This is a genomic window from Peribacillus frigoritolerans, from assembly GCF_040250305.1.
In the GTDB taxonomy this organism is placed as follows: Bacteria; Bacillota; Bacilli; order Bacillales; family DSM-1321; genus Peribacillus.
Window position 1 is genome coordinate 918972 of the sequence record NZ_CP158190.1, and the last position, 57671, is coordinate 976642.

A 57671-nucleotide genomic window follows, 5' to 3' on the forward strand; every position below is an offset into this window, starting at 1 on the left:
TAAAGTTCCAAAAGATGTAGCAGAATACCTATCTAATAACGATAATTAAAACATTAACCATACAACAATTTCGTCAACAGGACGTTATTTCTTCTTATTGAATTAAACCAGCTGGTAGTTTGTGAAGAATAGTACTTAAACTAACGGGTGCGTTAGCTGAAGATCGGAGCTGTCTTTAGGGCAGCTTTTTCTTTATCCAACTATCGGGGCATTTTAATAGAAGAAGCTACTGTATAATATTTAGAACGAGAAAGAAATGAGAAGCTTGATGAATTAATTAAGGTCAATCAAGGTAAAAAAGATTAAATAACTTTATTTCAACAAACGGGCGTTAGCGCCATAAGAAGGCCGCCAATTGGCGGCCCTTCTTAATATATGGCTTTTACAATAATCATACTTTCAAATTTAATTAACTAACGGGGCAGGTTAGTTCAATACAAGGGAACTTTTACCTTTTTCGTTCGTATTAAAAGTAGCAGGAAATAAAGTTGTCCTTTGGAGTAGGTGTATAAATGAAAAAAATGTTAATGATCTCAACGATGGCTGCATTAGTATTAGCTGCGTGTGGTGAAGAAAAAGCACCATCTTGGAAAGGTACGTGGAAAAAGAAGGATGGAGAAAAGAGTGTTTGTCGAGACTCCTTTACCTTTAAAGGGGAAAACAATTTTGAAATTCAAAATTCAAGAGTCCAGGGCGGAGAACAATCTTCTGGAACATATAAGCATATAGAGAATAATGATTATGAATTTGATTATGGTGGTGGTTTTGACAATTTTACTATTATAGTCGAAAAAAATACGATGAAAGTTCAATTATCAGGCAAAGATATCATTTGCGAATATAATAAAGTCGATAAAATTAGAAAAAAATACGAAAATCCTTGGGAGTAATGATTGGAAAGCTTTCATAAGGTCAGTCAGATTTTTACCCTTTTCATGAAACCAGCGATGTATCCAATCTGTAATTTCCTATTTTATGTATGGTTGGAGGTATAGCAGAACAAGAGATGTCAGCTGCCAGTTAAATCTGCTATTCATATTTCAATTATCCCTTTTTCTGAACATTTAGTGCATAGAGAACAGCCAGAATTGTATTCACTAACACTACATCCCTTTTTGAAGCCTCTTAAAGAACTAACAGGTGCTTTACTTCAATAACAGGGGTTGCTGCGGCAGCCTTTCTTGCGTGGCAAAATAACAGCTACTTGATGTTTCTGTTTCTTTTTTAAAAATTTGTAAAATTATAAATAGGGATAGTTCAATCACTATCCCTAACATTACATATGATTTCGATTAACGAGTTCTTCCGCCTAATTGTTGTTCAGCCATTTGCACTAAACGTTTTGTAATCTCTCCACCAACAGATCCGTTCGCACGAGATGTTGTATCAGCGCCAAGTGTAACACCGAATTCACTAGAGATTTCGTATTTCATTTGTTCTAGAGCTTGCTCTGCACCATTAACTACTAATTGATTACTGTTGTTATTTCTAGCCATGTTGTCAGCTCCTATTAATGTAATGTGTTACTAGTCATAGGTTTTGATATTGTTAAGAGTTATATACATAGAATTTAAAATAAATCAAGGCAGTGATTATGTGAAATTAAACTCATCTGTAGCTCTAGAAGGGAAGAGGGACAGGAAAACATTGAAGCGACCGGGTCGCAAGGTAAGGGTTTCAGAAGCTCCGAAAAGCAAATAATCTGATGTAGAGGTTTTCTCCTCCTATTGCACAGTTTGTGTCAACTATACAATAAGGCAGGTTGTTTAGGCTGCCTTTTTCTTATGGGACTAACGGGGAAGGATAGTTGAAGATAAGCTGGTACTATTATGTAATGTAAACTTCTGAATTTATGGAGGTGTATGATCAAAAAGATAATAAATTTCACTTCTCTTTTTGTCTTTATGGTGTTGGTCGGTTGTATTGGGGAAGAAAAAGGACAATTATCAAGAGTAGATGTTCAAAAAATTGATACAGAAGAAAATTACGAAGATGTCGTAATGATAACTGATAGCGAATCAATAGAGCTGCTAAGGCAGGCATTTGAACAAATCTAATGGGATGATAAAGTGGTTAAAATGGCTAGAAAACCCGACGTAGAAGCTAATTTGTTTTACACTTTTGGTGAAAATATACCTGAAAGACTTTATGAATATGAAATTTGGTTTAATGAAAGTGTAGGTACAGCAACAATTATTAGCAATAATGAAAACGAAAGTTATGGAGAGTTAGATAAAGATAATGCACAAGCCTTAAAAAAACTTTTTCTTAAGTAACGGGTGCTTTAGCTGAAGATCGGAGCTGCAGGCGTTTTTTCTTTATGGAACTATCGGGGCAGGTTAGTTCCATAAGCGTAGTGTATTCGTACTGTGTAGTTCGATATTTACACAAACACACTTATTTTTGTTAAAATTAGGTAGTGTTAAATTATCATTAAGGGCACAAATTTTTATAATCTAATTCATTAAGGGGCAATTGTTGTGCAAAAAATACCAGGACTTATATCCGTTCTAATCCCGTCTGTTTTAACATTATTGATCATTAACTTTTTATTTGATATCGTATCCTTGAAAATACAAGGAATGCCACTCGTATTTCCGTTTATACTGTGTCCAATAGGAGCTATATTTGGATTCGTAGGCTATAAAATGAATCGCGATAAACTTTCGTTAGCTGGAATAATTTTCAACATCATTTTATTTTTGTTCCCAATCTTATATAACATCGTCGCTATACTTACACAAGGTCCATAATCTTTAGTACAAAGGGGTTGGATTTTTCCAATAAGAGATATATCGCACAGTTTGTGTCAACTCTGTGATAAGTCTTATAGAACTAACGGGTGCGTTAGCTGAAGATCGGGGCTGTCTTTAAGGCAGCTTTTTCTATATGCAACTATCGGGGCAGGATAGTAAAGGAGTTGTTCAACAATTGGGACAGATTGCGAAGGAAGAATTGCTGACTTTACAAAAAGGTAAATTAGTTAAGGATAAATAGTGGTGAACCGAAAAGAAGGCGTTTTTGAGTGGAGCTATTATTTGGAATTTAATGCTTAAGATTGGAACCAATGCCCATTTCAAACGTAAGTAATGTAAAAGACTTAAGGTTGGGAGGAATAAGTATGAGGCAGCTTTATATAAAGCAGAAGGTATTCAGTCTTAGCGGGAAATTTACAGTAAAGGATCAGCAGGAGAAGGATATATATTACGTGGAGGGAAGTTTTATGCAAGTTCCAAAGACTTTCTCCATTAGGAATACAGCAAGAGATGAAGTAGCACTCATTACGAAAAAGGTGTTCAGCTTTTTACCAAAGTTTTTGGTTGAGGTGAATGGCCGAGAGGTATTAACAATAAAGAAGGAATTTTCCTTCTTAAAAGCACGATATACAATTGATGCGGCAGGCATTGAAGTACATGGTAATTGGTGGGATATGGATTTTCAAGTTTTACAGCATGGTAAAATCGTAGGTAAAGTGGGCAAGGAGTGGTTCACTTGGGGCGATAGCTACAAGGTTCAAATAATAGATGAAGAGATGGAAACCATTATTATTGCACTCGTTGTTGCAATTGATTGTGTGAAGGCTGATCAAGCAGCTGCTTCCTCATCAGCGTCGATTTAACGTAGAAGTGTAAAATTAACAGGCTGACAGTTTTTAAATAATCACGGCTTGAATAGGTGCGTTGAACGGTATCATAAATAAATGACAAGGCCATTTGGTACCAAATATTCGTTCTTCAGTAATCGGGCGCGATTCTTGAATAAGGTTCGCTTTTCTTATAGAACGAACAGGCTGAAGATCGGGGCTGTCTTTAAGGCAGCTTTTTCTATATGCAACTATCGGGGCATGTTAGTTGCATAAAGAAGTTTCCATTTTTTACACAAATGAAAAGGTGTCAAATGGTATGATTGAAACAGAAATTGTACAGAACTTAATTTTTAGGGGGAAATATATTCTTGAAAATGATTAGAATTATCTTAGCAATAATTGTTCTTGCTTTATCAGCCTATCAGCTAATTACTGAAAATTTTGAGTTGATGCCGTATTCTATGTTGTTCTTGGGGGCAATTATGTTAGTTACAGGATTATCCGAACTTCAAAAAGACAGAAAAGGCTTTTGGGGATATATGAGCATTGGTATCTCTTTATTTGTTTTCTTTGTTTCCATACAGGGTTTCTTAATGAACTAACAGGTGCGTTAGCTGAAGATCGGAGCTATCTTTAAGGTAGCTTTTTCTTATGGAACTACCATGAAAATAGACTTCTGGAATTTAGGGGAAAAGGCAATACTTAAGAAGACGCAGCTCATTGTTTTTTTAAAAAGGGGAGAGCGCCTAATTTACTGATTTATTGTAGGTAAGTGGACTGAATTTAAGATGCTTCAGGTTCTTGTAACGTAACTGTGTATCCTAAACTTTCAAGTCTTCTTAGTGAGTGCCGAAAAATTGATTGTTGTCTCTGCTTATCAAAGTAGTCTTCGCCTAAGTCTACATACATTTCTTTTCGAGTTAAGAGATAATAGGAGATACGTAACATGGCATGAGCGACTACTATTCCTGCTCGTTTCTTACCTTTTCGTGATGCTGTACGCCTATACAGTGCTCCGAGATAGTTTTTAGATCCTCTTACAGAATGAGCTGCTTCTGTTAATGCTGATCTCAAATACTTGTTTCCTTTTTTTGTTTTAGCCGATTTTCTTTTTCCCGCACTTTCGTTATGCCCAGGAACTAGTCCTGCCCAAGAACACATATGAGCTGCACTTGGAAACTGTTTCTTAATATCAGTCCCAATTTCAGATAAAATTTGCTCAGCCATTCTTGTAGCTATGCCAGGAATAGAGTCTAATCGTTCCACATCTTCTTGATAGGAGCTTACTCTTTCCTCGACCTCTTGGTCGAGCATCTCGATTTGCTCTGTTAAAAAATCAATATGCTTTAAAATGGTTTTTAACATGAGGCGTTGATGCGAATTGATATAACCTTTAAGGGCGAGTTCTAGTTCATCTTTCTTCTTTTTCATTGTGCGTCGAGCAAAGTTTGCTAGTTTTTCAGGGTCTTCTTCACCTTCGGCAATTGCGTTAAGCATGTCACGAGCCGAAACACCCATAACGTCTGAAACCACTGAGCCTAGCTTAATATTTGCGCCCTCTAACACTTTTTGGATGCGATTATGTTGTCTAGCACGTTCTTCAATGATACTTCTACGGTACCGAACTAGTTCACGTAGTTCCCGTTGATTTCGATCTGGAATGTAACTAGCTTTTAGAAGTCCATGACGAAGAAGTTTGGCAATCCATTCTGCATCTTTAACATCTGTTTTACGCCCTGGCACTGCTTTCATATGTTGAGCATTCACAACTAAAAACTCAATCTCTTCAGCTTCTAATAAATTAACAATAGGTTTCCAATATACACTGGTACTCTCCATGGCAACATGAGTACAGTTATTCTGTTTAATCCAATCCACTAACTGAATTAGAAAAACAGTTTTTGTTGAAAACGTTTGAATCTCCTTTCCTTCTGGTGTCATAATACATGCAGTAATATTGTCCTTATGGACATCCATACCACATGCTCTTTCAATGACTACTTCCATTGAAAACATCCTTTCTACGGCTCTCAATATAATTGGAGGCTGGTGCAAAAACCAGAATAGGATTAATCTACCATGTGTGCTTCCCGTAAGGGAGCGACAGTCAGTGGTGCACCTTGGTCGTTGGAGTCAGACTAACGGATGGGCTCTAACGCACCATAGTTCATCGACCTTCCTCTCCCAGCCGTAGAATCAGTATTGACCGTTCTGAACCATTTTCATTCTCTGTGGTGAAGCGCTGATTTTTGCGCTTCATGGATGGCTAACGGGGCAGTTTAGTTTAGGAATAAAAGATATAATTTGTAATATTGATTTAATTGAAAGGAGGTTGCTTCATATGCCAATATGTCCACTGTGGCTATAAATGGGGTTGGATAGAGGCTTTTTTAAAAATGTTTACCTTTTAAAAAAAGTTAAGATGTCCATCCTGTGATTCATCCCAATACATTTCCAAGAAATCAAGAAAGCTATTAAGCCTATTTATATTTATATCTTTATTGTTTGTACCATTAGTATCATTTGGTATACCTAAAAAGTTATGTCTTAGCTTTTGAAATAGTTGCTTATGCTTTGGTTATTATTTTGATGCCATTTAATTTTCATGAACAGCAATTCTCCAATTACTTAGGATACTTTATAAATAATAACACCACTAATCCTGAGATATATTAATAACAGCAATAATGCAACAATGCATATCGTTCCGATTGAAGCTAAAACATTAAGGATTTTATTTGCTTTTGTACTAAACAGCTTACAAAATACAATATAAACTCCAACTCCAATAATTCCACCTAATGTATTTCCCATAAAGTCAGTTATATCGCTAGCTCCTATAGCAAAGATGAATTGCAATACTTCAAATAACAAACTAACTCCTGCTATTACTGCAATCTTTTTCAAGAAAGACCAATTTGGTTTTAGCATACTGATATAAATTCCAAATGGGATAAATGCAAGTACATTATAGATTATTTCATTAAAATCTATTTGATTATTTACATTAGCTGAACCAGCAAAAGGGATTAAGTTGATTTCCCTAAAATCCGGCAAGCCTTGAAATGAAAATTGCATTTTAAAGACTATAATCCATGTTAATGCAAATAAATATACGGCCAACAAGCCAGCAGTAATTTTTTTTTGATTTTTCATATAAATCCTCAATTCCTAATTCTTTTTCAAATTTATAATTTAAGCTTTATCCTACTTTACACTATTGCTATCATCTTCCGAAAATTTTTCAGCTATTTCTTCTGATAATTTTATTTCACTATTAAGTAACTGGTATCAGGTTGTTAATTCTTTGTGTGTAAATAAATTTATGATATCCGATTTTATACCAGCTTGTTGAACAGCATATTCACTGTTAATCAAAAGCAGATTCCCTTGATAGATCTGCTCTTCTGTAATCTCAATCTTTTGGGGATTTTCAGTAGCTGTATTATCATTTTGTTCATATATTTGATCCTCTACTTTATCTTGGGAAATCGGTAATATATTAAAAATAAAAACTAGAAATAATGCAAAAACCAATAAATATCCCCACTTTTTTTTAGTCTCCTCCTTGATGTAACTTGTTTATAGGATAGGAAAAACTTTTAAAATAAAAAGTGGGGTAAATATTAAATTTTTCTTAAATTTTTACTTGTATTTTATTATTAATCTGCTTAGGAATCCGCCATTGGTAATTGTGTCTTTAAAATAAAATTGCGATGTTTGTAAGAAAGATGCGAAGTTTTGAATAAAGTTGTGATACTTTATCTTTACAATCAAAGATTTCTAAATGAGCTTTGATTGAACTTTTTTAGAAAACGGAGAGTCCATTCAAAATGGTTTCCTTTTATTAGCCATAGCTTGTGGGTTTACAGAAAATTTTAAATCAAACCTTATTCAAAACCAACACTAATAATTGATGGATTTTGACATACCGCCAGTGAAATATGAAATCACGTCGATAAAGTTGTTCCGATAAGAATCGCTTTTCTTAATGAACTAACGGGTGCTTTAGCTGAAGGAGCTGTCTTTAAGCAGCTTTTTCTTATGCAACTAACGGGGCAGATTAGTGAAAGAATAAATTTAAAACAGGACTATTGATTAAGTACGTAGTATTTAAAAAGTGAATGTAAAAAGAGGGGGGGAATCTTTTTGGAATTTTATAGATTTGACAAAGAAGTAGGAAAAAACGTTTCTCATTTTAATTCAAATTTCATTATGTCTCGAATTGTAAAAACAGAAAAACCTACACAAATTGGTTGTATGCATTTAGAAGCTAACGGAATTGTAGGTTTCCATCAAGCTGTTATCCCACAATTGCTCATTGTTGTAGATGGGGAAGGATGGGTTCGTGGTGATGATGAATTAAAAGTAAATATAAAAGCTAACGATGTGGTCTTTTGGGAAAAGGGTGAAGGACACGAAACAGCAACTGCCACTGGACTAACTGCAATTGTAATTGAATCTGAAGAATTAACCCCTTCTAATTTTATGCCAATTAAAGAACATAAATAAAAAAATCTTGTTGAACTAACGTATGCTTTACTTCAATGCTAAGAGCTGATCAGCAGCTCTTTTACTTATGGCACTAAAGGGGCAGGTTAGTTCAATTGCATGTTATGATGGAAAAAAATAGATTTTCAGGAGGATTAAAATGGTTACATGCTATCTGAAATATGTTATTGACCCTTATAAAGTAAAGGAATTCGAGGAATACGGTAAGATATGGATCCGATTAGTTAATAAATTGGGCGGTACACATCAAGGTTATTTTCTTCCACATGAGGGCGCTAATAACATTGCTTATGCCTTATTCACTTTCCCAAGTTTAGCAGCATATGAAGAGTACCGAATAAAAATGGCATTAGATGCAGAGTGTCAGGAAGCTTATAAATTAGCAGAAGAAACTAAATGTATTTTAAGTTATGAGAGAAGCTTTATGCGCCCTGTATTCGAGTGAGTGAACAGATAAAAACTTATACATATCTTGTTATGCTAACGGGTGCGCTAGTTTAAGATCGGAGCTGTCTTTAAGGCAGCTTTTTCTTTATGCAACTAACGGGGCAGGTTAGTGAAGTATTAAGACAAAACTTACTTTTGTAATGGAGGAATATCATAATGGACCAATTAAAAGGGAAAATTGCAATTATTACGGGAGTAAGCCGTCTGAAAGGGATTGGAGCTGCTATTTGTCAGGAGTTAGCTGAAACGGGTTACCATATATTTTTTACTTATTGGACAGATTATGATAAAAAAATGCCTTGGAGTATTGAATTAGATGAGCCCATGAAATTAAAAGAAGAATTAATAAAAAAAGGTGTTAAGGTATCATGTATGGAGTTAGATTTAACTTCATATGATGCACCTGAACAACTTATAAATAAAGTTTCTGAACAACTTGGTTATCCTGATATCTTGATTAATAACGCAGCATACTCAACTAACAACGATTTTTCTAATTTAACTGCCGAAGAATTAGATAAACATTACAAGGTAAATGTTCGTGCAACGACACTATTAAGTAGTAAATTTGCTCAAAGGTTTGATAAGAAATCAGGTGGAAGAATAGTCAATATTACTTCAGGTCAGTTTCGAGGACCAATGCCTGGCGAATTAGCATATGCAACAACAAAAGGAGCAGTTGATGCTCTAACTATTACATTGTCGGCTGAACTAGCCCCTTTAGGAATAACGGTTAATGCATTAAATCCAGGTCCAACTGATACAGGGTGGATGACAGAGGAAATAAAAAATGAATTAAAACCGATGTTTCCTTTCGGTAGAATAGGAAAACCAAGAGATGTTGCAAAAACTATTAAATTTCTAGTGAGCGATGAAGCAGATTGGATTACAGGTCAGATTATTCATTCAGAAGGTGGATTTAAAAGGTAAATTAAACTAAAAAAGTCTTTGGTTCTAGAACCTTTTTGTTGTATTAAATTCCAAGGATAGATATCAATTTGTGAAGGATTGTACTTAAACTAACAGGTGCTTTACTTCATTATCAGGAGCTGATCAGCAGCTCCTTTTCTTATGCAACTATTGGGCAGGGTAGTTGTATAAAGAAAATTGAAATTTTGTGGTAAAATTAGATAATTATGTAGATTAGGGAGGATATTGAATAAATGAGTAATTGGTTATACATTCTTTATGCTGTAATTTTAGGAATAGTATCTACGTTTACTGGGGAAATAGTAACCTTTGTTATGTTGGGGGTTATTCTAATTGCATTGAATAATATAAATTCAACTCTTAAAAAGATTTATCTTCAAAATAATGAGAGAAGTAATAACGAAGATAAATAGATGTGAAAATAATTAATTTGATTTAAAACTAACCGGTGCTTTATTTCAATAACAGGAGCTGATTAGAAGCTCTTTTTCTTATGGAACTAACGGGGCAGGTTTAACGGGTACTTAACTGAAATAAATTAGCGGGAGATTAAAAATGGATATAATCGTTGGAATTGCCATTGTACTTATTTTGTTTTTTTCTTCAAGCATAATTGAAAAAAGGTTGAAATCTATTGAGAAACAAAACAATCGTGTAATAGAAATCTTAGAAGAAATAAGAGATAAAAAATAATATGTTATTAAGTAACGAGGTAAGTCAGTTGAAAAAGGGAGTTTGTTAGCAAAAAAATCATCAATGCTTGAAGGTAGTTCAGAATTTAACGAATTAAGTGACAGACTAGAAGAAAAGAAAAAAGGCTTAATGAACTAACGGGTGCTTTACTTCAATAAGAGAGGTTGCTGAGGCAGCTTTTTTCTTATAGCACTAAAGGGGTAGGTGGAATAGGTTAAATGATATTTACGGAGGAAGATATAACTTCAAATAAAAACATTCTAAATTTCACTTTAAATGGATATACACTATAAAAAAAGGAGGGCAATTCAGATTGGAATTCAAATTTGGGAACGGTGCTATTGTGCTACCCCCTTTACACATTACGATTATCGCAATAATTATTATTTTCTTTTTAGTAAGGTGGAGCAAGAAATTAGAAACACGACGATTTACGATTTTCTTTTACTTTCTGATAAGCACTTACATTGCTCCTGTTTTTTCCCGCAGTACAAAAGAAGGTGTCTTTCAGCTATGGATTCCGTTGGGTTTTATATTAGTTTTCTTTTACTTGTTTCGCAGTAAAAGAAACCATCCATCAAAAATGAAAGCGAGTATTTTAGGACTTTGCATAGCGTTATATCAGTTAATTCTTCAATATGTTAGGTAGTTTTTGGTATTAGAGCAATTGCTTATTTCAGTGTGTCAAACTATCAAAAAAAAGACCTTAAATAGTAGAGGTCATTTCATATTTTGTCTTATATTTTCTGGAATCATAACTACTTCTGTTTTTAAATCAACAGGTCTGAATGTTTCATCAATACATTCTTTCCAATACTCTAAATGCTTCTTATCTATCCAGTGGTCTGATTCCTGCACTTCTTGTCCGCCTTGACCCTGGACAGAGTACCAATATAAAAACTCATCACCATTTAGATATTCTCTAAATATAGTTTCAACATACATTTTTTCGGCTTCAAGGGTTATTAGCACATCATTCATATTTTCGTTTAGAAACTTTAACCATTCATCTACCCGTTCCGATTTACCTTCCTTAACTCTAAATCTTGTTAGTTCTACATTCATATTTCTCCCCCGTTTAATTGGTTATCTTGCTTACATTACATATTTTAGCAGGTTTTAACCTAACAGGTGCAATAAGGGAGTACTTTGGCACATCTTTTTCTTATGGAACTAAAGGGGCAGGCTAGTGAAAGAAGTAATTTCCATTTCATAAAAATGAAAAGGTGTTAATGGTATGATTGTAAAAGAAATAATGCCGAACTTAGTGAGTTAATGCCGTATTATATGTTTTTCCTTGAGGCATATATGTTGGTGACAGGATTAGCCGAACTTCAAAAAGACAGAAAAGGATTTTGGGGGTATATGAATATTGTTGTCTCTTTATTTCTTTTCTTTTTTTACATACCGTATTTCTTATAGAACTAACAGGTGCTTTAGCTGAAGATCGGAGCTGTCTTTAAAGGCAGCTTTTTCTTTATGCAACTAACGGTGCAGGTTGGTTTCATAAGAGATATAATAAAACTTCAATGATTAAATGTAATAAAAGAGTTCAACAAGCTAAGGTTATTTCGGTAGCCTGTTCCTTATTTGGCTAACAAGGCAGGTTATATTAGGCGGGTTTTGTAATGGGATTGTTACTTGAAAAAGAGAAAGTACTAAACCATTTATCCTGATTAGATATTTAATGATAATAGCAACGGGCTTAATTTTAATATTAAGTTTAATTAACGATTTTAATTTTAGTTTCATAAAATATATAATTCTTTTATCAGGAATTGGTTCAATAATAGATGGATTTGAATGTTTTTTTAAAAAAGAGGCTAAGAAGCAGATGTTATTAGATTTTGGTATTGCGGTTATATGGTTCGCAGTATTCTTGGTATTACATTTATATGGTGGTTCGTAACATTTTTTATAGAACTTACGGGTGCTTTAGCTGAAGATCGGAGCTGTCTTAAAGGCAGCTTTTTCTTATGGAACTAACGGTGCAGGTTAGTTTGTTTAATAAGCGTAGTATGTTCGTACTGTGTAAAAACAAATATAAACATTTTGTGGAAATAATTACATTAATTAGTTAAAATGTTTACGAGGTGATTTTGTTTTGGGATACACAGGTTTGTTCGTAATGCTGGCAATTATCTTTTTAATAGTAATTTCCAATAGGCATTTATTTTGGTGGATAAAAGTCACAATAGCAGCCTATTATTCTGTAATTTCTTATATCTTTATCACTACTAAAAACAAAATTGATAGACAATATGAGAATATTCTTCCTGTACCAGATGCATATTGGGATAAGAATTCAGGATGGGTTAATACAATGGTTGGTTATTATTTCTGGCCTTTGGCAATAATTCTCCTTTTTATTTACTACAAATGGTATAGAAGTGTACAAAGCAGGACAGCAAAAGGATGGATTGTTGTAAGTTTCATTCCAGCAACTGCTATTTTTTTTATTATTACTTTTTTCTTTGGATTTGGATACGGGTACAGACCATAAGGTTTGTACCTTTATTTTATTGCATAGTTTGTGTCAACTCTATACTAAGCCTTTTTCTTATGGAACTAAAGAGCAGGATAGTTGTAAAGTGCTGTTTGATCTTTAATTGAGCCATATTCTGGAGTAACTGATTGTGCAAATGATCAAAATTTGAAATAAATGTTATTAAGTATGCTCTTATTAATTAATAAGGAATGTTGATGGTGGATAATAAAGGCAATATGGAGGCTGCTAGTAACTCCATAGTTTTTTCCACTAATGGGTTCCTTTCCGAAATATCCTTGCTGCGTGTATGTTCCAGGGCAACGAGCATTCCACACACTATTAGTAAAAATTTTAAAAGAATTTATGGATTTGAATTTGTTGCCATACAATTTTATAATTGTATGATTAATGTTGGTATGAAAAAGGGTGAGGAATGTGCCGATTAATTCGTTTGAGGATTATCCAATGACATGGAAGCCGACAATAAATCGAGAAGACAGACCGATTTATCAGGCATTAGCTAAGCAGTTGGAATATGACATTATAGAGGGGCGCTTAGTGCCTGGCACGAAACTTCCACCACAAAGGGAGTTAGCGGATTACTTAGAGGTGAATCTAAGTACGATTTCGAAAGCTTTTAAAGTATCTGAGTTAAAAGGACTGGTCAGTGCGACCATAGGTAGTGGCACTTATGTTTCGTACGATGCGATTTCGAACGCTTATTTGCTTGCAGAAGAAAAGCCAAAGCATTTAATTGAAATGGGAGCAATTTTACCAGATCGTGTGTCGTATGGACCTTTATTTGACTTATTGCAATCGATGTTACAAGAATCAGATTGTGCGAGATGGTTTGGATACAGTCGGCCAGGCGATGCGATTTGGCAAAAAGATGCAGGCGTCAAATTATTGAAATTTGCCGGTTTTGAAACGACTAGAGAACATATCTTACTTGCTACTGGCGGACAAAACGCCATCACGGCAACACTTGCAAGCCTTTGTCAGCATGGAGATCGAATTGGTGTAGATCACCATACATATCCAGGCTTAAAGACAGCAGCCGCGATGCTGGGGATTCAGCTTGTACCGATTCGTTCAGAATCTGATGAAATGAGTCCGGAAGCACTTCTTTATGCATGTAAAAATGAAAATATTAAAGGATTATATATTATCCCAGATTATCAGAATCCGATGACATATACGATGAGCGTTGAAACTCGTAAGGCTATTGCTGAGTTAGCTGTAAAGTATAATTTATTTATTATTGAAGATGGAGCGTATCATTTAATCCAAGAAAAAGTGTTGCCGGCTGTAGCGACATATGCTCCTGAGCATACGATTTATATAGCGAGTTTATCGAAATCAATGGCACCTGGACTCCGTCTTGCTTATGTGGCAGTTCCTTTAAAATACCTGGATTCTACTCGAAAAGCTCTTTATAATTTAAATATTTCCGTATCGCCACTACTTGCAGAGTTAGCATCACGAGTAATTGTATCGAATCAGTTTGAAAACATTGTTGCATTTCATAAAGAGGAAACAAAAGCTCGCAATCAGTTGGTTAATCAATATTTAGGTAAAGAGAACTGTTTAGGTGAAGAAACAGGGATTTTTCATTGGTTACATCTGCCGCATAAGTATACAGGTGACCAATTTGAACAACTAGCTGCAGCACAAGGTGTACAGGTATATAGTGGAGGGCGATTTGCGGTAGGTAATGTCGCACCGGCAAATGCCGTACGTGTGGGGATTTGTGCTCCAGAAACGAGAGAGGAACTTGAAAAAGCTCTTATAATACTAAGAAAAATAATTGAATTGTAAAATAAATATTGTTTGCCATACAATAATTATATTGTATGGCTTTTTTTTTACGTGTTATGATAATTCAAACTTAGTTGGGGGATGAAAGGAAATATTAATTTTGGTGTCATAGGCTTATCCCTTTATATAAAAATCTGAATATTCCAATAAAATAAGAAGTGGTAGGTAAAAAAATTGAAATGTTAAAGGAAGGAATGTTTACAATTGGAAAATAAATTTGCTGAGAGGGCCCGTCTAGTTAATTCTTCTGAGACCCGTGAAATATTAAAAGTAACAGAAAGGCCAGAAATCATTTCTTTTGCGGGAGGACTTCCAGCTCCGGAGCTGTTTCCTGTTGAAGCCCTTAAAGTTGCTTGCAATGTTGTATTGAATGAAGAGGGCGCGGCTTCTCTTCAATATAGTACTACTGAAGGCTATGGTCCGTTGAGAGAAGCTATATGTCAAAGGATGAAAGCCATTGGGATTAACTCTGCTATTAACAATGTTCTTATCACTTCAGGGTCCCAGCAAGCAATAGATCTTACTGGAAGATTATTTATCAACGAAGGAGATACCATTATTTGTGAAAGCCCAACCTATCTTGCAGCAATTAATGCATTTAAATCATACAATGCAAACTTTGTGGAGGTAGCTATGGACAATGATGGGATGATAATGGAAGAGCTAGAGAGGAAACTGCAAGAGCATCCTGGCGCAAAATTCATTTATACTATTCCCGATTTCCAGAACCCTACAGGTCGTACATTAAAACTTCAAAGACGTAAAAGAATGATCGAACTTGCTAATCAATACGATGTACTGATTGTAGAAGATAATCCTTATGGAGCTATTAGGTTTGCTGGAGAGGGAATCCCTCCAGTGAAACATTTTGACACAGAGAACAGAGTAATTTATATGAGCACGTTCTCTAAAATTTTCACTCCAGGCATGCGAATTGGATGGATTTGTGCAGATCAATCGTTTATTGATAAGTACGTGGCTTTCAAGCAAACAGCTGATTTACATACCGACAGCTTTGCTCAAAGGATAACAGCTAAGTATATGGAACTTTACGATATGGAAGAGCATATTAAAGAAATCAAAGCAGTATATAAAGCAAGATGTACAAAAATGTTAAAATGCATAAAAGAATTCTTTCCGGAAAATTTGTCTTACAGTAAGCCAGAAGGTGGGTTGTTTATTTGGATCGAGCTCCCAGAGGGGGTTGATTCCAGACATATATTTACAGAGTGCTTGAAAAATAATGTTGCTTGTGTTCCTGGTGTTCCATTCTTTCCAAATGGCACACAGAAGAACACTTTACGTTTAAATTACTCGAATATGCCTGAAGACCAAATCATTGAAGGCATGAAGCGTATGGGGGATGTATTACATCGTGAATTAAATAAAGAGACAATATGTTTGTAACTAAAGGAAACAAAAAATAATTAAATCAAACACCAAAACCATTTATAAATATATTTACCGTCTAAATGTTTAATGAAAGCACTATTCTTAAAAATATCCAATTTAAAAAATAAGATTTTAATTGTATTATTAATAAATCTTATATTTGAATAATCAGGAGGCTTATTATGCCAATATCATTTATAAATCCATATATTACAAAGCCCGTTTCGACATCACCACCACCACCGTTTACTCCTGTATATACGCTTATATATAAAACAGATTAAGAATCTGCGAAATATATAAGCTGTTTCGCAGATTCGAAGGAGTAGGCGATGAAATCTAAAATTCAGTTTATATTATCAATGATTATTTTCGGTACAATGGGTTTAGTTGTGAAAAACATTGATTTATCTTCGAGTGAAACAGCTTTTCTAAGCAGTTCAATTGGGTGTCTCTTTTTAGTGTTTGTATTTTTCATTATGAAGAAATCCATTCCATGGAAATTAGTGAAAGTTAATGCTTCTACCCTTTTTCTTTCTGCGATTGCATTGGGAGGGAATTGGATTTTTCTTTATCAATCCTACGATCATACAACACTTGCCAATGCAACACTTGGGTATTATTTTGCGCCAGTGTTTGTCATGGTTCTCTCGCCATTTGTACTTAAGGAGCTTTTACCAATTAAAAAAATTGTTTGTATTGGTGTAGCGATATTAGGTATGTTATTGATTATTGGAAACGGCATTAGCGCCTCTGGTAAAGATGATCTACTTGGAATCCTTTTCGGGTTAGTTGCGGCTGCATTTTATTCAGCTTTAATGTTATTAAACAAATTCATTCAAAACATGGGCATGTTAGAGATTACAATCATTCAACTTGGAACAACTGCTTTACTTCTCTTTCCCTATGTATTATTCACTGAGGGATTCGGTATCTTGGAAGTCTCAAGATCTTCCGTTCCTTTTATAATACTCTTAGGCGTTGTTAACACTGGTATTGGCTTTTGGTTATTTTTTTCCGGTATGCTAAAGTTAAAGGGACAAAGCATCGCTATGCTAAGCTATGTAGATCCTTTTGTAGCTATACTGATTTCTGCTGTAATCTTACAGGAAAAAATGACAATTGTTCAAATCATAGGTGGCACACTCCTTTTAGGTTCAACTTTTATTAGTGAAAATAATACAATTAATTTTCGAAAACGACACACGAAGATTTTAACAAAATAAAGAAACGGGGCAGTGAGGGGAAATCCCTCACTGCTTTTTACTATATTCCAAGTGAAAAGTCTAAGTTTTGTTACACTCTACTGCCACTAAATTACTTCTTTATTTAACTGACGCAGAGTTTGTGTCACTCTACAATAAGTCTTAATGAACTAACGGGTGAGTTGGCTGAAGATCGGAGCTGTCTTTAAGGCAGCTTTTTCTTATGGAACTAAAGGGGCAGGTTTGTTCAAGAAGGTATTAGGAAATCTTTTGACGAAAATATAAAGAGCTTAGTAAGAAGCGCTTAAAATACCATATAGAAAAACAGGAAAAAACTAACTGCTAAAAAATTCAGGGGGGAAAATATAGAAACAAACATTACTGATAATCGATGCTCAACAGGAATTAATAGAAGGTAATAAAGAAAAACAAGGAGTCTTTGAGAAAGAAAAAATCATTAACAACATTAATACTGTAATTGAAAAAGCGATAAATGAAAGTATCCCCGTTGTTTTTATAAGAGATTTAGATGTTTCAAATGGAGAAGGACCTGGATTCCAGATACACAGGGATATTAAAATACCATCAACTGCTATCATATTTGATAAAGCTGCCACAAATTCATTTTATGGAACCCCATTACATGAACATTTAAGTGAAAACAATGTAGATCATATTGTAATAATGGGATGTAAGACGGAACATTGTATTGATTCAGCTGTTAGAACAGCAACAATCAATCATTTTGATGTAACATTAGTTGGTGATGGACATTCTACTTCTGACTCAAAAAACTTATCTGCAAAACAAATAATCCTTCATCACAATGACACCCTTCACGGTCACTATAATGTAGACAATTTTTCACTTGTTAGAAATTCTAATGAAGAATTGTTTAAACCTATTCACAATAATTATCGATAATAATCATCTTCAATTAACGAGTGCGTTAGCTGAAGATCAGAGCTGTCTTTAAGGCAGCTTTTTTCTTATGGAACTATCGGGGCAGGTTTGTTGAAGAAGGATTGAAACTTTATTAATTTAGGAATCGTATAACTGAGAGTAATACGGGTAGGAAACGATAACGATAAGGGATGATAAATAATGGAGACTTGTAGCAAATGCGGCAACGAACTTACTAGAGCCTATATTTCTGGAATTCAAGGAGAATTTCAGATAAACAAAGAAGCAAGAGGTTTTTTCACGGATAGTCCGATTTACAGCAAAGTATCTCCTTATGTTTGTTCTAAATGTGGGTATTTAGAGTTCTATGTAGAACAACCTGACAAATTCAAATAATGAAAGGGATTTCTACTTATTGTAAAAGACTCAAGGTTGCTGATGCAGCCTTTTTCTTATGGCCCTAACGGGGCAGGTTAGTTTAATTAACTGACATTATAATAGGGATGAAATAGAATATAAAACGAAACTTTCTTTATGTATATTCCGTAAGTATTGTAAAAAGGAGGAAGAAAGATGAAAAGAAATGTTGGGATTTTTATCGTTGTACTCATTTCAATAGGAATGGCTGATTTAATACAGGGAATTATTTTAACATCAATATATACACCAGATTCTTACTCAACGAATGGTCAAGAAATGGAACCCTTCCTACAATACATTATCTCAGCTATAACCGTAACCTTAGCTCTTTGGAGTGTTCACAAGGTAAAGCTTTTATTAAAAGGCTCTAAATCACCAAGGTTTTAATAATAGAGAACATATTGAAAAGACAGGACTTAATGAACTAAAGGGTGCGTTAGCTGAAGATCGGCGCTGTCTTTAAGGTAGCTTTTTCTTATGGCCCTCTCGGGGCAGGTTAGTTCCATAAGGAAATGGATTATTTTACACTAATGAATAATTACTCTTTATTGTTATTATTTTCTTAAAGGTTCAAATTATTTTAATTTGATATCGTTAATTCACCATTAAGGAATGTGATTTACTGTGAGAGCAATAAATAAAATTAACTTAGTTACAAAGTTATTAATTTTTTTAATTTTTGTCTCTTTTAATACATATATTTGTTTTTATGCAAAAGACAAAACAGAAGGTATAGTTACTGCGTGTATAGGTATCTTTCTAGTGATATTGGTTGCAACTATGGGATTTCTTCTAGATAGAAGCAACCATATGTATGTAAGACAAAGAGGATGAAAAAGGAAAGGCAAAAAAGAGGGTTTTTCAAAGGGATAATGATTGAAATTCGTGATTCAATCTTATATGAATTCGTTTTTAACCTCTTTACTCTTATTCCAAGAATGATAGTTCGTTTAGTAAAAAGTTTATTTTAACTAATTGTGTCGGAAGTAATTCTTAATGAACTAACGGGTACGTTAGCTGAAGATCAGAGCTGTCTTAAAGGCAGCTCTTTTCTTTTGGAACTAAAGGGGCAGGTCAGTTCTATAAGAAATATTTAAAAAGGAAGGGATTTCCTTTTTTTGCTGGAACATATAAAAGTATATATAAATAAAAGAGGTTGATTTTAATGACAAAGATTTTATTAACTTCTAATGGATTTTTTACAGATTTAATTAAACAACAATTTTTGCAACTAATTGATGGAGATTTGAGTAATCTAAAAGCAACAATAATTACTACTGCTTCTCATAAAAAACAAAATAATAGATTCGCAATGAAAGCAAGAGAAGACCTCTTAGGATTTGGATTTAAGAAGGTTGATTTTATTGATATAGAATTTGATAAACCTGAACTACTTGAGAAATATAATGTAATCTATATCAACGGAGGAAATCCATTTTATTTGTTATACCATTTGAAAAAGAGTGGGGCTGACTTAAAATTAAAGGAAATAGCAAAACAAAACACCATATTAGTTGGGGTAAGTGCCGGAGCAATTATTCTTGGACCAAACATTAATGTTATAGATTATTTTACTCCTCAAATGAATACCGTGAATATTAAAGATTTAACTGCATTAAGAATAACCGACGAAGCTATAATTCCTCATTATGATAGGGAGGATTTATTTCCGGACTCTTCTAGCAAGACAATTGAAGATAGGTTGAAAGTCTTCGAAAAGCTAAATAATTGTTCTGTTGTCAGATTGAGGGATGACCAATTTTTACTTATAAATAATTAATTTGTTTTTGAACTAACAGTGCGGTAGCTGAAGATCAGAGCTGTCTTAAGGCAACTTTTTCTTATGGAACTAAGGGACAGTTTAGTTGAACAAGGTTCTTAAAAAACCTTAATAGGAGTTATATCAAATACCTCAGTTTATATTCTTTTAAAGGTTTTATTAAAGTTAAATTGAATTATTAATATGGATAAATAAAACAAAGTTGAGGTGTTATCTTGCAGATACTTTTAATTCGACATGGTGAGTCAGAAGACGATTTTCTAGAAGAAAATTACGAAGGAACTACAGATTTACCACTAACTATTAAGGGAGTTGAACAAGTAGAAAAAATGTGCCGGCGTGTATCAGAAGAGTTTCCACCAGAATTCATATGGTCAAGTACCTTGCTTCGTGCTAGTAAAACTGCTGAAACTTTATCAAATACTATCCAATGCCCAGTAACATTCTTAGATGATTTACGAGAGATGCAAGATATGGAGAGTAAATTTGATTTTAGATTACGAGCACAAAATGTTCTTTCCTATATTAGAGAGAACAGTGCAAATTATAAACGAATTGCTATAATATCCCATGGGGGGATGATTACTAAAATGATTGAAAGCTTTCTTCAATTACCACCCGAAATTAATGATGTGTGGTTCAATTCTAATAATACAGGTATACATCTTCTTGAGTATACCGATCATCCATACAAACTTATAAGATTTTTAAATAGTACTACGCATTTGAATTAACTTATGTTCATGATAAAAAATTTTAACTCCTTTAAAATCAGAAGCTGAGCGTTAGCTAATCGGAGCTGTCTTTAAGGCAGCTTTTTCTTATGGCACTAACGGGGCAGGATAGTTCCATAAGAAAAATTGGAAATATATGTGGTGATATAGGAAGAAATATATTAAGTACATAAACCAAACGGTATACATATAAAAGCTGTTTTTATAATGAAGAGACTCAATTAGGGTAAGCAGTAAATATCATTTAACAGAGAGCTTATCGTTATTCCATTTAATTTTCTTTCGTTAATCGACTCATTCGGAATGAAGCAATGATGAGAACGATAATAAGAACAATTCCCATATAGCCAAAGATTGGATAGAGAGAGGAAACAAGTTTAGTAAAGCCAAAGAAGCTTGCTATAAACCCTATTAACAGTGATGAAATAACGATTACTTTAAATTTTGTGGTCTGGGGATCTGAAAAGCGTGTTCCTAATGAGTAGAACATGCTGACTGCCGTATTGAAAATCATAGCGAAAAGAACGAGAGAGTACAGAATACCTAAGAGAGGTGAAAAACTGTTGGCGATTCCCAACATTGGCATATCTATATCCGCTACATTATTAATATTTGAGAAAATAGTAAGGTGACTAATTATAACAAGTAAACCTAAAGCAATCCCTCCTGTAAGTCCTCCAATGGATGATATCCTTTCATCAGGTTCATTTCCACCCATAACAAGTGTCATTGAAGCCCCCATTGCAATGGTTATTGAAATATAGTTTATTGCAGATATAAGCCAATGTCCCGCAGCTGAATTTTGTTCCAGCGCATGTGGTTCAAGTGACGTAAACGATGAATTCATTGTAAACATACTATAAATAAATAGAAAAAGTACGACAAGAATCAGAAATGGTGTGACGGATGCAATTACCTTAATCACACGGTCAACTTTCAGCATAACTGTTATCATAACAAGAACGGTCATAAGAATTGTGCCGATAACGGAAGGTAATCCGAATTGCTGATCAAAGATCGAGCCTGACCCCGCAATCATGACAATTCCTACACCAAATAAGATGGCGTTCAGAACATAATCAATGATCCAGCCGAGAAAGCGACCACTAATCTTATAAATTACTTCCTGATGCGAATCTGTTTGTGTACGACTGCCAAGCTTCATCAGAATCATTCCAAGGTATGCAAAGATAGCGACTGAAATGATAGCTCCAATTGTTCCCAAGTGCCCGAAGCTTACAAAATACAGCATGGTTTCTTGTCCTGAGGCGAACCCGGCTCCGATAAGAATTCCGATAAAAGCGCTAGCAATCTTAAGGATTCTCTTCATGTTGTCCTCCGTTTTTCTTACGTTTATATTTTTTTCTTAACTAGTTGATAGGATTATTATTTGATAGCATCTTTTGATACATAATTTGCTAAGGAGGCTCCATGGTGGTATTTCTTGAAATAATTAATTTAGACACCGTCCTCTCATGGTACTGAAGTTCCCCAGTACTCTCGGGGGAATAGTCGATTTCCTGTACGCTACTTCCATCTCTTCATTCAGCTCTTTCGAACGTTTCGCTGCATGATGAATCGCCTGTGAAATGGCTCTGCCACCATTATTTTTCCTTAAAGCATCAAGTCCGGATGCTGTCGTTCCATTTGGTGAAGTCACTTTCTCTCTGAGACTTGCCGGTGCCTCGTCGTTCACCATAATCATCTTGGCTGCGCCTAAAATCGTTTGGGCGACAATCTCACGGACCATCGCTTCATCCATACCCTTTTTAACGCCAGCGTGTTCCATATGCTCCATTAAATAATAGAAGTAAGCAGGTCCGCTCCCTGCAATTCCTGTAAAAATATCCATTTGCTCTTCTTCAATTAAGAACACTTTTCCCATACAGCCAAACAGTTCTTTCACTGCTATCACATTGTCCATCGCTGTATGTTTTCCCGGACATAATGCAGTTGCCGACTCCCGGATCATGCTCGACGTATTCGGCATCAACCGCACAACCTGCTGTCCAAGCTGTAGATGATTTTCCATGAATTCAGTGGAAATGCCCGCTAATACAGAAATCACAACTTGATCCACTCTTATTTTATCTTTGAGTGCATCGAGAGCATCTGCTGCTCCCTGGGGCTTCATTGCCAAAATAAAGAAATCAACGTCTTCATATGGCAATGCATCCTGATGGACCGCATGAACTCCATACACGTGATTCATTTCCTCGAGTCGTAATTGATTGCTGCGATTTGTCACATAAATTCTCTCTGCTGGTATGCTCCCAATCTGCACAATTCCTGAAATCATCGACTCTGCCATCGAACCGGCTCCTAAAAATGCAACAGTTTTATCTCTCAACATTATGCCCCCCTAAAAGTTCATTGTTCGTAATTCTGTTCGTATTTTTCAACCTTTTTATCGTAACATGCTGAGATTTAGATTCAAGGGAAGAGAGGACATTCACAAGGAAAAGGCCGAGATAGTGAAGGGAAGCGTTATCATTTGGTGCTAACATGCCAGTCAGGTCATTTAATCAGGGATAATCGGCTGTAATCGGGGTATTTGCGATATTTTAGGAAGAAAAACGAAATTAAACAATTCATGTCGTTACAGGTTTTGTCCGCATTTTTTGTCTGTAAAATGCCCTTTTAATAATCGCTCTCCCATTTTATCTAAGACTTGACCTTAATTTATTGAGGGGAGAAGCACAATTTTTGTCTTTTTATGAATAGTTACCTGACAATCTTTTAGCAGGCTTCTTTAAGGGGTTTAGCAAGAATATTAAAAATGGCATCCTTTCCGAAGCAATGTATTATGAGATAGGTTTTATAAAGACCCTGCAAACAAGTGAGGAAGGGCAACCGACGACTACTTTATTGGCCCAACTAACTTATAGCCCTTTATATATCATCACTGTAATAGTGGCTCTTGGAGTGCTTATTTTCTTAAGAAGTGAAAAAGGTTGCTTAATGTTTTTGATTAGAATTTGGGCTGTGGGTCATATAATTATTTACTTACTAGCTATTTACTTTAATTTAACAACCCTAATTAATGCACAGTTTGTGTCAACTCTGCATAAGTCTTAATGAACTAACGGGTGCGTTAGCACCATAGAAAGGCTGTCAATTGGCGGCCTTTTGAAAGTAAATCAAAGTCATTGTTTTTATTAAATCCTTGAAAATGTAAGCGCTTTCTATTATAATGATAATGGGTTGGATGGCATGTGTGGCTGTCATAGTATCTGGCGTAGGCGGGGCCGATACTAGGAAGAGGGCTTAGGAAATGTCCTTTTTTATTTGTTAAAACTAGTTTTTTATGCGGTCAGAAGTCAAAATATTAATGCCCATCGGTGAATAATAACATACATAAACAATAAAAACGAAAGACATTAAACCCCTTGTGGCCTAAGGGGTTTTTAGCATGCTGCTTAATTACATCTTCCATAATTAGATAAATAAATATGAATTACAACAAGCTCTAGTGGTTAATCTAGGGGTTTTATTGGTCATCTAGCAAACCCACATCAAGGTTGTACAAAATCCTGTTAAACGATAAAACATGACTAAGAACCAAACCCTTGATACACATGGGTTTGGCTTTTGTTGCTACTTCCTAAAATTTACTTTATGTAAAATAGATTTGTATAACGTATTCATTCGATCCTTTGAGGTCTTCTTCAATGGGAGAGTTTATTTTCTTAATTTAATGGACAAATTATTATAAGTTGAAATTGTGCAATGGTACGTTACGTTAATTCAGAATTAGGTGTAAGTTTGTCAAAAAACATATAGAAGTTGGAGAGAAATGAATAGTAAAATAGAGAACTTTACAAAACGACTATCTGCTGCTCAAATAATTGTTTTTTATTACCTGGTGGCTGTAGTGGTTTCAACCATTTTATTGCTGCTTCCTATTACTCAAACGCAGAATGCAGAGCTCTCATTTATTGATGGAGTATTCATTTCTATTAGTGCGGTAACTGTAACGGGATTATCCACGGCAGATGTAAGCCAGCTGCTTAGTGTTCCCGGTACGTTTATTTTTGCCATCATCCTCCAGTTTGGTGGAATTGGGGTCATGGCTTTCGGAACCATACTATGGCTTGTATCAGGAAGGAAAATAGGACTCAGGGCAAGAATACTCATGACGACAGAACAAAACAGCCCCACGTTTTCCGGGATTGTTCGGTTCATACGAATGATCTTCTTTTTCTTTGTCATGATTGAGCTATTAGGGGCTATTGTCTTCGGTACATATTTTTTGAAGTATTTCCCAACATGGCAAGAGGCTTATTTGCAGGGTTTCTTCGCCTCTGTGTCTGCTACGACAAATGCCGGTTTTGATATCACAGGAAAATCACTGATTCCGTTTGCAGACGATTATTTTGTCCTGACCCTTAATATAGTACTCTTTATTATCGGATCCCTTGGGTTTCCTGTTTTAATGGAGGTAAGCCAGTGGATCAGGCATAAGGGAAAGATGCCATTCCGGTTTTCCTTGTTCACAAAAATTACAACCGCAACTTTTTTCATACTGATCGTAATTGGAGCCATTCTCATTTATCTGTTTGAGTACAGTCATTTCTATGTGGAAAAGACTTGGCATCAATCCTTTGTCCATTCTTTGTTTTATTCGACATCTTCAAGGACTGGCGGAATGGCGATCAGCGATGTCAATCAATTTTCAGTACCTACCATTTTGTTACTGAGTATTTTTATGTTCATTGGGGCATCCCCCAGCAGTGCTGGGGGTGGGATAAGAACCACCACGTTTGCTGTGATGCTGCTTACCATTTACAACTATGCGAAAGGGAACAGAACAATAAAAATATTCAAAAGGGAGATCGATGAGGAAGATATCATCAAGTCATTCATCGTTTTCACAACAGGTATGATCCTGTGCAGTGTGGCAGTTGTCATTCTTGAATGCATTGAATCTGCCTTTTCCCTAACGGAAATTTTATTCGAAGTCTCCTCTGCTTTTGGCACTGTAGGCCTTTCGCTTGGCATTACACCGGAATTGAGTACTGCCGGGAAGGTCGTAATCATGACTTTAATGTTTATAGGGAAAATAGGGATGTTTACCTTCTTATTCAGCATGGGAGGCAAACCAGTTAAACATCCGTATCATTATCCCAAAGAGCGCATCATTATAGGATGAAAACGTAATACTGCAAAGGTAATCCATTAATAAATGATAAAAAAAGGTAATCAACATGCAAAAGTGCAATACAATTTGTATTGAATATTCTTTTCATCTTCAACTATCCCCCACTTATATTATATAAGCAGCAAAAAGGATCTTTCAGTTTTGAAGGTCCTTTTTTTATACCGATAACATTTTATTATGTTAACCATCCCCTTACAAATAAGGTTTTAGTTACATTGATCGCAACCTTTTAGCCCGTGCTAAAAACCTCTGTTTTTCTCATAAGGATAAATAATTTTTTTTCAAATTTTTCATCGTACAAGAGACATATATAAATCAGACTCTCGAATATATCCCGTTTAAATTCTTCTAATAATGCGTTCCAAAAAAATCTGAAATCTACATTATTCAAACATAATCATTTTTATTATACATAATAATAAACAGAAATAACTTTTGTTTGCAATATAACAAACATAATAATATAATGTTTGTTAATTGGCAGGAGTCGAGTGTGGTATTTAAAATATGAATTTCACCTGTCCTATATACATTTTGTTGATTATGGATTTCTAAGCAGAAATTCTGACGGAACATCGTATTGGGTGAAGGACTAAAACGAAAAAATAAAAAGGAGCAATGATATGAATAGAGATGGATATAGGTATAACTCAATTATCACTGTTGAAAATTACGACAAAGTAGATGGTAAGGCTGCCTATGGTAAAGGAATCGATTCGTTAAGCGCAGGAATGCTACAGGGAAAATCTCCTAGAACAGGAGATATCGTTGGAAAAATTGTAATGACTGATGATTCTGCTCAAGAAATTGAGTTATCTGCCACTAGAATTTTAGATTTAGCCATCCTTATTTTATCGACCAACTTATATTTTAGAGATGCATATAAATTTGAAAAACTGTATGATCCTGAAAATCCAATCGTTACTGCTTTAGGTTTGCAGGGAAATAAGATGCAAATAGAAATTGACACAAAAAACGAAAATTTAGATAAAGATATTCAATATTTTTATGATATGTTGCAATCGGATGGCGAAATTTTGGGAGAAAGATTTAGAGTCATCAACGATATTATGAAAGATATGGGATATCGGTAAGGAGAGTTATAAAATGATAAGAGGATTTGTCGTTTCAGATGGCAGGAAATTTACAGAAGAAGAAATACAAATGATTTGGAAAAAGCCTCCTAGTCATCAAGAAAGTGTGGAGGAAGTACGTGTTGCCGATACACTCAATAGGAATTGGCAAAATGGAGAACTGCGAGTCATCAATGTTCTGCTAGAGGGGGATGCTGGCTCAGGTAAAACACAACTTGCCAAAGCTCTCTCTCATGATCTTCAATTGCCATATACGAAAATTACCTGTTTTGCCGACATGGATAAATCAGATGTTTTCGGCTCACTTTTGCCTGTAATGGAAGAAGCACAAGTGGAAGATAAAAAAATAATTCAGTTTTTTGAACATAATAGCACGACGCAGCAGCTTTTAGAAAATTTGTCTTCCTATCTACAATTAAATATGACAGAAACGAAAGAATACTTGGCAAAACTTGAAAAGAAAATCAAAGACACCGGTAAGAATGTAACCTATAAGTATTATCCATCAGAAATCGTTCGTGCACTACAAGAAGGCTACTTGCTAGAGATACAGGAACCTACTGTCATTAGAGATGCATCGGTTTTAGTTGCATTGAATTCCGCTCTTGAAATTGATGGTATTTTAAATACTCCAACTGGAATGATCAAACGGCACCATGATGCTGTAGTGGTTATTACAACCAATAGAAATTATCAGGGGAATAGACCTCTTAATGAATCATTACGTGATCGAGTTCAACACACGGAACGAATGAATCTTCCTTCTAAGGAAGTGATGGTCAAACGGGGTTTCAGCAAAGTTGGTTTTGCAGATGAAGAGCTATTAGCAATGATGGCTGAAATCATTATTTTATTAGATGCTATCTCAAAAGCTAATGGAATCAAAGGTGTAGCAGGAATGAGAAGTTATTTCTATTGGGTGAATGCAGTGCATCAAGGAGAAAATATCTTTGATTCTATTTATCAAAAAGTTATCTATAAAATCACTACCGATGAAACGGAGATTGGAATACTAGAAAAAGAATTAGAAAGCAGTCAATTATTGGAGCGTATTCAATCTTATTTACTGAATCAAAAGAATCCAATGAACAAACCGCAAGCTCCTCTAGGGTCACCAATGGTAGATAAATATGAGGAACAACGAGACGGTGAGGATGAACTTCAAAAAGATACATCTTCCTTTGATTTTCCAAAAGATGAGGAGGAAATCCAAAATAGTGATTCCGCTTTGCCTCAACAAGAAAAAGGGAATCCATTAGAAATTTTTTCTGAAAAGAGATCAAAGGACATTGAAATCGATAGTAATAAAGGAAAAGAGCATGAGGAATCTCAAACAGGCATTTCTCAGCAACAAGTAAAACAGATGCCGGAAATACTAGAGAAGCATGAAGCAGAAAAGAAAAAAGAGTTGAATAAAGAAGCTCGAACGCTTATGAAAAACACGATTCATCAAAAAGAAGGGATCATTATCCACCGTCCTCATGCAACGAATGAAAGTATGAGTGAAGCAGAAAGTATTAAAAAGGAAATAACACCTCTTGTGGATAGTATGGCAAGAAAAATTCTTGCTGTATTAGAAAAAGAAGAGTCAGAAACATACACTCAAGGGAAGTTATACGGTACGCGATTTAATGCTTCTAAAGTTGTGATGGGAGATTATCGTTACTTTGATAAAAAAAATCCGCCAACTGAAAATCCCTCTCTAGCTGTAGCAATACGTATAGATGAATCTGGTTCCATGGTTCGGGCTCAACGAATGGAGAGTGCCAAAAAAGCAATAATCGCTTTAACAGAGTTTTGTAGAATGTTAAATGTTCCTTTGATGATTTATGGAGACACTGCAGATATTAGTCAAAGGGAAATGACTTCACTATACTCGTACAAAGAGTTTGATGATGGGTACGAAGGTGTTATAGGAAAAATTGCGACAATGAAGCCTCGCCAAAATAATCGTGACGGTGTTAATATGCGAATATTAGCCGAAAAATTATCGAAACAAGTTGCTTCTACCAAGCTATTGATAAATATTAGTGATGGACAACCAAAAGCCATGCCTAATTATTCTGGAGATGCAGCGAGGGTGGATATCCAATCAGTTATTAGTGAATATGAAAGAAAAGACGTGCTATTCCTATCTGTGGCTATTGGAGAAGATAAAGAAAAGATTGCAGAATTACACGGAAGAGAGAGATTTCTCGATATGACAGACCTTAAGTCGTTTCCTCAAAAATTAGTGGAAACAATCAGTCGCTTTTTATAGGAAAGATTTAAAAATGGATGAAAAACGCACTCAAAAAAGCACTGTTATGGTATCAATAAAGATTTTTCCGTTTTTTTTTACCCCGTCCTAATTAGAACGGGGTTATGCTTGTTTGAGCTTTTAAAATTAAATAACTTTGTGAGAAATTAGGATTTTCCTTCAAAATGCCAGGCAGTGGTCGGCGTATTCTATAATAAATTATAGTCTAACCTTAACCTCAGTGCCGTCCTTTGCTTTGACATCTACTAGCACGATTCCCTTATAATTTTTCAGTTCCTTGACGATAGGCTTTAGCATATTTTTGTCTATTAACGGAAAGGTAAAGTCCAGTTTTTTTCTTTCGAAGTGCTCTTTTGTCCATTTGTTTACATTTTGCTGAAGAAATTTTGAAGACAAAATGGAAATAACAATGTTTAAAATGGCATATGGAACTGGGATGGTAAACCGAACGTCTTTTGCTTTCACTTTTACATACATCATAAACAAATCACTAATCAATGATGACGGAAACGGTATCCCCGTTTGCCGATTTAATATCAACAATTTGGCCATCTAATTCGTTTTCGATTGCTTCAATAATAAGGCTTATGTCTATATCTTTAACGTATTTTTCCGATTGAGGAATACTCGCTGCGATGCTGTGTCCAGCCACTAATACTGCCTTGACCAGTTTTATAGGCAAATTGACCGTGACGTTATCATTTTCGGCGGATACAACACGAACTTTTAATGTTTTATCTAAATATTTAGTCGGTTTTTCAAGAAGCTTATTACCTGTCTCTTCTTTCTCTTTTAATATTTGAATCAATTCTGATCCCTTATCTGCATCAATCTTCCCTTCTTGAACCATTGTTAACACTCTTGTAATTTCCTCTTTCATGATAAATTCCTCCCTATTCCTCTTTTAAGAGCTTAATGGCTTCTTCTGGTGTTATTTCGCCATTTTCCAACATGGTGACAACTTTTTTCTCGTCCACTTCATTTTTCTTCTTCTGCACATATCCAAGGGATGAAATGATGTCAGTTAGCTTGCCTCGAACCGTTGGATACGAAATCCCCAGTTCCTTTTCAACTTCCTTGATATTCCCTCTGCATGTTAAAAATACTTCCACAAAATGAAGCTGATCCTTTGATAAGGATGCCAGCTTAGATATTTCAAACTCATTTTCAATCGTAGTGTGACAATGAGAGCACTGCAACTTTGTAATTTTCAATGTTTTACTGCAGACAGGACAATTTGTGATTAATTTATAAGCCATAATGAAATCCCTTCCTTTTATTAATTCGATTATAAAACAATAATTTAAAAATATAAATAATAAAATTTAAATTTTTAATAAAAATAATCAATAATATTAATTTGTCGTTTAATATTATTGATTATCCGTTTTTATTATTCATTCAAGTATTATATTACCATTAGGGTTGAAATTGTAGACATTCTTCTTGTGTAAAATACCCAGTTACATAATGAGCACGATTACTTAGTCTTTGAGATGCTGATTAATAATCCATGGATATTTGATATTAATATTCCAACTATGATGATTCAGCAGTCGTTGGCATTGATGTATGATTTAATGATTTAGAACTTGAAAATTATTAAGCTTACGGGTTGATTAATCTCCGATTATGCAGTTATTTGAGGACTTAGTCTTTATTAATGTGTGGAATTCCTTTTTCAGCTAAACTCCTCTGATGTCCACCAAAACAAGGGTGATTAGGAGTTTGAGATTTTCAAGTATTGTACTATGATAAATTTAAATTAATTGAGTTTGGAAGGGTATGGTACTGTGACCTTACTCTTACAGACTTATATAAGGAGTGGTGAAATGGCACGTGTTTTATTTATTAATGGTGGATCAGAAGGACATATCAATCCAACTATTGGAGTTGTCCAAGAGCTTATTTCGCGTGGAGAAGAGGTAGTGTACTTTACTATAGAGGCTTATCGAGAACGTATCGAGAAGACGGGAGCTACTGTACGAACAATTGACGGTGAAAAATTTATAAAAGCTTTTCTCTCTGGTGGAAGAAATTATTTACTCGAAAGAATCAACGGTCTTTTACGTACGGTAGATATCGTCATACCTAGCGTTCTTGAACAGATCAAAGGAGAGCATTTTGATTACATCATCCATGATTCCATGTTTGGTTGTGGACGTTTACTTGCCCAAATCCTTAAGCTTCCCGCAATCAATTCTTGTACTTCTTTTGCGCAGACAAAAGCATCATTCGATAAAATGCTGGAACAGCTTTCTAAAGAAATACCTGCAGAAAAGGTTAAACCTATATACGATGAATTTCATAGACTAACGGTAACGGTGAAGGAAAAATATGATGTCGAGATCCATTCTCCTTACGAAGTTTTTTGTAACCCTGCACCACTTTCAATCGTTTATACAACTAGGGAGTTTCAACCTTTTAAAGAAGCATTCGACCAAACTTATAAATTTGTAGGTCCATCCATATCTTCACGGTTAAAACAGGATAACTTTGACCTTGCTGCTATCAAAGGAAAAAGTCCCCTTTACATTTCCCTAGGGACAGTTTTTAACCGGTCTCTTGATTTTTATAAGCTTTGTTTTGAAGCATTTGGAAATAGCAATCACACGGTTGTGATGTCGATCGGTCAACAAATCCCACTAATTGATTTGGGAGAGATCCCCCAAAACTTCATTGTAAAAAAATATGTTCCACAAACGGAAGTGCTAAAATGCACTAAATTATTTATCACACATGGCGGAATGAATAGTACCAATGAGGGTCTCTACTACGGGGTTCCTCTAATTGTAATCCCACAAAGCGCGGATCAGCCGATTATTGCAGAGCAAGTTGCCAATATCGGAGCCGGTATTAAATTACAAATGCAAAGCTTGACTGCAAATCAACTACGTGAGGCCGCAGATCATGTGTTAAACGACCCATCTTTCCATAAATCTGTTTCAAATATAAGGGAATCTTTTCAAAAATCGGGTGGATATCACCAAGCTGTTGATGAGATTTTTGAAATTAAAAGACAATACGATATTTAAAGATGAATGATCGGCGGCATTTTCTTAGTGGGTATGGAAATCCTTTTTCTTATGGCACTCTTTGGGCATGAAGAGCGTTGACCTAAAAAGGTATTGTCCTTTTTACATAGAAAAATAAAATGGGGGACATATATGGAAATTTGTTTAATTGGTGGCGGAAATCACACAAATAATGAATTAGGTGAAGTGTTCTTGGAACTTTCAAAAATGATTAAACCTGAAGCTAAGATTTTAATAATCCCTTTTGCAACCGACAATTCCAGATATGAAAGTTGGATGGCAAGTATTACACAAGCCTTTTCAATCATGGAGAATGTAAGTATTGAATTATTAAATGAAGACCTTTCAGACAAAGAAATGAAAAAGTCTATAATAGAACATGATATTCTCTATTTTATAGGTGGAAAGCCAGAAAGGTTAATCCATGTAATTGAAGAAAAAGGACTTACCCCAATTATCAAAAACTTTCAAGGTTTTATCATTGGATATAGTGCGGGTTCTTTAGCTTTCTGTAATGATTGCATAATAACAAAAGATAAAGACTATCCAGAAACGGTAGTGATCAAGGGGTTAGGTTTAGTTGGGTTTTGCGTTGAGGTCCATTACGAGGATAATATAGATGGAGAATTATTTCCCCTATCAAATGAACGAAAGATATATGCAATACCAAATGGAAGTGCAGTTTTCTCCAAGAACGGGGAACTATATAAAGGTATAAATGATATCTATTCGTTTCAAAATATGGAAAAGGAAATAGTGAATTCCAAAGTATTATAGAACTGGCAGGCGCTTTATCCCAATAAGCCGCGGCAGCATTTTTTATATGCGGGAGCAAGGTCGCAGGAAGCTAAGGATAGAGAAAAGGAGACTGCAATGAAAGTAAATTTAATGATCTTCATTACATCAATAAAAGAACAAGAAAAGAATAGGTTAATGATGAAAACATTTGAATCTGATATTCGTCCTGTTACAGGGGATATAATCGATGATCCTGGGTTCGATCCACGATTTCATAATGGATATGAAGTTGTAAAGGTTACCATAAATTATGCTTCGAATGAATGTTTTGTATCCCTGCACCCGCTTGCGATCGAAATCGAGGAAATCAGGATGGAAACTTATTTGGAGAAACTGGAAGCACACGGTTGGCGTGCTGTCTCAAAAGAAGAATTGAAAAGTATGTAAAAATGATAAGGAGTATGTAAATGGAAAAATACTCAACAACCACTTTAAAGATGATTAGAAATTTTGATGTAATGCCTGAAAGGGTATTTGATGCATGGTTGAACCCTGGGATGATGAGAAAATGGTTTTTTACATTGGAGGGGACAAATAAAGTGGCACAAAATGATCCTCAAGTGGGAGGTGCTTGGGAGATTATTGATCATCGCAATGGAAAAGATTATCGGGCGATAGGGGAGTACCTTGAAATGGACCGTCCCAATAAATTAGTGTTCACTTTTAAAATGCCTCAATTCAGTGAAGCGGCAGATACAATTACAGTTGAGCTGAAAGAACTTCAAAAGGGCTGTGAAATGACATTTTCACAAAACATCACCGTTCCTCATGAAGAAAATTGGACAGAATCCGATATCGAAAAAGCTCTCGGAGAGTATCACGATGGATCTGAACATGGCTGGAATTTAATGTTTATGGGATTGAAGGAATTGGTTGAAACTGGACAAGTTAGCTATAAAGGCTAATAGTCATTAGCCGCAGTTTGTAGACAAAAGGGAATTCGGAATGGCATCCCGAACCCTGAAGACTTGGAGATCGAAGAAATTTGCGACACTCCTGCCGAAAAACTGGCTAGCCGAGACCCCACAGGCGCTTGTACCGAGGAGGCTTGGCAGAAAGTCGACGGAAAGGGAGCGGGTTTCTGAAAGCGGCTGGAATGTTTTCTCGAAAAAACTGTAGGCTGATCTCACACCGAATTATGTTTAAGACTAAGTTTTTTCCTGTAATCCTTATTGGATCGAAGAAATTTGCGACACTCCTGCCGAAAAACTGGCTAGCCGAGACCCCACAGGCGTTTGCGCCGAGGAGGCTTGGCAGACAGTCGGCGGAAAGGGAGCGGGTTTCTGAAAGCAGCTGGAATGTTTTCTTGAAAAAACTGTAGGCTGATCTCACACCGAATTATGTTTAAGACGAAGTTTTTTCCTGTAATCCTTATTGGATTGAAGAAATTTGCGACACTCCTGCCGAAAAACTGGCTAGCCGAGACCCCACAGGCGTTTGCGCCGAGGAGGCTTGGCAGACAGTCGGCGGAAAGGGAGCGGATTTCTGAAAGCAGCTGGAATGTTTTCGAAACTCAATTACCGAGTTTGTGCTAATAGTCGTTTGCCAATGAAAAGCTCTTCAAATTAACTGGAGGGGCTTTTCGGAATGTATTTTTATATATTGACAATTCCCTTTGAATTGGTAATATTTACTTTATTATTACATATGTGATTTTTAATAGAAGGCGGTTTAATTATGGATGGGAAAATCAGTTACGACGAGTTTCATAAACTGATAGAAAGTGGGCAATATCGCAAATTGGTCATGTTATTATGACTAACTTTATGTACATATTTTGTTTATTAGTATGGGGACTTAATTTTATTGCCGTTAAGATTCAAGGTACACCTGTGAGTTTAGAATTATCTTTAACATATCGTTTAGGTTTGACGGCAATCCTATTTTTCATTTTATTATGCATTCTTAGACCTAAAGGAAAACCCAAGAAAAAGGATGTTCCATTTATTATTGTGTTTGGAATTTTTAATTTTGCTTTAAGCTATTTATGCCTTTATTACGCCACTATCTTAAGTTCAGCGGCAATGGTTACTTTAATATTTTCATTGAAAGTCATTTTAACACCCATTGCCCTTCGTGTTTTTTTGAAGGAACCATTACATCCACGTATCTTAATTGGTGGGATAATTGGTGTGCTGGCTGTTTGTATTGTTATTTATCCGAGTTTAGGTGATATTCATGGATTCAATGATATAAAGGGTATCATGATGGCTGTTCTTGGTACCATCCTTACTGCATTGGGCGATGCAAGCTCAGCTAGAAATGCCAGGAATAAAGTAAACCCAATCTATGCTAATGTACTTGGATTTACTGCAGGAGGAATTCTTTTAGCGGCAATTGTGTTCATTCAAGGACAAGCCGTCACTTTACCGACATCCATTACATATTTATCTGCTTTGTTCTATTTAACTATATTCGCTTCCTTTGGAGCTTGGCTATTCTACCTCAAGCTTGTAGAAAAAATAGGTGGGGCGAAAAGTGGATACATGGTTGCCCTTTTTCCGGCAATTGGAGGTATAGCTTCAGTGATGATTGGCGAATCAGATCCATCCATTTTCTTGGGAGTTGGCTGTCTTTTCAGTTGTTTAGGTGCCGCTATTGCATTAGGTTTTGGCATGAATATTGGCAAAAGTAATTTGAAAGAAGAAATTTAATTCGATTTACAGAGAGGGATGGGACGATGGAAAGTAAATGGCCAAATGATATGAATGTAGCGCAAATGCGGGTTGCACGTCCTACTGATCAACTAAAAAAGGTTGTAAAATTCTATTGTGAAGGATTAGGTTTGAAAAAAATCGGTTCTTTCGAAGGGCACGAGGGATATGACGGCATCATGATCGGGCTTCCTGATTCCAGCTATCATCTGGAGTTTACACAACATAAGGATGGCAGTCCTTGTCCTGCCCCATCAAAAGATAATCTGCTTGTCTTTTATATTCCTGAACGTAAAACCATTGAGGAAATCACGAATAGGTTGAAAGGTATGGGCTATGAACCGGTTACTCCGGAAAATCCATATTGGGAAAAATCAGGTGTTACTATTGAAGATCCGGATGGTTGGAGAATTGTATTGATGAATACTCCCGGCATAGGAAATTAAATTTCAAAATGAAACGACCGAAAAGTATCATGCTTTTCGGTCGTTTCGGGTTTATGAGGACATCGTGATCCCGCCATTGATGTGAATGCACTGTCCTGTTATATAAGCACCTTCATCAGATGCTAGCAGCACGTAGGCACCTGCATGATCTGCCGGCTGCCCAGGGCGGCCAAGCGGTGCTTCGGTACCAAATTCGGCAACGGATTGTTCGTCGAACGTCGCCGGGATGAGCGGAGTCCAAATCGGTCCTGGTGCAACCATATTGACCCGGATCCCTTTTTTAGCCACATTCTGTGCAAGGCTGCGTGTGAATCCGACGATTGCTCCTTTTGTCGCTGTATAATCCATCAAAGTTGCATGACCTCTGTAAGGATTGATCGATGTTGTGTTGATGACCGAGTTGCCTTGTTTCATATGAGGAACCGCGTGCTTGCTCATGTAAAATACTGAATAAATATTGGTGCGGAACGTTTTGTCCCATTGCTCGTCCGTGATATCCTCAATGTTTTCCGTCGGGAATTGCACCGCAGCATTATTGACGAGGATGTCCAGCTTTCCGAACTCGTCCAGCGTCTTCGTAATCAATTCCTTACAATTCGCCTCCACGGAAACGTCACTTGGAAGTAGGAGGCAGCGAACGCCTTCCGCTTCAATCAGCTGCTTTGTTTCTTCGGCATCACCGTGCTCATCTAAATAATTCACAACCACATGGGCGCCTTCCTTTGCATAAGCAATGGCAACCGCACGTCCGATGCCGCTATCTCCGCCTGTTATCAAGGCCACGCGGTCCTTAAGCTTACCGCTTCCTATGTAATCCTTTGGCTGAATCGGAAGTGGATTCATCTCAGATTCAATGCCAGGCTGTCTGTCCTGTGTTTGTCCGGGCTGTCCATTTTTTTGCTGTTCATAAATATTCAAAGAAAATCTCCTCCTCTTAAACTATTGATCTAGTCATACTTTAGCCGTTAAAAAGTACGGCTAAACATCATCATTCCCACCGATTCCAGCTGTAAACGATTACAAAAATATAGTGAAGAAGGACTTACGGTGTTCAAAGTTGAATTACATTTAAATAAAACTTTCAGGGGTGTTAATGTGAATTCGATAGAAACAATACAAGAATTGACCACTAAAGAACAATGGTTAGAAGCCTTTCCAATCATGAATCAGTTGCGTACTGACCTTACTCAAAAAACATATCTGGAGTTACTTGAAGAAATGAGGAAAGACGGGTACTGTCTGTATGCTTTATATAAGGATAACCAGGTTGTATCCTTGGCTGGTTTAAGCTGGAGAGTTAACTTTTATAATAAACGTCATGTATTCATTTATGACCTTGTAACAGATTCTGCACACCGCTCATTTGGATATGGAGAGAAGTTATTAAGTTATATACATAACTGGGCAAAAGAAAACGGAGCAGCATATGTGGCATTGGAATCTGGAATCCAACGAAACGAAGCCCACCGTTTCTATGAAGAGAAATTAGATTATGATAAATGGTGCTACTCATTTAGAAAAACGCTGTGAGTGGAAATAGCGATGTGAAAAAGCTAAGCATTCAGCTTTTTTTTGTGCCATTGATGGTGTGAATGTAAGACACATTGTCCACTATGTGTATCGGATTATAAACATTTTTAGTAAGCAGAGATCAATATAAAATAAACTCACGAGTAAAAGCGTGAAATTCACGAGTAAATTGCCAAAACTCACGAGTAAATCGGCTGAATTCACGAGTAAATTGCCAAAACTTACGAGTAAATCGCTAAAACTCACGAGTAAATGGCTAAAACTCACGAGTAAACGCCGATTCGACAAATAAAAGCGTGAAAAATTCACGAGTATATGCCCCAATTCACGCATAATAGCCCCAAACTCACTGGAAATGCTCAAAAACATGGTTTGTTTCAATACAATTGGCTGTGTAAGGGTGTAAAGGATATTGAAGAAGGCAATAATTTTCCTTTTATAAGCAGTTATTGGTTCTGGTGGATTTTATTCATCGTAATCAGTTTATTCATCATGTTTACGACTGTAAATCCATTCTTTCGCTGAAAAACCCAAATTTTTGTAATGATTTATTTAGCCTTGGACATACTTAATTAAGATATCAAAAAGTAACATTTAATTAAGGAGGAAACCCAATGGCTAACGAAAATATACAAATGAAAATGGAACATATTTGGCAGGATACATGTGGAACATGGGAAAATTGTACGGAAACCACAATTCAGTCATTCTTGGCAAAATCCGAAGAAAGCAATATAGATCCGCAATATTGCATGAGCTGGGTGGAACAGCATAAAGCCCAAATACCTGAGTGGGATGCCGTTTCAAAAGTGTCGCTAGACTGGGTTAATCAACATACATCAACGGGGTCACCCATTTCAATCAAGGAAGATTATTAAAAGTTATACTTTTGCTGCTTATGAATGGTTCGAACTCCACTATGTTGAAGAGGTGAAGATAGTTGTCAAATAATGAGGAACAAAACGGTAAATCAAATCGTCGGGATCCAGATTACAGAGTTAATGCTTGGGATGAAATGAATGGTGAAGATAAATTTGTACAATCAGCCATCCAAGAGGAATTCAATAATCCAGTAATCGAAGAAACGATCTTGAAGTTCAATAAAATAGCGAATGAAGAAGAAAAGGAAACTTGATTTTGGACGCGCCCTATAGGGCGTTTTTTTTTTTGAAAAGGTAGAAGGAGCCGCTAATAACTTATTATGCAACAGCTTTACCTTTAAATTTTAAAAAAACAATAATATACAAATAAAGGGAAAAGACATCTTGGTATCGTATAAAGCATAGTATAAATCGTTTTTATTAATAAGTTAGCAATATCAATATTGGGAGTGAGAATCATGGAAGCAGCGGTAGAAAGGATTTTTTCTAATGAATTGGTGAAATTGGCTGGAGATTTTTTTCAAGTGAATGCGGGGAATCTGGTTAAACTTGGAGATGCAGAGAACTACGTATTTGAGGTTTACAGGGATGGAACGCCATACATCTTAAGAATGACACATCAATCACATCGTACAAAAGTTCAAGTGCTTGCAGAGTTAAAGTGGATTGAGTATTTACAAAATAATGGTAGTGAAATTCCTAAAGTTCTCTTTTCGAAAGATAATAACTTAGTTGAAATTGTAAAGGGCTCGGATGGTACGGAATTTTATTGTTGCCTGTTTGAAAAAGCTCCTGGTGTAAGAATGAAAGTCACCGATGAAAATTTCAACGAACCTTTATTTTTTGAATGGGGAAGAACCATTGGCCAAATGCATAAACAAACTAAAAGTTATAAGCCAGAAGCGAAATATAAAAGGCTGGATTGGTATGAAGAGGAATTATTGAATGTCCAGCTCTATCAATCCGATGTACCGGAGCAAGTGATCCGCCAACAAGAAGTAATCAAGCAGAAATTAAATGCCCTTCCCGTTCATCAAGCTAATTTTGGCTTGATTCATTCTGATATACATAACGGCAATTTCCATTATCATGAGGGGAGGATTCATGTTTTTGACTTTGATGACTGTTCTTATCACTGGTTTGCCAGCGATTTGGCGATCCCTCTGTACTATCTGATGTGGAGTTTGGAACGTGAAGGGATAAAAGGGCTCGATGAATATGCTGCCAAGTTCATGAGGGAATTCATAAAAGGGTATGAGACGGAAAATATCCTGGCACCTGTGGAATACGAAACGATTCCTCTATTTTTAAAGCTAAGGGATTTAACGTTATATAACTTTTTTCATAAAAAGTATGATTTGAAGAATGCGGATCGTTCATTATCCAACACCGTTCAAAAAATCGAACAAAGAATCATGGAAGGCCGAACTATTGTTCACTTCAATCCGAACATGGTTCATTAAGGGGGATTGGCATGTCAGGTGCATATATGATCCGGACTGGTGTATTGGAAGATGCGGAAGCCGTTTTGGATGTACAGAATTCCGTCATTTCCGAAGGCGAGTATTTTATTACGGTATCGGAGGAGTTCAATAAAACACCAGAACAACAAAGAGATTGGATACGAAGGTTATTGGAAAATGAACGGGAAACCATCATCGTGGCCGATATGAATGATGAAGTGGTTGGATGGATAGCATTTCAAGCGGAAAATAGGAAGAGAATGTCCCACAAGGGCTCATTTGGGGTGATGATCAGAAAAAATTTCAGAGGGATGGGAATTGGAAAAGAGCTTATTGAAGCGTTATTGGATTGGGCAGAAGCCAATCCGTTGATTGAAAAGGTGAGTTTAGGAGTTTTTTCAACAAATCATCGGGCAATATCACTGTATAAAAGGCTGGGGTTTATTGAAGAGGGCAGTAAAATAAAGGAATTCAAGATGAGTGAAAATGAATACGTTGATGATATTATCATGTACAAGTTGGTTTGATCAGACCGAAAGAGCATGAATGGATTCAATACATGCTCTTTCGGTTTTGTTATGTATCTATTTTTATAGTAAAACGATATTTATGTCATGCATTATTTAATTACTCTTACCTTCACTTGCTTTCTTCCCCACGTTAAAGCATCCGCTTCTTTCGCGATGAAGACATCGATTCTGTTTCCTTTGATCGCACCGCCCGTGTCTGCAGCGATGGCTTGTCCATAGCCTTCGACTTCAACGATGGAGCCTAGCGGAATCACGTTCGGATCGACTGCAATCAGTTTGGCATCATCATATTTTTCTAAATCGACGCCCATTCTTGTAGTGCCTGAACATCCCTCGCAGCTCGCTGTATATGCTGTACTTGTTACCGTCAGTTCTTTAACGGCTGAGCTTGCCGAACTGGCTCTTTCTTCTAATTTACTTAAGGTCCGTGCACCGGCTATACCGTCAGCGGATAATCCCTTTTGCTTTTGAAAGTTGATAACGGCTTGCTTTGTACCTGATCCATAAATACCATCGACCGTTGATGAGTAAACATCCCAGGCTTTCAATAGCCTTTGCAGTTCAGCTACAGGTCTTCCCATATCCCCGCTTTTCAGGACCTGTATTTTCTGATTCGTTTGTGTTCCTGATATTCCATCGACTTTAAGCCCTGATTTTTCCTGAAACTTCTTTACGGATTCCTTTGTAATCGGTCCGTAGTAACCTGTTGCTTCATGATAGGGAAAAACCCCTTTTGTCAGTAATAATTCTTGTAATTCTTTAACATCACTATTACTCATTCCAAATGAAAGTGTGCGATCCTTCGCTGCGGCTTCGCCTTTAGTTGGCATGCAAACTCCTAGAATGAATACAGAAGCCGTTAGGATCGTTAATAAAATTTTCTTCATGTTTATCCTCCTCGTTGTTTCCTGCAATTAAACCATTCGTTAAACTATCACTCTTTTAGGCGCAGTTAAGTAAAAACACCGCGAAGGCACTAAGTAATTGTTAAAACATGTAACAGAAAGAAAAGAAATGAGGCGGAGATCGGGTTACCTTATCCTTATTAATTAGCGAATTCTGGAAAAGGGTCAGGCTTCATAGAAACGAACGGAACCGTTTGGTTGAACAGGGGCTTTCATTCATGTACGTTTAAGTTAATAGAAATTCTATTTTAAGATTAAAGGAGGAAATTATTTGATTAAGGCAGTTATTTTCGACTTTGATGGTTTGATTTTAGACACGGAAACGGCTTGGTATGAGGCTTATAAGGAAACGATGGCTTTTTATGAATCTGATTTGCCTCTCGAACATTTTGTTACATGTATCGGAACTGATAATACTGAACTTAATCAGTACTTCAAAGATCGGTTGGGGGAAGGGTGTAATATTGAAGAAATTGAATCCAGAGCAAAAAGCCTCCATGAAGTAAAGATGAAAACATCACAGGCACGTGAAGGTGTAAAGGATTATTTAGAAGAAGCAAAAAAAAATGGATATAAAATTGCCCTTGCTTCAAGCTCGACAAAAGAGTGGGTCACTCATCATTTGGGGGAACTCGGACTGTTACACTATTTTGAAGTTATTATCACAGGGGATGAAGTAGAAAAAGTAAAACCAGCGCCTGATTTGTATGTAAAGGCAATTGAAGTTCTGGGCATTCAGCAGACAGAAGCCGTAGCATTTGAAGATTCGTTAAATGGGCTTCAAGCGGCCCTGACTGCTGGTTTAAAATGTGTGATCGTTCCTAATCCCGTGACGGAAGCTTTAGCTTTTGAAAATCATCATTTACGCCTCCGTTCCATGGTGGATAAGAGCTTGTCTGACGTCATAAAACATATTGAACAATAAGCGTTCGAAGGAAAGTATAGTATGATAAAGGAATGAAACCGCGCCGAAGATGGCAGAGTCTTCGGTTTTTCTGGTTTTAAAAGTTATATTTTGGTGGGGAGGGTGAGTTTATGGGATTGCGTTTCAATGACGAAGGAGTCCGGCTGCGGAAGGTCAAGGAGAGTGATCTTCCTATCTTTTTCGAGCAGCAATTGGATCCTGCCGCAAACTATATGGCTGCTTTCACATCTAAAGATCCATCAGACAAGGCGGCTTTTTTGACACACTGGAAGAACATCTTATCGAACCAGGATATTCAAAAAATGACCATAATCCACAACGAATGTGTTGCGGGCAGCATTCTCAAGTTTGAACAGTTTGGTAACCCGGAAGTGAGTTATTGGATCGGGAAGCAATATTGGGGGAAAGGAATCGCTACAGATGCACTGCTCCATTTTTTGCCGAAACTAAAAGTCCGTCCTGTTTATGCCCGCGCAGCCAAGGATAATCTTGGTTCCCTCAGGGTGCTAGAGAAATGCGGATTTGAAAGATTCGATGAAGACAAAGGATATTCTCATGCAAGAGGCAAAGAGGTTGAAGAATTCATTTTGAAACTTGAAAGTTAAGATAATAATAACAATATCGTTTAGCCTATGAGGAAACGGGTGACATACAATGGGATATAAGATTTTTTCCATCATTTTTATTTTATGCGGTCTTTTTGTAATGTGGTTCGCCATTTTTGGCAAAAAGAAAGAGATCAAAGAGATAGGCATACCAACGAATTTCATCGATGTAATATTAATGATGATATATAAGCTTTTACCTTCCATTATTAGAAAAATCCTTCTTCTTGCATTGGGTCTTGCCATTTCTATCGGATTTACTTATATATTGTTTAAGTTATGAAAAATTTTACTTATTAGATAAAATAATCCTGAAACTTTATTCTTGCGGAATCGTATTAAATGGTAACGATATATAGGAGTTGTTGCTATTTCGAAGAAAAAAAAGTAATGGCGTGTTTATGATAATGGGAATTATGGGGGCGGGAAGTTGACGCCGGCGCAGGACTTGATGTTATTTCAAAATAAGGTCAAGGACAGGAAAATATAAAATTCAACTCTATTGATTACAGCTGATTCAAGGGGTGTTTATATCCAAATAGAAGAATATCAGTATAGTAATAAAATGCATAATATGGTAATGTTGAATTTGTGTTATTTTGGAAAATATAAAAAAAGGAAGGTATTATATGTCTGAATCGGTTCTTAAGGTTCAATCCTTAACTAAAAAAATTGGAAAAGCAACCATCGTAGACAATGTCAGCTTTGAAATAAAAAGCAATGAAATATTTGGTTTGCTTGGTCCGAATGGAGCTGGTAAGACCACGATCATCCGTATGATCACAGGTCTCATCAATCGTACGGGCGGTACTGTCATGATCAACGGCAGTGACCTCGATAATGATTTTGAAGGTGCAATGAATCAATTGGGGGCCATTGTTGAAAATCCGGAGTTTTATAAGTACATGACAGGCAGAAAGAATATCCTGCATTATGCCCGAATGTCATCCAATGACATATCCAATGAGAGAATAGAAGAGGTCATTAAGCTTGTCAAACTGGATCATGCCATCGATAAGAAGGTTAAAACATATTCATTAGGCATGCGTCAGCGCCTTGGAGTGGCACAGGCCATTTTACATAAACCGTCGTTATTGATTTTTGATGAACCGACGAATGGCTTGGATCCGCAAGGGATTCGCGAGTTTCGTGATTATTTGAAAGTACTGGCAAGTGAAGGCGTCGGGATATTGATTTCTTCACATTTACTATCGGAGATGCAATTGATGTGTGATAGTTTTGCCGTTATCGAAAAGGGAAAATTGATACATACGAAAGAACATATTGTTGATGAAAAAACCGAAACGATCAATGAAGTTTCATTCACTGTCAGTGATGGGAAGCTAGCTAAAACAATCCTTCAAGAACAGTTTGCGGATATTGCGATTCTCAAATATGATGCGAAGACAATCTCCGTATCGGCCACCCGAGAACAAACGGCCGAGATAAACAGGAGTTTTAATGTAAATGAACTGGATGTCTTTGAAATTGGCATTACGAGAAAATCGCTGGAAGATAAATTCTTTGAAATCACTGAGCAGGAAATGAGGGAGTCTGTATGATGTCCTTAGTGAAAAATGAATGGATGAAAATCTTTTCAAAAGTATCAACTTATATATTCATCGCTTTTCTATTATTGGCAGCATTAGGGGCTGCAGTCATCGATTATAAACTAAGTCCCGAAGAAACGAGTAAAGATTGGAAGCAAGAATTAAAGGCAGATATACAAGAACAGCAAAAGGCATTGGAATCCACTAAAATCAGTGAAGATGAAAAAGCCGTGATTATGGAAGAGATTAATCACAACAAGCAACTGTTGGCTGATAATATAAACCCTGACTTAAACACGAATTGGACCTATATGGCGGAATGGACTACATCATTAACATCATTTGTCACTTTATTCGTCGTCATTGTTTGCAGCTCGCTCGTTTCCTCGGAATTTTCGGATGGCACCATCAAACAACTGTTGATCAGGCCTTATAAACGTTGGAAGATCCTACTTTCCAAATATATTACTTCCCTGTTATTTGCAGCGTTACTACTTGCGAGCCTGCTTATATTCAGTTATCTAATCGGAATCATATTCTTTGGCAATGGCTCGTATTCAGACAAAATTCTAGATCCTGCATCTTTCGCTGAATTCAGTCCGGTTGTAGTTGGCGACTATTTCGTGGACATGATCGTTTACTGGATACCAGGATTCCTAGTCATCACGACCATCGCTTTCATGTTAAGCACATTATTTAAAAACCAAGCACTTGCAGTAGGTATATCCATTTTCATCCTATTTGCTTCCTCGACATTAAATATGGTTATTCAATCATTCATCGGAAAATACGAGTGGTTAAAGTTCGTCTTATTCCCTCATCTCGATTTAAGGGGCTATATTTCAGGAACCATAGAAATGTTCGATGGAGCTACACTTGGATTCTCGATGGGGGTACTCGGCATCTATTATCTTATCTTTTTAGCGCTAACTTTCTTCTTCTTCCAGAAAAAAGATATCACTAATTAAATAATCCTAACCGGAAAAACCGAAATCAGTGGCTGATTTCGGTTTTTCTTATGTAATAGGAATGTTGCTACTTAGAATCTGGCCTAAAGTGAAACCTTTATCCAAAATTATCCGTATAAGATAATATGAGGATATTCAGTTGTGTAATAGTGGTGCAGAATGACTAGGGAAGCCCAATAATTCGGCCTACACACCGATAATTTCGACCTGCGCGAGAATAATCCAGACTACGTTGGAATAATTCGACCTATGCGAAAATAAACCGATAGAGATGGAGCAGATTTAAAGATGGGGAAAATGCATTATAAACGAAAGTTAGTCATTGTACTTATTATTATTGGAACAGCATTAGGTTTCTATGTGTACTCGGCATTCTCTCAAAAATTGACAAAATCAACAGATTTGTCTGATGAATCCATCGGGGGATTTAAAGTGTTGGATAACATATCGAGTCCAGAATTCATTAGGGAATATGGAGAACCCATCGATCAGGATAATAATAATGCTTATGATTATTATTATTGGAAAGGCGGGTTAAAAACGGCCTCTATCAATACAGACGAGGATAAAGGAAAAATCATGCGGTTGATCATTTCAAGTACGGACGACGACCCATTTGAAAACTCCCTTCAAACAAGCAAAGGTATTAAATTAGGAAGTAAGAAAGCGGACGTTCTTTCGAAGTACGGAGATCATTATTATAAAAGTTATGAACAGGGAGCGGATATTATCGGATACATTGACCATAAACGTAATATTACTTTAGAATTCTGGTGTGTACCAGGTGGAAGGGTCGCAGAAATACGATTGGATGATGCAGATGTCATTTAATGATTTCAAAAACGGAAAACCTAAAGATGATATTGATTATACTAATCATGGGAATGCGAAGCAACATCCTAAAGTATCACATAGACATAAATTTACTAACGGAAAAAGAGGTAAATGGTATTGAAATTAAAATTAGGAAATGAAGATGAGGTGAGTAATAAATGACATTAGCTGAGCTAACAGAAAGATTATTAAATGGTGAAGAATTTGTTTTTAATTTCCAAGATAATGAATACTGGATAAGCCAAAATGAAGGTCTTTTTTTCCTAACCTTGGTTAGTGAGAGTTTTTCTCAAGAGTATAAAAGTGTATTTGATTTAATCGAAGAAGGCACATTAAATTCTATACCATTTAAAGTGGCGTTTAAAGATATAGACCTTTGATTACTCATATAAAATAAGAAGAAATATCATAATGCAGGATAAAACAGCCTGTCACTACTCTAGCTTTGTAAAATACTAATAGATTTGAAGAAATCTTTGTGGAATGGGATTTTCTACAGAGCTTTTCTTTTTTTGAGGAAGACAGTTTCTACCTGCGGAGGGACCAAATATATAATAATAAGAAAAACACCCCTTTTACATGGGGAGGTCCATATTAAAGAATTTGGCCGTTTAAGTAAATAAGAAAGCGATGCGATAAATAATATGTTCATAAAAAATTTCATCTATCATTACATCATTTATCCGATCATATTCGTTGGGGTATATGTTTTATTTGCTATTTTTAAGCTTGATGATACCCCCGTTCCTATAAGTGATGCTATGCATATGATTTTAATCTATTATTTTGCAATTAGTGTGTATAATGCTTTGCCTACCATAAAATCTAACCGTAATAAAAAAGGTAGCCAATAAAAACAGTACTCAATGGAATTTACATATTTTTGCATGAATTCCGAAACCATTTATCCAGGTTATCCGTATATGTAATTGTGTACGGTGCTGGGAAGCTCCGGTATTTATCAGCATTTATCATTTTAATAATTTGGGAGATGAAGGATCATGAGCGAAAAGGGATGTATGAAATGCGGAAGCAATGATGCGGCTAAGAAGGATGTAGCCATGACAGGAACAGGGTTGTCAAAAATGTTCGATGTCCAGAATAATCAATTTACTGTTGTGTATTGCAAGCAGTGCGGTTATTCGGAGTTTTATAATAAGCAATCATCTGCAGGCAGTAATCTGCTGGATTTATTCTTTGGATGATCAATGGCACGAAAAGAATCCCCTTTTTCATGAAAAGGGGATTCTTGTTTTTTTCGTAATGCCCATTACCAGATGAAGTGGTCTTGAACGACTTTTGTAAATTCCTTTGCTGCTGGTGATAGGTGTTTAGATGATTTCATGACCAATCCTATCTCCCGGGAAAGTTCCGGGTTCAAGGGCAGGCTTTTGATGCGTTCGGGTTTTTCCGGTAAAGCCAGGTCGGGCATAATCGTGATGCCTAATTTTCCTGCTACCATTGAGAGCACCGTTTGATTGTCTTTAATGTCGTATGAAATGTTTGGTTTTATCTTGGCTTCCAGGAATCTATCTTCTATAAGAGTTTCACAGCCGGATCGCAGCATGATGAATGGTTGACCAACGAAGTCTTCTAGGTTCAATGAGGTTTTCCCTGAAAGCGAATGGCCTTCGTATACGACAGCTGATAGAGGATCATTTAGCAGAGGGATGAATTCCACGTTCTTTACTGGTTTTGCTGCAAAGCCGATGTCCACTGTTCCTTCTTCGATCCATTTTAAGATTTCCTCATATCCACCTTCATGAATCAGCAAATCGATATTAGGGTATTTTTCTTTAAAGATAGAGAATAGCTGCGGTATGAATCTGGCAGTGAAGCTTGGAAAACTGCCGATCGTTATTTTACCGATTTCCATTCCATTCACAGCTGCAATCTTTTGTTCGATATGTGCAAGGTTGGCAGCGATGTCCCGCATATGTGGAATTACTTGTTCTCCCGCAGTCGTGAGAGTAATACCTTTTCGGTCACGCTTCAATAAAGTCACACCAAGTTCCGTTTCAAGTGCTGTAATGTTATGGCTCACGCCTGATTGAGTCAGTCCGATCCGGTCTCCCGCTTTCGTAAAACTTCCGTGTTCAACAACATGTAAAAAGACTTCCAGTTGAAAAAAATTCAAATGCCCCACACCCTTCTTCTAATGAATTATACATGAGAAACTCTAATCCAAGTAATGAAAAACATTCATTTTACTTATGATGTGGTCGAGAATACAATAAAATTACAAAAATAAAATACGAATGGGTGATGGGAAAATGATGAAACGAAAATACGGGCAAATTTTTTCACCGTACACGCTTTCTAATGGAACGGTTCTTAAAAACAGGATTGTAGTTGCCCCGATGACCACTTATTCAGGTCAAGAGGATGGCTTGGTTTCTGACGAGGAATTAGCTTACTATAAAAGAAGGGCAGATGGACCTGCGTTGTTCATTACTGCCGCTGCCGCCATTTCCCCTGTTGCGACAAGCTTTCCCCGGCAAATGAAAGTATATGATGAACAAAGCATAGCTGGACTCACAGAGCTTTCAAAAGCAATCAAATCCAAAGGTGCAAAAGCCATTCTCCAGCTTCATCATGGCGGAAGCGAGAGCCTTCCAAGCTGTACGGGCGGAGAAAAAATGGTTAGTCCGAGCGGAATCAATGCAAGCGTTTATAAAGAAAAGGGCGGGGAGTACATTCCAAGGTCAATGAGCCACACTGAGATTCTATACACTATTCAAGACTTTGGAAGAGCAACACGCCATGCCATTCGTTCAGGATTCGACGGCGTGGAAATCCATGGAGCGAATGGATATCTCATTCAGCAGTTTTTCTCACCCCACTCTAACAGACGGAGAGATCATTGGGGAGGGAGTTTGGAGAATAGAATGCATTTTCCACTTGCCGTCATCGCGGAGGTGAAGCGAATCCGTGATCTATACGCAGACAAGGAATTCGTTATTGGATATCGCTTCTCCCCCGAGGAACCGGAAGAAGGCGGATTGAAAATGGATGATACAGCTGCGTTGGTAGATAAATTGGCAACCCAAGGGCTTTCCTATTTACATCTTTCTGTTAAAAATGTCTGGTCCATGCCTAGAAGCGGATTGAACAAAGGGTTAACAAGGAGCGAAATTTTCCGCGATGTCATAGCTGGCAGGACCAGTTTCATATCTCTTGGATCGATTCATACTCCAGAGGAAGCAAATGCTGTGCTTGAGAAAAATATACCGCTTTTCGCATTAGGAAGAGAATTACTGATGGAACCGGACTGGGCCGCCAAAATACAGGAAGGCAGGGAAGACGAGATCATGACGACCTTGCCGCGTGATAGCAGGTGTAAATTAAGTATTCCGGATCAAATGTGGTCAAATATCATTACTCGTGACGGCATGCCCGAGAAATGATAGTATGAATGTAAAAAATGGAAATTTTATGAGGGGAAATTAAATGAATAAAATAGCACTTCTTCAACTGTCTCTAGCAATGACAATCTTTGGTTCTGTCGGTTTCTTTTCAGAACTATCAGGACTACCCGCATTGGAACTGGTTTTTGTTCGCTGCATTTGTGCTGCCATATTCTTATGTGCAGCCTGGATGATTACCGGACATTTCAAGAACGAAATTTGGAATGGCAGGGAGGTAATGCTCATCATTTTCTGCGCGGTGGCCAACTTGTTAAACTGGATATTCCTCTTTAAATCTTTTGAGCTGATATCGGTGACAATCGCCATTTCGCTTTATCATTTAGCGCCGATCCTTGTACTCATTATAGGGAGCCTCATCTTTAGGGAGAAAATGAATGTATTCTCCATCTTGGCCATTTCCCTTTGCTTCATTGGCACATTACTCATTATGGGAACAGATGGATTTCGATCATCATCTCCTGAATGGGAAGGCATCATGTATGGAATCATTGCTGCCTTTTTCTATGCGGCAACCATGCTTTTAGGAAAGAGCATTACAAAGACCAGTGTATATGCGACCACATTTCTGCAAATGTTCATTGGATTTCTATTACTGATTCCTTTTGTCGATTATTCCGTATATACAACTTTAAATTCTTCCGAATGGTTTTATACGGTGCTTACCGGCATCATCCATACAGGCGTCGTGTATTTGCTGTTTTTTAATAGTATTCGCCATTTGCCTACAAATGTAGTATCTTTCATGATTTTTGTCGATCCGGCAGTTGCCATCCTTTTGGATATTCTGCTTTCAGGATTTAAACCGGACGGTATTCAAGTTCTCGGTATTTCCTTGATATTTATTGGGGTAGTCTATTCACTTAAGACGACTAGACCGACTGAAAATGAAGTCATGCAGAAAAGGCCGCACACAATGTGAGGCCTTTTTCCTTTATGCATTTACCTATTGATTAAAATGATAGACATCCCATATGTCAGGGGTTTCTGATCCAATGTACCAAGCAGCTGCACCGCCTAGATGATTTTGTTTTACCAGGTCAATACGGAGCTTCATCGATTTTTTATCCTCTATCCAAATTTGATGCTTTTTCCCTTTGGAAGTATACTCCACGTAATTTTGTTGAGTCTTTTTATCCCATACCTTTTTAAGTTTATGAGATGAAATGATATTGTTGACCTCAGCCATGGTACGGTCATGACTTTTCACTTTTTTGGTCGACAAATCGGTCACCCATTCTCTCGTATAAAATGGTACAGCCAATATGATCTTATGAGCAGGTACTTCTTTCATTAAAAGCTTGGTTCCTTCTTTGATCCAAGGTAACGAGGAAACGGACCCGGCTACTGGGCTCCCTCCCCAATGCTCGTCATAACCCATTATGATTATATAGTCCGCTATTTTGCCAAGTGCTTTCCTATCTAGGCTTTTTGACCAATAAGGGTCGTCATTTTCTCGGGTGACATCCACAGACACTTTAATTCCATGCGGTTTTAGTGCCTTTTTTAGTTCGCCAATGAAAAGTACAAAGTCCTTCTTATTTTTGGGGTCGATGTTTTCGAAATCTACATTTATTCCATCACTTTTCGTTTTAACAAGTGAATCGCGTAAAGCTGAAACTAATTTCTGGCGTTTTTTGGTATTGCCTAGTACTGAATCAGTTAAAACAGGGTCAAATTTATTCCCGATAAGCTGCCAAACTTGTTTTCCTTGTTTATGGGCAGCTTGGATGTATTTTGTATCTACAGAAACGGAAACGTAATTACCGGTATCCGTCAGCGTATAAGAACGGGGAGATACTACATTCAAATTGGGGTGTTTAAGTTGCTGGGTATAGCTTTCTTTTGATCCATTATGCTTCCAGCCCATGACGATACGGTTTTGCGCCTTTTTTTGAAGCTGGGATTTCTTTATCCAGCCCTTTTTTCCGCCAAGCAATTGAACCTGGTAGTAATAATCCGGAACCTTCAATTTTTGGCCAACTTTAAGGGTAACCGTATGTAAGTTATTTAATTTCGTCAAATCACTTGTTGTTACCTTGTATTTATTAGAGATCTTCCACAATGTATCTCCTGATACAACCTTATGGATCTTATATTTCTGGGGAATCTTCAGGTTTTGGCCAACAGTTATTTCGGAAGAGGTTAATTTATTTACTTTTTGCAGCTCACTTACTGAAACACCATATTGATTTGCCACTTTCCATAATGTGTTTCCAGGCTTCACTTTATGAATGATAGGACCTGCGGAATCCCCAACGGAAGAAGAAATGACGGGAAACGCCTCGCCCTTTTTTAAGGTCTTTAATAGGGTAGAACCTAATTTAGGAGAACTAAAAACTTTTGTATTGTCCACTTTAACAGAACCTATGGATTGGTTTTTACTTGAAGAATGACCACTGATTGGAAAGAGACACATACAAAGAAGGCTTAACATAATAAAACATCCAAAGAATTTTTTCACAATTATTTTATTCCCCTTTGTAAAATTTAACTTTACTAGTTTACTATGGAGAATAGCTTTAAAATAGAGGTACATTGTGGAAAGGCATTTCTAACCTTCGTGTGGGTTGAATTAATCCGTTCGTGGGTCGAATTATTTCACTGAAGGACGAATTAATCCGTTCATGGGTCGAATTATTTCACTGAAGGACGAATTAATCCGTTCATGGGTCGAATTATTTCACTGAAGGACGAATTAATCCGTTCATGGGTCGAATTATTTCACTGAAGGACGAATTAATCCGTATGAAGGACAATTGATTCGTAAGTAGAAGGGGAGAGTTAAATGTCACATTTTGCATTACAGTTTTATGGTTTTAACGTATGGGCAAATAATCAGATTTTCAACCGCTTAAAAGAGATTCCAAAGGATGTTTACCATCAAGAAGTTCAAAGTGTGTTTTCATCGATATCGAGTGTGATGGCCCATGTGTATCTTTCCGATCTGGGTTGGGTGGAGGTTTTTTCCGGTAAAAGCATGAACCATGCGTTGGAGCTGGCAGAACAACTGAAGGAACAAACAGAGTCAAAGGAATTGGAGGAAATGGAGGCCATGTTTTTTGAGTTGTCCGGGCGGTACAAATCGCTGCTTAGCCAAAAAGAAAATTTAGATAAGCCTCTTATAATTGAGAATCCAGCTGGCGGTCAAATGAAAACAAGTGTTGCCGAATTGGTTCCGCATGTCGTGAATCATGGAACATATCATCGCGGCAATATCACAGCCATGTTGCGCCAAATGGGATATGCCTCTACTTCGACGGATTATGGTCTTTATTTGTTTTTAAAAGGGGAGTAACTGGATTTCAATTGCTAACTGCCGGGACTGTTAGCCTGACATTGAAAAATTGGCAGTCCTGTTCTTAAAGTGAGGCCACCTGTCATTTTGAAGATAATGAAATCCTATAAATGTGAACAGGTTAACCGGTTTTTACTGGTTGACCTTTTTTACGTTTGCAGCTGGAAATGACTTGTACATGACATTTGTCATCTTCTAGTCATGACACCTGGTACTAATAATTTCAGGTTGATTTCTTTATACTATGTAATAACGACAAATAAAAGGAAGTGCAATTGAATAATGACCTTGCAAAATACGAAATCCTTGAAAAAACAAATTGCTCCTTTTGAACAATCAACGACAAAGCAAAGTATATGGCAGATCATCAATACCTTGGGGCCATTCATTATTTTATGGTACCTGGCATATATAAGTCTTTCCGTTTCTTATTGGTTAGCTTTAATACCAGCTGTGATTGCTGCTGGCTTCTTGACAAGAATATTCATCATTTTTCATGATTGTACGCATCATTCGTTTTTCAAAAGCCGCCGTGCGAATAGAATAGTCGGGACTATCATGGGTGTTTTGACTTTATTCCCGTTTGATCAATGGGGACATGAGCATTCGGTGCATCACGCAACAAGCGGTAATTTGGATAAGCGGGGTACAGGGGATATTTGGACCCTTACTGTCGATGAGTATTTGGCTGCACCGTTTAAACTTCGTTTTGCCTATCGTTTTTATCGCAATCCATTGGTTATGTTTGGTTTGGGACCAATTTATGTATTCCTTCTTAAAAATAGATTTAACCGTAAAGGTGCTAGAAAGAAGGAAAAAAATAATACGTATTTGACGAATGCATTAATCGTCGTTTTAGCGGCATTGCTTTGCCTTGCAGTAGGCTGGCAGTCGTTCCTTCTGGTACAAGGTTCCATTTTCATGATTTCTGGTTCAGTCGGTATTTGGCTGTTTTACGTCCAGCATACATTTGAGGACTCTTATTTTGAAGAAAATGAGGAGTGGGAATATGTATTGGCAGCAGTGGAAGGAAGTTCTTTTTATAAGCTTCCAAAACTGATGCAGTTCCTTACTGGTAATATCGGTTACCATCATGTTCACCATTTAAGTCCAAGGGTACCTAACTATAAATTGGAAATGGCGCACAATAATACGCAGCCTTTAGAGAACGTTCCAACGATTACTCTTGCGACAAGCTTGCGCTCACTCCGTTTCCGTTTATGGGATGAGGAATCCAAGAATTTTGTCGGTTTCAAAGATATAAAATATTTAACGAAAAAAAGTGTTCCCGCTCAAGTGAAATCTGAACTGTAACGTTCATGTATCATTCCAGACTCCCTTAATAATCCTCGGATTTGGGGGAGTCTTTGCTTCATATAAGGAACTCGATAAAGGAGAGAACTTAAAATGATTCGAATTGTCATTGCAGAGAATCAGCAAATGCTGTTAGAGGCAATAAGTTCTCTACTCAATCTTGAAGAAGATATAGAAATTGTCGGGCAAGCGGGTAATGGAGAAGAAGCGGTGGCTCTTGTACACCAATTACAGCCTGATGTGTGTATCATGGATATGGAGATGCCTGTAATGAGCGGACTTGAGGCAGCAGAAGCATTAAGGTCAATTGAATGTAAAGTGGTCATTTTAACGACATTCCGAAGGACTGGTTATTTTCAACTCGCAATAAAGGCTAATGTAAGTGGTTATTTATTGAAGGATAGCCCGGGTGAAGAGTTAGCTTGCTCGATTCGCAGCATAATGGATGGCAAGCGAATATATTCCCCAGATCTTATAGATGAGTCTTCCAGCAATAATGGCCGGGATATGGGAGTGTTAGGTTTGTTAGCCGATGGTCAATCAAAAATTGAGCCGTCTAATCAGCAAAGCGGCACAATTGGGACAGTAAGGAAATATTTTTCCACCATCAAGGATAAAATGAAGTTACCGGCAGGTTAGATTTGTTACTTAATTCTGTTGACACGTTTTTTTAAATTGTGTACGATGGATTAAATTATAATATTGAAAATTCTGTGATGAAGAGAGTAGTTCATTTTGAAATGGAAAGCGAGTTAGGGATGGTGGGAGCCTAATGCAGGACGGATGAATGAAGCGCACTTTGGAGAAATTTCTTGAACCGTTTAGTAGGGAATATCGGGGAGTCACCTCGTTAACAATGGAAAGTGGTCACAATTTGTGGCAACTAGAGTGGTACCACGGGAATTCATGCTCTCGTCTCTTATTTAGAGGCGGGGGCTTTTTTGTTTAGGAGGAAAATGACGATGAATAAACCAATTGCAGAATTGATTTCAACTGCTTTGAACAATGAATTGCCAGCAAGTGAAATAGAAAAATTAATGGAAAAGCCAAAATTGATGGATTTAGGTGATGTTGCCTTTCCATGCTTTACTCTTGCGAAAAAATTCAAAAAGTCGCCTCAGGTGATTGCGTCTGAAATAGCCCAACAATTAAATAGCAAGTTGATCCAAGAAGTGAACGTTGTGGGTGGTTATCTGAATATCTTCGTCAATCAACAGCTGGTGACGGAAAACGTGCTGCAAACGGTATTAAGTGAAAAGGATCAGTATGGTTCGATGCAGCCTGTACAGGAAAATGTCGTGATTGATTATTCCTCCCCGAATATTGCCAAACCTTTTTCCATGGGGCACTTACGCTCAACGGTCATAGGGAATGCACTGGCTAACATCGCCGAAAAGAATGGCTACAATGCCGTGCGTATTAATCATTTAGGAGATTGGGGCACGCAATTCGGCAAGTTGATTGTCGCGTATAAGCTGTGGGGCGACAAAGAGGCAATCGAAGCTTCGCCGATTCAGGAATTATTGAAGATCTATGTGAAGTTCCATGATAGAGCCGAAAGTGATGAATCGTTGAATGAACAAGCACGCTCAAGCTTCAAGTCGCTTGAAGATGGGGACGAGGAAGCACTGGCATTGTGGAAATGGTTCAGGGATGCGTCTCTAAAAGAGTTTGAGACGATTTATGATTTATTGGGCATCCGTTTTGATTCCTATGCCGGCGAAGCGTTTTACAATGATAAAATGGATGCGGTTGTCGGGGAACTAAAAGAAAAAGGCTTACTTACCCTATCCGAAGGTGCCTATGTCGTGCAATTGGAAGATATGCCGCCTTGTTTGATTACGAAAACGGATGGTGCGACACTTTATGCCACGCGTGATTTAGCTGCCGCCATGTATCGTAAAAAACAGTATGAGGCGAAGAAAACATTTTATGTTGTCGGAAACGAACAATCCTTGCACTTTAAACAACTCTTTAACGTCATTGAAAAAATGGGGTATGAATGGGCAAAGGATTTGCAGCACGTAGCATTTGGCATGATGTTAAAAGACGGTAAGAAAATGTCGACACGTAAAGGGAAAGTCGTGCTCCTTGCGGATGTATTGGCAGAGGCGATCGAAACTGCGAAGCGCAATATTGAAGAAAAAAATCAAGCGCTTGAACAGAAAGAACTGGTTGCAAGACAGGTCGGTGTCGGAGCGGTAATTTTTAATGATTTAAAAAATAACCGCATGAACGATATTGATTTTTCATTAGAGCAAATGATGAATTTTGAGGGAGAAACGGGTCCATATGTACAGTACACATATGCGCGAATTTCCTCATTGCTTGAAAAAGGTGAATTTAACGAGCAGGCCATCACTTTTGACGCTTTAGGTGAATATGCGTGGCCAGTCATCCAGCTGCTGGAGCAATATCCGAGCATTGTCCAAAAATCGTTTGAACAAGCCGACCCATCACAAATCGCGAAATTCAGCTTGCATTTATCGCGTGCATTCAATAAGTATTATGCACATACAAAGATCCTAGTTGAAGATGAATGGAAACAAATGAAACTCTCATTCGCTTTTTCCGTAGCGATTGTATTGAAGGATGCGCTAAGTTTATTGGGAATTTCCGCGCCGAAAAAAATGTAAAGGTAAAAGAAAGAATCCATTTTGAACTTTCAAAATGGATTCTTTAAAATCTTATTCGATGACATCGAACCATAAGGGAGATTTATCATCAATTTCACCGTTGTAATTGATCGTGATTTCTTCGCCAGCCTTTATGTCTTTATATGCATAAAAGTCTATCGTTAAATCATCTAAATTATTATCATACGTCGCATTCGGAGTGTATGAATGATTGAATAGCGATCCATTTCCCAATGCAATGGCCGTTTCATCGTCATCTCCCCAATAGAAACAGTGATGAAAGAGTGACGTTTTCTTTAAATATTTCCATTCGCTTTTCGGTGAAATGATGACAGGTGATGCCTCGATGAGTTCATCCTTTTTAATATCCCTTACCGCATATATTCCCCTGCCATATTTCCCCGTATTTTTAATACAGATTGGTGATACGGCCTCAATTGCTTTTTTCCAG

General features: G+C 36.8%; 64 protein-coding genes, 1 pseudogene and 1 other annotated feature (2 of these 66 cut by a window edge). Of the genes and pseudogenes, 50 read left to right on the forward strand and 15 right to left on the reverse strand.

What is annotated here, in order from left to right:
• Together ABOA58_RS04535 and ABOA58_RS04540 are read left to right on the forward strand one after the other, a co-directional pair.
• A protein-coding gene (locus ABOA58_RS04535; protein ID WP_350301389.1) for a hypothetical protein crosses the window boundary here: on the forward strand, positions 1-49 show its 3' end. The gene continues 398 nt to the left of window position 1, outside the view; only the last 49 of its 447 coding nucleotides appear in the window; its start codon lies beyond the left edge, outside the window; it ends in the stop codon at positions 47-49.
• Positions 50-512: 463 nt separating this feature from the next.
• Entirely contained in the window at positions 513-890 is a 378-nt protein-coding gene (locus ABOA58_RS04540; protein ID WP_350301390.1) for a hypothetical protein, read from the forward strand.
• Between the two features lie 402 nt (positions 891-1292).
• Here ABOA58_RS04540 and ABOA58_RS04545 read toward each other — a convergent pair whose 3' ends face one another.
• Positions 1293-1496, reverse strand: a complete 204-nt coding sequence (locus ABOA58_RS04545; RefSeq protein WP_214750194.1) for an alpha/beta-type small acid-soluble spore protein — start codon at positions 1494-1496, stop codon at positions 1293-1295.
• A gap of 366 nt (positions 1497-1862) precedes the next feature.
• Here ABOA58_RS04545 and ABOA58_RS04550 point away from each other — a divergent pair, with 366 nt between their 5' ends.
• The 5 genes from ABOA58_RS04550 to ABOA58_RS04570 all read left to right on the forward strand — a co-directional run bounded on the left by ABOA58_RS04550 (position 1863) and on the right by ABOA58_RS04570 (position 4188).
• Positions 1863-2057 (forward strand): hypothetical protein, encoded by a 195-nt coding sequence (locus tag ABOA58_RS04550; protein ID WP_350301391.1) that lies wholly within the window; start codon positions 1863-1865, stop codon positions 2055-2057.
• 21 nt (positions 2058-2078) lie between these two features.
• Positions 2079-2276 carry a hypothetical protein gene (locus tag ABOA58_RS04555; protein WP_350301392.1) on the forward strand — a complete coding sequence of 66 codons (198 nt, stop codon included), beginning with the start codon at positions 2079-2081 and terminating at the stop codon, positions 2274-2276.
• Positions 2277-2480: 204 nt separating this feature from the next.
• Positions 2481-2753, forward strand: a complete 273-nt coding sequence (locus ABOA58_RS04560; RefSeq protein WP_350301393.1) for a hypothetical protein — start codon at positions 2481-2483, stop codon at positions 2751-2753.
• Positions 2754-3121: 368 nt separating this feature from the next.
• Entirely contained in the window at positions 3122-3619 is a 498-nt protein-coding gene (locus tag ABOA58_RS04565; RefSeq protein WP_350301394.1) for an LURP-one-related/scramblase family protein, read from the forward strand.
• Between the two features lie 341 nt (positions 3620-3960).
• Positions 3961-4188 carry a DUF3953 domain-containing protein gene (locus ABOA58_RS04570; protein ID WP_350302794.1) on the forward strand — a complete coding sequence of 76 codons (228 nt, stop codon included), beginning with the start codon at positions 3961-3963 and terminating at the stop codon, positions 4186-4188.
• Positions 4189-4369: 181 nt separating this feature from the next.
• Here the strand turns inward: ABOA58_RS04570 and ABOA58_RS04575 are convergent, their stop codons facing one another.
• The 3 genes and pseudogenes from ABOA58_RS04575 to ABOA58_RS04585 form a co-directional block, all read right to left on the reverse strand.
• Positions 4370-5593, reverse strand: a complete 1224-nt coding sequence (locus ABOA58_RS04575; RefSeq protein WP_350299195.1) for an IS110 family transposase — start codon at positions 5591-5593, stop codon at positions 4370-4372.
• Positions 5594-6214: 621 nt separating this feature from the next.
• Positions 6215-6742: a VanZ family protein gene (locus ABOA58_RS04580; RefSeq protein ID WP_350301395.1), complete on the reverse strand. Its 528-nt coding sequence runs from the start codon at positions 6740-6742 to the stop codon at positions 6215-6217.
• Positions 6743-6817: 75 nt separating this feature from the next.
• Positions 6818-7159, reverse strand: a pseudogene (locus ABOA58_RS04585) (D-Ala-D-Ala carboxypeptidase VanY); the annotation flags it as partial.
• A gap of 576 nt (positions 7160-7735) precedes the next feature.
• On the opposite strand from ABOA58_RS04585, the gene ABOA58_RS04590 reads away from it, so the two are divergent.
• The 5 genes from ABOA58_RS04590 to ABOA58_RS04610 all read left to right on the forward strand — a co-directional run bounded on the left by ABOA58_RS04590 (position 7736) and on the right by ABOA58_RS04610 (position 10168).
• Positions 7736-8098: a cupin gene (locus ABOA58_RS04590; protein ID WP_241638044.1), complete on the forward strand. Its 363-nt coding sequence runs from the start codon at positions 7736-7738 to the stop codon at positions 8096-8098.
• 139 nt (positions 8099-8237) lie between these two features.
• The gene (locus ABOA58_RS04595; RefSeq protein ID WP_350301396.1) at positions 8238-8543 is read left to right on the forward strand and encodes an NIPSNAP family protein; all 306 of its coding nucleotides are present in this window, start codon (positions 8238-8240) and stop codon (positions 8541-8543) included.
• 158 nt (positions 8544-8701) lie between these two features.
• Entirely contained in the window at positions 8702-9475 is a 774-nt protein-coding gene (locus tag ABOA58_RS04600) for an SDR family oxidoreductase (protein ID WP_350301397.1), read from the forward strand.
• Between the two features lie 233 nt (positions 9476-9708).
• On the forward strand, positions 9709-9888 hold the full coding sequence (locus ABOA58_RS04605; protein WP_350301398.1) for a hypothetical protein: 180 nt from the start codon (positions 9709-9711) through the stop codon (positions 9886-9888).
• A gap of 142 nt (positions 9889-10030) precedes the next feature.
• The gene (locus tag ABOA58_RS04610; protein WP_350301399.1) at positions 10031-10168 is read left to right on the forward strand and encodes a hypothetical protein; all 138 of its coding nucleotides are present in this window, start codon (positions 10031-10033) and stop codon (positions 10166-10168) included.
• Between the two features lie 720 nt (positions 10169-10888).
• Here ABOA58_RS04610 and ABOA58_RS04615 read toward each other — a convergent pair.
• Complete coding sequence (locus ABOA58_RS04615) at positions 10889-11233, reverse strand: DUF6176 family protein (protein ID WP_350301400.1); 345 nt, start codon at positions 11231-11233, stop codon at positions 10889-10891.
• A 222-nt stretch (positions 11234-11455) separates the two neighbouring features.
• Between ABOA58_RS04615 and ABOA58_RS04620 the strand changes: the two genes are divergently transcribed.
• The 9 genes from ABOA58_RS04620 to ABOA58_RS04660 all read left to right on the forward strand — a co-directional run bounded on the left by ABOA58_RS04620 (position 11456) and on the right by ABOA58_RS04660 (position 20908).
• Entirely contained in the window at positions 11456-11590 is a 135-nt protein-coding gene (locus ABOA58_RS04620) for a DUF3953 domain-containing protein (protein WP_350302795.1), read from the forward strand.
• A gap of 682 nt (positions 11591-12272) precedes the next feature.
• Positions 12273-12671 carry a hypothetical protein gene (locus ABOA58_RS04625; RefSeq protein WP_350301401.1) on the forward strand — a complete coding sequence of 133 codons (399 nt, stop codon included), beginning with the start codon at positions 12273-12275 and terminating at the stop codon, positions 12669-12671.
• A gap of 420 nt (positions 12672-13091) precedes the next feature.
• Positions 13092-14474, forward strand: coding sequence for a PLP-dependent aminotransferase family protein (locus ABOA58_RS04630; RefSeq protein ID WP_350301402.1), 1383 nt, complete (start codon positions 13092-13094; stop codon positions 14472-14474).
• A gap of 204 nt (positions 14475-14678) precedes the next feature.
• Entirely contained in the window at positions 14679-15881 is a 1203-nt protein-coding gene (locus tag ABOA58_RS04635) for a PLP-dependent aminotransferase family protein (RefSeq protein ID WP_350301403.1), read from the forward strand.
• A gap of 317 nt (positions 15882-16198) precedes the next feature.
• Positions 16199-17092: a DMT family transporter gene (locus ABOA58_RS04640; protein WP_350301404.1), complete on the forward strand. Its 894-nt coding sequence runs from the start codon at positions 16199-16201 to the stop codon at positions 17090-17092.
• A gap of 360 nt (positions 17093-17452) precedes the next feature.
• A complete protein-coding gene (locus tag ABOA58_RS04645; RefSeq protein WP_350302796.1) occupies positions 17453-17995 on the forward strand; it encodes an isochorismatase family protein in 543 nt (180 codons plus the stop codon).
• Positions 17996-18547: 552 nt separating this feature from the next.
• A complete protein-coding gene (locus tag ABOA58_RS04650) occupies positions 18548-18781 on the forward strand; it encodes a hypothetical protein (RefSeq protein WP_350301405.1) in 234 nt (77 codons plus the stop codon).
• A gap of 778 nt (positions 18782-19559) precedes the next feature.
• Entirely contained in the window at positions 19560-20174 is a 615-nt protein-coding gene (locus ABOA58_RS04655; protein ID WP_350301406.1) for a Type 1 glutamine amidotransferase-like domain-containing protein, read from the forward strand.
• A gap of 215 nt (positions 20175-20389) precedes the next feature.
• Entirely contained in the window at positions 20390-20908 is a 519-nt protein-coding gene (locus tag ABOA58_RS04660) for a histidine phosphatase family protein (RefSeq protein WP_350301407.1), read from the forward strand.
• A 271-nt stretch (positions 20909-21179) separates the two neighbouring features.
• On the opposite strand, the gene ABOA58_RS04665 is transcribed toward ABOA58_RS04660, so the two are convergent.
• On the reverse strand, positions 21180-22238 hold the full coding sequence (locus ABOA58_RS04665) for a YkvI family membrane protein (RefSeq protein ID WP_350301408.1): 1059 nt from the start codon (positions 22236-22238) through the stop codon (positions 21180-21182).
• 123 nt (positions 22239-22361) lie between these two features.
• Positions 22362-23261, reverse strand: a complete 900-nt coding sequence (gene proC / locus ABOA58_RS04670) for a pyrroline-5-carboxylate reductase (RefSeq protein WP_350301409.1) — start codon at positions 23259-23261, stop codon at positions 22362-22364.
• Between the two features lie 1443 nt (positions 23262-24704).
• On the opposite strand from proC, the gene ABOA58_RS04675 reads away from it, so the two are divergent.
• From ABOA58_RS04675 to ABOA58_RS04685, 3 genes are all read left to right on the forward strand, one after another.
• Positions 24705-26060, forward strand: coding sequence for a TrkH family potassium uptake protein (locus ABOA58_RS04675; protein WP_350301410.1), 1356 nt, complete (start codon positions 24705-24707; stop codon positions 26058-26060).
• Positions 26061-26692: 632 nt separating this feature from the next.
• Complete coding sequence (locus tag ABOA58_RS04680) at positions 26693-27163, forward strand: DUF6530 family protein (RefSeq protein ID WP_350301411.1); 471 nt, start codon at positions 26693-26695, stop codon at positions 27161-27163.
• A 13-nt stretch (positions 27164-27176) separates the two neighbouring features.
• Positions 27177-29423 carry an AAA family ATPase gene (locus tag ABOA58_RS04685; protein ID WP_350301412.1) on the forward strand — a complete coding sequence of 749 codons (2247 nt, stop codon included), beginning with the start codon at positions 27177-27179 and terminating at the stop codon, positions 29421-29423.
• Between the two features lie 198 nt (positions 29424-29621).
• On the opposite strand, the gene ABOA58_RS04690 is transcribed toward ABOA58_RS04685, so the two are convergent.
• Genes ABOA58_RS04690 through ABOA58_RS04700 form a run of 3 tightly spaced genes read right to left on the reverse strand, consistent with a single transcriptional unit; the run spans position 29622 to position 30682 of the window.
• Positions 29622-29903, reverse strand: a complete 282-nt coding sequence (locus ABOA58_RS04690; RefSeq protein ID WP_350301413.1) for a hypothetical protein — start codon at positions 29901-29903, stop codon at positions 29622-29624.
• A 10-nt stretch (positions 29904-29913) separates the two neighbouring features.
• A complete protein-coding gene (locus tag ABOA58_RS04695; protein ID WP_063236560.1) occupies positions 29914-30303 on the reverse strand; it encodes an SHOCT-like domain-containing protein in 390 nt (129 codons plus the stop codon).
• Between the two features lie 13 nt (positions 30304-30316).
• Positions 30317-30682 carry a DUF2089 domain-containing protein gene (locus tag ABOA58_RS04700; protein ID WP_350301414.1) on the reverse strand — a complete coding sequence of 122 codons (366 nt, stop codon included), beginning with the start codon at positions 30680-30682 and terminating at the stop codon, positions 30317-30319.
• Between the two features lie 573 nt (positions 30683-31255).
• On the opposite strand from ABOA58_RS04700, the gene ABOA58_RS04705 reads away from it, so the two are divergent.
• From ABOA58_RS04705 to ABOA58_RS04735, 7 genes are all read left to right on the forward strand, one after another.
• The gene (locus tag ABOA58_RS04705; protein WP_350301415.1) at positions 31256-32458 is read left to right on the forward strand and encodes a macrolide family glycosyltransferase; all 1203 of its coding nucleotides are present in this window, start codon (positions 31256-31258) and stop codon (positions 32456-32458) included.
• Positions 32459-32590: 132 nt separating this feature from the next.
• Positions 32591-33235 (forward strand): Type 1 glutamine amidotransferase-like domain-containing protein, encoded by a 645-nt coding sequence (locus ABOA58_RS04710; RefSeq protein WP_350301416.1) that lies wholly within the window; start codon positions 32591-32593, stop codon positions 33233-33235.
• A 96-nt stretch (positions 33236-33331) separates the two neighbouring features.
• Positions 33332-33643, forward strand: a complete 312-nt coding sequence (locus ABOA58_RS04715) for a hypothetical protein (protein ID WP_350301417.1) — start codon at positions 33332-33334, stop codon at positions 33641-33643.
• Between the two features lie 20 nt (positions 33644-33663).
• Positions 33664-34161, forward strand: coding sequence for an SRPBCC family protein (locus ABOA58_RS04720; RefSeq protein ID WP_350301418.1), 498 nt, complete (start codon positions 33664-33666; stop codon positions 34159-34161).
• Positions 34162-34201: 40 nt separating this feature from the next.
• On the forward strand, positions 34202-34375 hold the full coding sequence (locus tag ABOA58_RS04725; protein ID WP_350301419.1) for a hypothetical protein: 174 nt from the start codon (positions 34202-34204) through the stop codon (positions 34373-34375).
• 635 nt (positions 34376-35010) lie between these two features.
• Positions 35011-35910, forward strand: coding sequence for a DMT family transporter (locus ABOA58_RS04730; RefSeq protein WP_350301420.1), 900 nt, complete (start codon positions 35011-35013; stop codon positions 35908-35910).
• Between the two features lie 26 nt (positions 35911-35936).
• Positions 35937-36356, forward strand: coding sequence for a VOC family protein (locus tag ABOA58_RS04735; protein WP_350301421.1), 420 nt, complete (start codon positions 35937-35939; stop codon positions 36354-36356).
• A gap of 51 nt (positions 36357-36407) precedes the next feature.
• Here ABOA58_RS04735 and ABOA58_RS04740 read toward each other — a convergent pair whose 3' ends face one another.
• Positions 36408-37274, reverse strand: coding sequence for an SDR family oxidoreductase (locus tag ABOA58_RS04740; protein WP_350301422.1), 867 nt, complete (start codon positions 37272-37274; stop codon positions 36408-36410).
• 177 nt (positions 37275-37451) lie between these two features.
• Here ABOA58_RS04740 and ABOA58_RS04745 point away from each other — a divergent pair, with 177 nt between their 5' ends.
• The 5 genes from ABOA58_RS04745 to ABOA58_RS04765 all read left to right on the forward strand — a co-directional run bounded on the left by ABOA58_RS04745 (position 37452) and on the right by ABOA58_RS04765 (position 40757).
• Positions 37452-37886: a GNAT family N-acetyltransferase gene (locus ABOA58_RS04745; RefSeq protein WP_350301423.1), complete on the forward strand. Its 435-nt coding sequence runs from the start codon at positions 37452-37454 to the stop codon at positions 37884-37886.
• A 614-nt stretch (positions 37887-38500) separates the two neighbouring features.
• Positions 38501-38764, forward strand: coding sequence for a hypothetical protein (locus tag ABOA58_RS04750; protein WP_350301424.1), 264 nt, complete (start codon positions 38501-38503; stop codon positions 38762-38764).
• A gap of 62 nt (positions 38765-38826) precedes the next feature.
• Positions 38827-39021, forward strand: a complete 195-nt coding sequence (locus ABOA58_RS04755; RefSeq protein WP_350301425.1) for a hypothetical protein — start codon at positions 38827-38829, stop codon at positions 39019-39021.
• A 204-nt stretch (positions 39022-39225) separates the two neighbouring features.
• Entirely contained in the window at positions 39226-40230 is a 1005-nt protein-coding gene (locus ABOA58_RS04760; protein WP_350301426.1) for a phosphotransferase enzyme family protein, read from the forward strand.
• A gap of 11 nt (positions 40231-40241) precedes the next feature.
• Positions 40242-40757, forward strand: coding sequence for a GNAT family N-acetyltransferase (locus ABOA58_RS04765; protein ID WP_350301427.1), 516 nt, complete (start codon positions 40242-40244; stop codon positions 40755-40757).
• Positions 40758-40849: 92 nt separating this feature from the next.
• Here ABOA58_RS04765 and ABOA58_RS04770 read toward each other — a convergent pair whose 3' ends face one another.
• Positions 40850-41647: a peptidoglycan-binding protein gene (locus ABOA58_RS04770; RefSeq protein WP_350301428.1), complete on the reverse strand. Its 798-nt coding sequence runs from the start codon at positions 41645-41647 to the stop codon at positions 40850-40852.
• A 292-nt stretch (positions 41648-41939) separates the two neighbouring features.
• On the opposite strand from ABOA58_RS04770, the gene ABOA58_RS04775 reads away from it, so the two are divergent.
• The 8 genes from ABOA58_RS04775 to ABOA58_RS04810 all read left to right on the forward strand — a co-directional run bounded on the left by ABOA58_RS04775 (position 41940) and on the right by ABOA58_RS04810 (position 47752).
• On the forward strand, positions 41940-42590 hold the full coding sequence (locus tag ABOA58_RS04775) for an HAD family hydrolase (RefSeq protein ID WP_350302797.1): 651 nt from the start codon (positions 41940-41942) through the stop codon (positions 42588-42590).
• Positions 42591-42700: 110 nt separating this feature from the next.
• Positions 42701-43195, forward strand: coding sequence for a GNAT family N-acetyltransferase (locus ABOA58_RS04780; protein ID WP_350301429.1), 495 nt, complete (start codon positions 42701-42703; stop codon positions 43193-43195).
• Between the two features lie 49 nt (positions 43196-43244).
• The gene (locus tag ABOA58_RS04785; RefSeq protein WP_350301430.1) at positions 43245-43478 is read left to right on the forward strand and encodes a hypothetical protein; all 234 of its coding nucleotides are present in this window, start codon (positions 43245-43247) and stop codon (positions 43476-43478) included.
• Positions 43479-43824: 346 nt separating this feature from the next.
• Positions 43825-44757 carry an ABC transporter ATP-binding protein gene (locus ABOA58_RS04790; protein WP_350301431.1) on the forward strand — a complete coding sequence of 311 codons (933 nt, stop codon included), beginning with the start codon at positions 43825-43827 and terminating at the stop codon, positions 44755-44757.
• Positions 44754-45713, forward strand: coding sequence for an ABC transporter permease (locus tag ABOA58_RS04795; protein ID WP_350301432.1), 960 nt, complete (start codon positions 44754-44756; stop codon positions 45711-45713). Before ABOA58_RS04790 ends, ABOA58_RS04795 begins: the two co-directional genes overlap by 4 nt.
• Before the next feature lie 288 nt (positions 45714-46001).
• Positions 46002-46544 carry a hypothetical protein gene (locus ABOA58_RS04800; protein ID WP_350301433.1) on the forward strand — a complete coding sequence of 181 codons (543 nt, stop codon included), beginning with the start codon at positions 46002-46004 and terminating at the stop codon, positions 46542-46544.
• A 161-nt stretch (positions 46545-46705) separates the two neighbouring features.
• Complete coding sequence (locus ABOA58_RS04805) at positions 46706-46927, forward strand: hypothetical protein (protein WP_350301434.1); 222 nt, start codon at positions 46706-46708, stop codon at positions 46925-46927.
• Positions 46928-47548: 621 nt separating this feature from the next.
• Positions 47549-47752, forward strand: coding sequence for a zinc ribbon domain-containing protein (locus ABOA58_RS04810; RefSeq protein WP_063235873.1), 204 nt, complete (start codon positions 47549-47551; stop codon positions 47750-47752).
• Positions 47753-47817: 65 nt separating this feature from the next.
• Here the strand turns inward: ABOA58_RS04810 and ABOA58_RS04815 are convergent, their stop codons facing one another.
• Positions 47818-48684 (reverse strand): LysR family transcriptional regulator, encoded by an 867-nt coding sequence (locus ABOA58_RS04815; protein WP_350301435.1) that lies wholly within the window; start codon positions 48682-48684, stop codon positions 47818-47820.
• Between the two features lie 136 nt (positions 48685-48820).
• Between ABOA58_RS04815 and ABOA58_RS04820 the strand changes: the two genes are divergently transcribed.
• Both ABOA58_RS04820 and ABOA58_RS04825 read left to right on the forward strand, forming a co-directional pair.
• Positions 48821-49954, forward strand: coding sequence for an NADH-dependent flavin oxidoreductase (locus ABOA58_RS04820; RefSeq protein ID WP_350301436.1), 1134 nt, complete (start codon positions 48821-48823; stop codon positions 49952-49954).
• Positions 49955-49997: 43 nt separating this feature from the next.
• Positions 49998-50894, forward strand: coding sequence for a DMT family transporter (locus ABOA58_RS04825; protein WP_350301437.1), 897 nt, complete (start codon positions 49998-50000; stop codon positions 50892-50894).
• Between the two features lie 24 nt (positions 50895-50918).
• Here ABOA58_RS04825 and ABOA58_RS04830 read toward each other — a convergent pair whose 3' ends face one another.
• Positions 50919-52409 (reverse strand): LysM peptidoglycan-binding domain-containing protein, encoded by a 1491-nt coding sequence (locus ABOA58_RS04830; RefSeq protein WP_350301438.1) that lies wholly within the window; start codon positions 52407-52409, stop codon positions 50919-50921.
• A 351-nt stretch (positions 52410-52760) separates the two neighbouring features.
• Here ABOA58_RS04830 and ABOA58_RS04835 point away from each other — a divergent pair, with 351 nt between their 5' ends.
• From ABOA58_RS04835 to argS, 4 genes are all read left to right on the forward strand, one after another.
• Positions 52761-53270: a DinB family protein gene (locus ABOA58_RS04835; RefSeq protein WP_350301439.1), complete on the forward strand. Its 510-nt coding sequence runs from the start codon at positions 52761-52763 to the stop codon at positions 53268-53270.
• Positions 53271-53552: 282 nt separating this feature from the next.
• Positions 53553-54584 (forward strand): fatty acid desaturase, encoded by a 1032-nt coding sequence (locus ABOA58_RS04840; protein WP_350301440.1) that lies wholly within the window; start codon positions 53553-53555, stop codon positions 54582-54584.
• A 93-nt stretch (positions 54585-54677) separates the two neighbouring features.
• Positions 54678-55223, forward strand: a complete 546-nt coding sequence (locus tag ABOA58_RS04845; RefSeq protein ID WP_350301441.1) for a response regulator — start codon at positions 54678-54680, stop codon at positions 55221-55223.
• A gap of 65 nt (positions 55224-55288) precedes the next feature.
• Positions 55289-55507, forward strand: a binding site (T-box leader).
• A 33-nt stretch (positions 55508-55540) separates the two neighbouring features.
• The gene (argS, locus tag ABOA58_RS04850; protein ID WP_434547762.1) at positions 55541-57220 is read left to right on the forward strand and encodes an arginine--tRNA ligase; all 1680 of its coding nucleotides are present in this window, start codon (positions 55541-55543) and stop codon (positions 57218-57220) included.
• 51 nt (positions 57221-57271) lie between these two features.
• On the opposite strand, the gene ABOA58_RS04855 is transcribed toward argS, so the two are convergent.
• Positions 57272-57671, reverse strand: partial view of an SET domain-containing protein gene (locus tag ABOA58_RS04855; protein ID WP_434547784.1) — the 3' portion only. It continues 17 nt past the right edge of the window; 400 of the gene's 417 nt are visible here — the last part of the coding sequence; its start codon lies beyond the right edge, outside the window — the gene reads right to left on this strand; the stop codon is at positions 57272-57274.

Excerpts from the sequence above, each read along its gene's own strand:
- ABOA58_RS04655 (WP_350301406.1), top strand. The coding sequence starts at position 19,560 with ATGACAAAGATTTTATTAACTTCTAATGGATTTTTTACAGATTTAATT.
- ABOA58_RS04570 (WP_350302794.1), top strand. The coding sequence starts at position 3,961 with ATGATTAGAATTATCTTAGCAATAATTGTTCTTGCTTTATCAGCCTAT.
- ABOA58_RS04550 (WP_350301391.1), top strand. The coding sequence starts at position 1,863 with ATGATCAAAAAGATAATAAATTTCACTTCTCTTTTTGTCTTTATGGTG.
- ABOA58_RS04685 (WP_350301412.1), top strand. The coding sequence starts at position 27,177 with ATGATAAGAGGATTTGTCGTTTCAGATGGCAGGAAATTTACAGAAGAA.
- ABOA58_RS04620 (WP_350302795.1), top strand. The coding sequence starts at position 11,456 with ATGTTTTTCCTTGAGGCATATATGTTGGTGACAGGATTAGCCGAACTT.
- ABOA58_RS04545 (WP_214750194.1), bottom strand. The coding sequence starts at position 1,496 with ATGGCTAGAAATAACAACAGTAATCAATTAGTAGTTAATGGTGCAGAG.
- ABOA58_RS04770 (WP_350301428.1), bottom strand. The coding sequence starts at position 41,647 with ATGAAGAAAATTTTATTAACGATCCTAACGGCTTCTGTATTCATTCTA.
- ABOA58_RS04610 (WP_350301399.1), top strand. The coding sequence starts at position 10,031 with ATGGATATAATCGTTGGAATTGCCATTGTACTTATTTTGTTTTTTTCT.
- ABOA58_RS04760 (WP_350301426.1), top strand. The coding sequence starts at position 39,226 with ATGGAAGCAGCGGTAGAAAGGATTTTTTCTAATGAATTGGTGAAATTG.
- ABOA58_RS04595 (WP_350301396.1), top strand. The coding sequence starts at position 8,238 with ATGGTTACATGCTATCTGAAATATGTTATTGACCCTTATAAAGTAAAG.
- ABOA58_RS04700 (WP_350301414.1), bottom strand. The coding sequence starts at position 30,682 with ATGGCTTATAAATTAATCACAAATTGTCCTGTCTGCAGTAAAACATTG.
- ABOA58_RS04800 (WP_350301433.1), top strand. The coding sequence starts at position 46,002 with ATGGGGAAAATGCATTATAAACGAAAGTTAGTCATTGTACTTATTATT.
- ABOA58_RS04580 (WP_350301395.1), bottom strand. The coding sequence starts at position 6,742 with ATGAAAAATCAAAAAAAAATTACTGCTGGCTTGTTGGCCGTATATTTA.
- ABOA58_RS04820 (WP_350301436.1), top strand. The coding sequence starts at position 48,821 with ATGATGAAACGAAAATACGGGCAAATTTTTTCACCGTACACGCTTTCT.
- ABOA58_RS04640 (WP_350301404.1), top strand. The coding sequence starts at position 16,199 with ATGAAATCTAAAATTCAGTTTATATTATCAATGATTATTTTCGGTACA.
- ABOA58_RS04780 (WP_350301429.1), top strand. The coding sequence starts at position 42,701 with ATGGGATTGCGTTTCAATGACGAAGGAGTCCGGCTGCGGAAGGTCAAG.
- ABOA58_RS04715 (WP_350301417.1), top strand. The coding sequence starts at position 33,332 with ATGAAAGTAAATTTAATGATCTTCATTACATCAATAAAAGAACAAGAA.
- ABOA58_RS04680 (WP_350301411.1), top strand. The coding sequence starts at position 26,693 with ATGAATAGAGATGGATATAGGTATAACTCAATTATCACTGTTGAAAAT.
- ABOA58_RS04720 (WP_350301418.1), top strand. The coding sequence starts at position 33,664 with ATGGAAAAATACTCAACAACCACTTTAAAGATGATTAGAAATTTTGAT.
- ABOA58_RS04845 (WP_350301441.1), top strand. The coding sequence starts at position 54,678 with ATGATTCGAATTGTCATTGCAGAGAATCAGCAAATGCTGTTAGAGGCA.
- ABOA58_RS04540 (WP_350301390.1), top strand. The coding sequence starts at position 513 with ATGAAAAAAATGTTAATGATCTCAACGATGGCTGCATTAGTATTAGCT.
- ABOA58_RS04605 (WP_350301398.1), top strand. The coding sequence starts at position 9,709 with ATGAGTAATTGGTTATACATTCTTTATGCTGTAATTTTAGGAATAGTA.
- ABOA58_RS04690 (WP_350301413.1), bottom strand. The coding sequence starts at position 29,903 with ATGATGTATGTAAAAGTGAAAGCAAAAGACGTTCGGTTTACCATCCCA.
- ABOA58_RS04615 (WP_350301400.1), bottom strand. The coding sequence starts at position 11,233 with ATGAATGTAGAACTAACAAGATTTAGAGTTAAGGAAGGTAAATCGGAA.
- ABOA58_RS04785 (WP_350301430.1), top strand. The coding sequence starts at position 43,245 with ATGGGATATAAGATTTTTTCCATCATTTTTATTTTATGCGGTCTTTTT.
- ABOA58_RS04750 (WP_350301424.1), top strand. The coding sequence starts at position 38,501 with ATGGCTAACGAAAATATACAAATGAAAATGGAACATATTTGGCAGGAT.
- ABOA58_RS04705 (WP_350301415.1), top strand. The coding sequence starts at position 31,256 with ATGGCACGTGTTTTATTTATTAATGGTGGATCAGAAGGACATATCAAT.
- ABOA58_RS04665 (WP_350301408.1), bottom strand. The coding sequence starts at position 22,238 with ATGAAGAGAATCCTTAAGATTGCTAGCGCTTTTATCGGAATTCTTATC.
- ABOA58_RS04795 (WP_350301432.1), top strand. The coding sequence starts at position 44,754 with ATGATGTCCTTAGTGAAAAATGAATGGATGAAAATCTTTTCAAAAGTA.
- ABOA58_RS04565 (WP_350301394.1), top strand. The coding sequence starts at position 3,122 with ATGAGGCAGCTTTATATAAAGCAGAAGGTATTCAGTCTTAGCGGGAAA.
- ABOA58_RS04765 (WP_350301427.1), top strand. The coding sequence starts at position 40,242 with ATGTCAGGTGCATATATGATCCGGACTGGTGTATTGGAAGATGCGGAA.
- ABOA58_RS04790 (WP_350301431.1), top strand. The coding sequence starts at position 43,825 with ATGTCTGAATCGGTTCTTAAGGTTCAATCCTTAACTAAAAAAATTGGA.
- ABOA58_RS04650 (WP_350301405.1), top strand. The coding sequence starts at position 18,548 with ATGAAAAGAAATGTTGGGATTTTTATCGTTGTACTCATTTCAATAGGA.
- ABOA58_RS04600 (WP_350301397.1), top strand. The coding sequence starts at position 8,702 with ATGGACCAATTAAAAGGGAAAATTGCAATTATTACGGGAGTAAGCCGT.
- ABOA58_RS04805 (WP_350301434.1), top strand. The coding sequence starts at position 46,706 with ATGACATTAGCTGAGCTAACAGAAAGATTATTAAATGGTGAAGAATTT.
- ABOA58_RS04725 (WP_350301419.1), top strand. The coding sequence starts at position 34,202 with ATGGCATCCCGAACCCTGAAGACTTGGAGATCGAAGAAATTTGCGACA.
- ABOA58_RS04735 (WP_350301421.1), top strand. The coding sequence starts at position 35,937 with ATGGAAAGTAAATGGCCAAATGATATGAATGTAGCGCAAATGCGGGTT.
- ABOA58_RS04830 (WP_350301438.1), bottom strand. The coding sequence starts at position 52,409 with ATGTTAAGCCTTCTTTGTATGTGTCTCTTTCCAATCAGTGGTCATTCT.
- ABOA58_RS04695 (WP_063236560.1), bottom strand. The coding sequence starts at position 30,303 with ATGAAAGAGGAAATTACAAGAGTGTTAACAATGGTTCAAGAAGGGAAG.
- ABOA58_RS04675 (WP_350301410.1), top strand. The coding sequence starts at position 24,705 with ATGAATAGTAAAATAGAGAACTTTACAAAACGACTATCTGCTGCTCAA.
- ABOA58_RS04730 (WP_350301420.1), top strand. The coding sequence starts at position 35,011 with ATGACTAACTTTATGTACATATTTTGTTTATTAGTATGGGGACTTAAT.
- proC (WP_350301409.1), bottom strand. The coding sequence starts at position 23,261 with ATGTTGAGAGATAAAACTGTTGCATTTTTAGGAGCCGGTTCGATGGCA.
- ABOA58_RS04575 (WP_350299195.1), bottom strand. The coding sequence starts at position 5,593 with ATGGAAGTAGTCATTGAAAGAGCATGTGGTATGGATGTCCATAAGGAC.
- ABOA58_RS04835 (WP_350301439.1), top strand. The coding sequence starts at position 52,761 with ATGTCACATTTTGCATTACAGTTTTATGGTTTTAACGTATGGGCAAAT.
- ABOA58_RS04555 (WP_350301392.1), top strand. The coding sequence starts at position 2,079 with ATGGCTAGAAAACCCGACGTAGAAGCTAATTTGTTTTACACTTTTGGT.
- ABOA58_RS04825 (WP_350301437.1), top strand. The coding sequence starts at position 49,998 with ATGAATAAAATAGCACTTCTTCAACTGTCTCTAGCAATGACAATCTTT.
- ABOA58_RS04710 (WP_350301416.1), top strand. The coding sequence starts at position 32,591 with ATGGAAATTTGTTTAATTGGTGGCGGAAATCACACAAATAATGAATTA.
- argS (WP_434547762.1), top strand. The coding sequence starts at position 55,541 with ATGACGATGAATAAACCAATTGCAGAATTGATTTCAACTGCTTTGAAC.
- ABOA58_RS04810 (WP_063235873.1), top strand. The coding sequence starts at position 47,549 with ATGAGCGAAAAGGGATGTATGAAATGCGGAAGCAATGATGCGGCTAAG.
- ABOA58_RS04840 (WP_350301440.1), top strand. The coding sequence starts at position 53,553 with ATGACCTTGCAAAATACGAAATCCTTGAAAAAACAAATTGCTCCTTTT.